The organism is Scytonema hankhaensis NUACC26 (genome assembly GCF_045865695.1).
GTDB lineage: Bacteria > Cyanobacteriota > Cyanobacteriia > Cyanobacteriales > Nostocaceae > Scytonema.
In genome coordinates this window covers 1-55,760 of sequence record NZ_BAACAP010000181.1, presented here as the reverse complement: position 1 = coordinate 55,760, position 55,760 = coordinate 1, and the positions used below count along the sequence as shown (strand labels likewise).

Annotated in this window: 59 protein-coding genes, 1 tRNA gene, 1 rRNA gene and 5 pseudogenes; 34 read left to right on the top strand and 32 right to left on the bottom strand. The window is 42.3% G+C overall.

The window, feature by feature from the left end; translation table 11 throughout:
• Both rrf and ACKTT2_RS17350 read left to right on the top strand, forming a co-directional pair.
• Positions 1–98, top strand: a 5S ribosomal RNA gene (rrf, locus tag ACKTT2_RS52335); the annotation flags it as partial.
• A 946-nt stretch (positions 99–1,044) separates the two neighbouring features.
• Positions 1,045–2,805 carry a WD40 repeat domain-containing protein gene (locus tag ACKTT2_RS17350; RefSeq protein WP_407889089.1) on the top strand — a complete coding sequence of 587 codons (1,761 nt, stop codon included), beginning with the start codon at positions 1,045–1,047 and terminating at the stop codon, positions 2,803–2,805.
• Between the two features lie 91 nt (positions 2,806–2,896).
• Here the strand turns inward: ACKTT2_RS17350 and ftsH are convergent, their stop codons facing one another.
• The gene (gene ftsH / locus ACKTT2_RS17345; RefSeq protein ID WP_407889077.1) at positions 2,897–4,834 is read right to left on the bottom strand and encodes an ATP-dependent zinc metalloprotease FtsH; all 1,938 of its coding nucleotides are present in this window, start codon (positions 4,832–4,834) and stop codon (positions 2,897–2,899) included.
• A 122-nt stretch (positions 4,835–4,956) separates the two neighbouring features.
• On the opposite strand from ftsH, the gene ACKTT2_RS17340 reads away from it, so the two are divergent.
• The 4 genes from ACKTT2_RS17340 (at position 4,957) to ACKTT2_RS17325 (ending at position 8,676) form a co-directional block, all read left to right on the top strand.
• Positions 4,957–5,139 carry a hypothetical protein gene (locus ACKTT2_RS17340; protein ID WP_407889075.1) on the top strand — a complete coding sequence of 61 codons (183 nt, stop codon included), beginning with the start codon at positions 4,957–4,959 and terminating at the stop codon, positions 5,137–5,139.
• Positions 5,140–5,277: 138 nt separating this feature from the next.
• Entirely contained in the window at positions 5,278–6,399 is a 1,122-nt protein-coding gene (locus tag ACKTT2_RS17335; RefSeq protein ID WP_407889073.1) for an AI-2E family transporter, read from the top strand.
• 281 nt (positions 6,400–6,680) lie between these two features.
• Entirely contained in the window at positions 6,681–8,012 is a 1,332-nt protein-coding gene (locus ACKTT2_RS17330) for an APC family permease (RefSeq protein WP_407889071.1), read from the top strand.
• 19 nt (positions 8,013–8,031) lie between these two features.
• Entirely contained in the window at positions 8,032–8,676 is a 645-nt protein-coding gene (locus tag ACKTT2_RS17325; protein ID WP_407889087.1) for an SAM-dependent methyltransferase, read from the top strand.
• 268 nt (positions 8,677–8,944) lie between these two features.
• On the opposite strand, the gene ACKTT2_RS17320 is transcribed toward ACKTT2_RS17325, so the two are convergent.
• The gene (locus ACKTT2_RS17320; RefSeq protein WP_407889068.1) at positions 8,945–10,891 is read right to left on the bottom strand and encodes an APC family permease; all 1,947 of its coding nucleotides are present in this window, start codon (positions 10,889–10,891) and stop codon (positions 8,945–8,947) included.
• 1,294 nt (positions 10,892–12,185) lie between these two features.
• A complete protein-coding gene (locus ACKTT2_RS17315; RefSeq protein ID WP_407889066.1) occupies positions 12,186–13,043 on the bottom strand; it encodes an SDR family oxidoreductase in 858 nt (285 codons plus the stop codon).
• 1,025 nt (positions 13,044–14,068) lie between these two features.
• Here ACKTT2_RS17315 and ACKTT2_RS17310 point away from each other — a divergent pair.
• Positions 14,069–15,742, top strand: coding sequence for an NHL repeat-containing protein (locus tag ACKTT2_RS17310; protein ID WP_407889064.1), 1,674 nt, complete (start codon positions 14,069–14,071; stop codon positions 15,740–15,742).
• 188 nt (positions 15,743–15,930) lie between these two features.
• On the opposite strand, the gene ACKTT2_RS17305 is transcribed toward ACKTT2_RS17310, so the two are convergent.
• The 3 genes from ACKTT2_RS17305 to ACKTT2_RS17295 all read right to left on the bottom strand — a co-directional run bounded on the left by ACKTT2_RS17305 (position 15,931) and on the right by ACKTT2_RS17295 (position 17,855).
• Positions 15,931–16,230 (bottom strand): hypothetical protein, encoded by a 300-nt coding sequence (locus ACKTT2_RS17305; protein WP_407889061.1) that lies wholly within the window; start codon positions 16,228–16,230, stop codon positions 15,931–15,933.
• A gap of 183 nt (positions 16,231–16,413) precedes the next feature.
• Positions 16,414–16,486: transfer RNA gene (locus tag ACKTT2_RS17300), tRNA-Arg, on the bottom strand.
• A gap of 109 nt (positions 16,487–16,595) precedes the next feature.
• Entirely contained in the window at positions 16,596–17,855 is a 1,260-nt protein-coding gene (locus tag ACKTT2_RS17295; RefSeq protein ID WP_407889059.1) for a murein hydrolase activator EnvC family protein, read from the bottom strand.
• A gap of 428 nt (positions 17,856–18,283) precedes the next feature.
• On the opposite strand from ACKTT2_RS17295, the gene ACKTT2_RS17290 reads away from it, so the two are divergent.
• The 5 genes from ACKTT2_RS17290 to ACKTT2_RS17270 all read left to right on the top strand — a co-directional run bounded on the left by ACKTT2_RS17290 (position 18,284) and on the right by ACKTT2_RS17270 (position 19,919).
• Positions 18,284–18,715, top strand: a complete 432-nt coding sequence (locus ACKTT2_RS17290) for a putative toxin-antitoxin system toxin component, PIN family (RefSeq protein WP_407889057.1) — start codon at positions 18,284–18,286, stop codon at positions 18,713–18,715.
• Positions 18,712–18,948 carry a hypothetical protein gene (locus ACKTT2_RS17285; protein ID WP_407889055.1) on the top strand — a complete coding sequence of 79 codons (237 nt, stop codon included), beginning with the start codon at positions 18,712–18,714 and terminating at the stop codon, positions 18,946–18,948. The genes ACKTT2_RS17290 and ACKTT2_RS17285 overlap by 4 nt, the downstream gene beginning before the upstream one ends.
• A 241-nt stretch (positions 18,949–19,189) precedes the next feature.
• Positions 19,190–19,423: a hypothetical protein gene (locus tag ACKTT2_RS17280; protein ID WP_407889053.1), complete on the top strand. Its 234-nt coding sequence runs from the start codon at positions 19,190–19,192 to the stop codon at positions 19,421–19,423.
• Positions 19,407–19,712: a type II toxin-antitoxin system VapC family toxin gene (locus ACKTT2_RS17275; RefSeq protein WP_407889051.1), complete on the top strand. Its 306-nt coding sequence runs from the start codon at positions 19,407–19,409 to the stop codon at positions 19,710–19,712. Before ACKTT2_RS17280 ends, ACKTT2_RS17275 begins: the two co-directional genes overlap by 17 nt.
• 48 nt (positions 19,713–19,760) lie before the next feature.
• A complete protein-coding gene (locus ACKTT2_RS17270; protein WP_407889049.1) occupies positions 19,761–19,919 on the top strand; it encodes a hypothetical protein in 159 nt (52 codons plus the stop codon).
• 168 nt (positions 19,920–20,087) lie between these two features.
• On the opposite strand, the gene ACKTT2_RS17265 is transcribed toward ACKTT2_RS17270, so the two are convergent.
• From ACKTT2_RS17265 to ACKTT2_RS17250, 4 genes are all read right to left on the bottom strand, one after another.
• Positions 20,088–20,996: a serine hydrolase domain-containing protein gene (locus ACKTT2_RS17265; protein ID WP_407889085.1), complete on the bottom strand. Its 909-nt coding sequence runs from the start codon at positions 20,994–20,996 to the stop codon at positions 20,088–20,090.
• A 9-nt stretch (positions 20,997–21,005) separates the two neighbouring features.
• Complete coding sequence (locus tag ACKTT2_RS17260) at positions 21,006–21,314, bottom strand: hypothetical protein (RefSeq protein ID WP_407889047.1); 309 nt, start codon at positions 21,312–21,314, stop codon at positions 21,006–21,008.
• A 94-nt stretch (positions 21,315–21,408) separates the two neighbouring features.
• Positions 21,409–22,404 (bottom strand): class A beta-lactamase, subclass A2, encoded by a 996-nt coding sequence (gene bla / locus ACKTT2_RS17255; protein ID WP_407889045.1) that lies wholly within the window; start codon positions 22,402–22,404, stop codon positions 21,409–21,411.
• A 91-nt stretch (positions 22,405–22,495) separates the two neighbouring features.
• Positions 22,496–22,696, bottom strand: a complete 201-nt coding sequence (locus tag ACKTT2_RS17250) for a D-glutamate cyclase family protein (RefSeq protein WP_407889083.1) — start codon at positions 22,694–22,696, stop codon at positions 22,496–22,498.
• A 26-nt stretch (positions 22,697–22,722) separates the two neighbouring features.
• On the opposite strand from ACKTT2_RS17250, the gene ACKTT2_RS17245 reads away from it, so the two are divergent.
• From ACKTT2_RS17245 to ACKTT2_RS17230, 4 genes are all read left to right on the top strand, one after another.
• Positions 22,723–23,145, top strand: coding sequence for a putative toxin-antitoxin system toxin component, PIN family (locus ACKTT2_RS17245; protein WP_407889043.1), 423 nt, complete (start codon positions 22,723–22,725; stop codon positions 23,143–23,145).
• A 7-nt stretch (positions 23,146–23,152) separates the two neighbouring features.
• A complete protein-coding gene (locus tag ACKTT2_RS17240; protein WP_407889041.1) occupies positions 23,153–23,383 on the top strand; it encodes a toxin-antitoxin system HicB family antitoxin in 231 nt (76 codons plus the stop codon).
• A gap of 921 nt (positions 23,384–24,304) precedes the next feature.
• On the top strand, positions 24,305–24,604 hold the full coding sequence (locus ACKTT2_RS17235) for a caspase family protein (protein WP_407889039.1): 300 nt from the start codon (positions 24,305–24,307) through the stop codon (positions 24,602–24,604).
• Between the two features lie 128 nt (positions 24,605–24,732).
• The gene (locus tag ACKTT2_RS17230; RefSeq protein ID WP_407889037.1) at positions 24,733–24,921 is read left to right on the top strand and encodes a hypothetical protein; all 189 of its coding nucleotides are present in this window, start codon (positions 24,733–24,735) and stop codon (positions 24,919–24,921) included.
• Positions 24,922–25,292: 371 nt separating this feature from the next.
• On the opposite strand, the gene ACKTT2_RS17225 is transcribed toward ACKTT2_RS17230, so the two are convergent.
• Both ACKTT2_RS17225 and ACKTT2_RS17220 read right to left on the bottom strand, forming a co-directional pair.
• Entirely contained in the window at positions 25,293–26,075 is a 783-nt protein-coding gene (locus ACKTT2_RS17225) for a putative hydro-lyase (RefSeq protein ID WP_407889081.1), read from the bottom strand.
• 144 nt (positions 26,076–26,219) lie between these two features.
• Positions 26,220–29,960, bottom strand: coding sequence for a hydantoinase B/oxoprolinase family protein (locus tag ACKTT2_RS17220; RefSeq protein WP_407889035.1), 3,741 nt, complete (start codon positions 29,958–29,960; stop codon positions 26,220–26,222).
• 118 nt (positions 29,961–30,078) lie between these two features.
• Here ACKTT2_RS17220 and ACKTT2_RS17215 point away from each other — a divergent pair, with 118 nt between their 5' ends.
• On the top strand, positions 30,079–31,041 hold the full coding sequence (locus tag ACKTT2_RS17215) for a LysR family transcriptional regulator (RefSeq protein ID WP_407889033.1): 963 nt from the start codon (positions 30,079–30,081) through the stop codon (positions 31,039–31,041).
• A 162-nt stretch (positions 31,042–31,203) separates the two neighbouring features.
• On the opposite strand, the gene ACKTT2_RS17210 is transcribed toward ACKTT2_RS17215, so the two are convergent.
• On the bottom strand, positions 31,204–31,473 hold the full coding sequence (locus tag ACKTT2_RS17210) for a hypothetical protein (protein ID WP_407889031.1): 270 nt from the start codon (positions 31,471–31,473) through the stop codon (positions 31,204–31,206).
• Positions 31,474–31,773: 300 nt separating this feature from the next.
• Here ACKTT2_RS17210 and ACKTT2_RS17205 point away from each other — a divergent pair, with 300 nt between their 5' ends.
• The 3 genes and pseudogenes from ACKTT2_RS17205 to ACKTT2_RS17195 all read left to right on the top strand — a co-directional run bounded on the left by ACKTT2_RS17205 (position 31,774) and on the right by ACKTT2_RS17195 (position 33,658).
• Positions 31,774–32,643, top strand: coding sequence for an Rpn family recombination-promoting nuclease/putative transposase (locus ACKTT2_RS17205; protein WP_407889029.1), 870 nt, complete (start codon positions 31,774–31,776; stop codon positions 32,641–32,643).
• Positions 32,644–32,917: 274 nt separating this feature from the next.
• Positions 32,918–33,028 (top strand): annotated as a pseudogene (locus ACKTT2_RS17200) (DUF2887 domain-containing protein); the annotation flags it as partial.
• A 249-nt stretch (positions 33,029–33,277) separates the two neighbouring features.
• Positions 33,278–33,658, top strand: a complete 381-nt coding sequence (locus ACKTT2_RS17195; RefSeq protein WP_407889027.1) for a hypothetical protein — start codon at positions 33,278–33,280, stop codon at positions 33,656–33,658.
• Between the two features lie 397 nt (positions 33,659–34,055).
• Here the strand turns inward: ACKTT2_RS17195 and ACKTT2_RS17190 are convergent.
• From ACKTT2_RS17190 to ACKTT2_RS17180, 3 genes and pseudogenes are all read right to left on the bottom strand, one after another.
• Positions 34,056–34,700: pseudogene (locus tag ACKTT2_RS17190) on the bottom strand (iron uptake porin); the annotation flags it as partial.
• A 7-nt stretch (positions 34,701–34,707) separates the two neighbouring features.
• Entirely contained in the window at positions 34,708–35,418 is a 711-nt protein-coding gene (locus ACKTT2_RS17185) for a calcium-binding protein (protein ID WP_407889025.1), read from the bottom strand.
• Positions 35,419–35,431: 13 nt separating this feature from the next.
• A pseudogene (locus ACKTT2_RS17180) lies at positions 35,432–36,138 on the bottom strand (transposase).
• Positions 36,139–36,167: 29 nt separating this feature from the next.
• Here ACKTT2_RS17180 and ACKTT2_RS17175 point away from each other — a divergent pair.
• The 4 genes from ACKTT2_RS17175 (at position 36,168) to ACKTT2_RS17160 (ending at position 37,702) form a co-directional block, all read left to right on the top strand.
• Entirely contained in the window at positions 36,168–36,320 is a 153-nt protein-coding gene (locus tag ACKTT2_RS17175; RefSeq protein ID WP_407883979.1) for a hypothetical protein, read from the top strand.
• A 428-nt stretch (positions 36,321–36,748) separates the two neighbouring features.
• Positions 36,749–37,015 carry an STAS-like domain-containing protein gene (locus ACKTT2_RS17170; RefSeq protein WP_407889023.1) on the top strand — a complete coding sequence of 89 codons (267 nt, stop codon included), beginning with the start codon at positions 36,749–36,751 and terminating at the stop codon, positions 37,013–37,015.
• An 81-nt stretch (positions 37,016–37,096) separates the two neighbouring features.
• On the top strand, positions 37,097–37,315 hold the full coding sequence (locus ACKTT2_RS17165) for a hypothetical protein (protein ID WP_407889021.1): 219 nt from the start codon (positions 37,097–37,099) through the stop codon (positions 37,313–37,315).
• A 240-nt stretch (positions 37,316–37,555) separates the two neighbouring features.
• Entirely contained in the window at positions 37,556–37,702 is a 147-nt protein-coding gene (locus ACKTT2_RS17160) for a hypothetical protein (protein ID WP_407889019.1), read from the top strand.
• Between the two features lie 75 nt (positions 37,703–37,777).
• Here ACKTT2_RS17160 and ACKTT2_RS17155 read toward each other — a convergent pair whose 3' ends face one another.
• Positions 37,778–38,392, bottom strand: a complete 615-nt coding sequence (locus tag ACKTT2_RS17155) for an HIRAN domain-containing protein (protein ID WP_407889017.1) — start codon at positions 38,390–38,392, stop codon at positions 37,778–37,780.
• A complete protein-coding gene (locus tag ACKTT2_RS17150; protein WP_407889015.1) occupies positions 38,389–39,144 on the bottom strand; it encodes a HipA-like protein in 756 nt (251 codons plus the stop codon). The genes ACKTT2_RS17155 and ACKTT2_RS17150 overlap by 4 nt, the downstream gene beginning before the upstream one ends.
• 347 nt (positions 39,145–39,491) lie before the next feature.
• Between ACKTT2_RS17150 and ACKTT2_RS17145 the strand changes: the two genes are divergently transcribed.
• On the top strand, positions 39,492–39,812 hold the full coding sequence (locus ACKTT2_RS17145) for a hypothetical protein (protein WP_407889013.1): 321 nt from the start codon (positions 39,492–39,494) through the stop codon (positions 39,810–39,812).
• Between the two features lie 61 nt (positions 39,813–39,873).
• Here the strand turns inward: ACKTT2_RS17145 and trmFO are convergent, their stop codons facing one another.
• Positions 39,874–41,187 carry an FADH(2)-oxidizing methylenetetrahydrofolate--tRNA-(uracil(54)-C(5))-methyltransferase TrmFO gene (gene trmFO, locus ACKTT2_RS17140; RefSeq protein WP_407889011.1) on the bottom strand — a complete coding sequence of 438 codons (1,314 nt, stop codon included), beginning with the start codon at positions 41,185–41,187 and terminating at the stop codon, positions 39,874–39,876.
• Between the two features lie 185 nt (positions 41,188–41,372).
• Here trmFO and ACKTT2_RS17135 point away from each other — a divergent pair, with 185 nt between their 5' ends.
• Positions 41,373–41,927, top strand: coding sequence for a hypothetical protein (locus ACKTT2_RS17135; protein WP_407889009.1), 555 nt, complete (start codon positions 41,373–41,375; stop codon positions 41,925–41,927).
• A gap of 116 nt (positions 41,928–42,043) precedes the next feature.
• Here the strand turns inward: ACKTT2_RS17135 and ACKTT2_RS17130 are convergent, their stop codons facing one another.
• The 5 genes from ACKTT2_RS17130 to ACKTT2_RS17110 all read right to left on the bottom strand — a co-directional run bounded on the left by ACKTT2_RS17130 (position 42,044) and on the right by ACKTT2_RS17110 (position 47,062).
• Entirely contained in the window at positions 42,044–42,724 is a 681-nt protein-coding gene (locus tag ACKTT2_RS17130; protein ID WP_407889007.1) for a glutathione S-transferase family protein, read from the bottom strand.
• A 109-nt stretch (positions 42,725–42,833) separates the two neighbouring features.
• Positions 42,834–43,637 (bottom strand): 3-methyl-2-oxobutanoate hydroxymethyltransferase, encoded by an 804-nt coding sequence (panB, locus tag ACKTT2_RS17125; RefSeq protein WP_407889005.1) that lies wholly within the window; start codon positions 43,635–43,637, stop codon positions 42,834–42,836.
• Between the two features lie 70 nt (positions 43,638–43,707).
• On the bottom strand, positions 43,708–44,301 hold the full coding sequence (locus tag ACKTT2_RS17120) for a TetR family transcriptional regulator C-terminal domain-containing protein (protein ID WP_407889003.1): 594 nt from the start codon (positions 44,299–44,301) through the stop codon (positions 43,708–43,710).
• A 180-nt stretch (positions 44,302–44,481) separates the two neighbouring features.
• The gene (locus ACKTT2_RS17115; protein ID WP_407889001.1) at positions 44,482–46,185 is read right to left on the bottom strand and encodes a PPC domain-containing protein; all 1,704 of its coding nucleotides are present in this window, start codon (positions 46,183–46,185) and stop codon (positions 44,482–44,484) included.
• Positions 46,186–46,903: 718 nt separating this feature from the next.
• Positions 46,904–47,062 (bottom strand): hypothetical protein, encoded by a 159-nt coding sequence (locus ACKTT2_RS17110; protein ID WP_407888999.1) that lies wholly within the window; start codon positions 47,060–47,062, stop codon positions 46,904–46,906.
• Between the two features lie 53 nt (positions 47,063–47,115).
• Between ACKTT2_RS17110 and ACKTT2_RS17105 the strand changes: the two genes are divergently transcribed.
• Positions 47,116–47,850 carry a GNAT family N-acetyltransferase gene (locus ACKTT2_RS17105; protein ID WP_407888997.1) on the top strand — a complete coding sequence of 245 codons (735 nt, stop codon included), beginning with the start codon at positions 47,116–47,118 and terminating at the stop codon, positions 47,848–47,850.
• A 178-nt stretch (positions 47,851–48,028) separates the two neighbouring features.
• Positions 48,029–48,286 carry a hypothetical protein gene (locus ACKTT2_RS17100; RefSeq protein ID WP_407888995.1) on the top strand — a complete coding sequence of 86 codons (258 nt, stop codon included), beginning with the start codon at positions 48,029–48,031 and terminating at the stop codon, positions 48,284–48,286.
• On the opposite strand, the gene ACKTT2_RS17095 is transcribed toward ACKTT2_RS17100, so the two are convergent.
• Together ACKTT2_RS17095 and ACKTT2_RS17090 are read right to left on the bottom strand one after the other, a co-directional pair.
• Positions 48,198–48,524, bottom strand: a complete 327-nt coding sequence (locus tag ACKTT2_RS17095; RefSeq protein ID WP_407889091.1) for a hypothetical protein — start codon at positions 48,522–48,524, stop codon at positions 48,198–48,200. The two genes, ACKTT2_RS17100 and ACKTT2_RS17095, sit on opposite strands and share 89 nt — an antisense overlap.
• Before the next feature lie 3 nt (positions 48,525–48,527).
• Positions 48,528–48,914, bottom strand: a complete 387-nt coding sequence (locus ACKTT2_RS17090; protein WP_407888993.1) for a nuclear transport factor 2 family protein — start codon at positions 48,912–48,914, stop codon at positions 48,528–48,530.
• Positions 48,915–48,998: 84 nt separating this feature from the next.
• Between ACKTT2_RS17090 and ACKTT2_RS17085 the strand changes: the two genes are divergently transcribed.
• Together ACKTT2_RS17085 and ACKTT2_RS17080 are read left to right on the top strand one after the other, a co-directional pair.
• The gene (locus ACKTT2_RS17085; protein WP_407888991.1) at positions 48,999–49,286 is read left to right on the top strand and encodes a hypothetical protein; all 288 of its coding nucleotides are present in this window, start codon (positions 48,999–49,001) and stop codon (positions 49,284–49,286) included.
• 258 nt (positions 49,287–49,544) lie between these two features.
• Positions 49,545–50,276: pseudogene (locus tag ACKTT2_RS17080) on the top strand (filamentous hemagglutinin N-terminal domain-containing protein); the annotation flags it as partial.
• Between the two features lie 314 nt (positions 50,277–50,590).
• On the opposite strand, the gene ACKTT2_RS17075 reads toward ACKTT2_RS17080, so the two are convergent.
• The gene (locus ACKTT2_RS17075; protein WP_407888989.1) at positions 50,591–50,986 is read right to left on the bottom strand and encodes a nuclear transport factor 2 family protein; all 396 of its coding nucleotides are present in this window, start codon (positions 50,984–50,986) and stop codon (positions 50,591–50,593) included.
• Between ACKTT2_RS17075 and ACKTT2_RS17070 the strand changes: the two genes are divergently transcribed.
• A complete protein-coding gene (locus ACKTT2_RS17070) occupies positions 50,986–51,537 on the top strand; it encodes a DUF2252 family protein (RefSeq protein WP_407889079.1) in 552 nt (183 codons plus the stop codon). The two genes, ACKTT2_RS17075 and ACKTT2_RS17070, sit on opposite strands and share 1 nt — an antisense overlap.
• Before the next feature lie 85 nt (positions 51,538–51,622).
• Positions 51,623–52,123, top strand: a complete 501-nt coding sequence (locus tag ACKTT2_RS17065; RefSeq protein ID WP_407888987.1) for a hypothetical protein — start codon at positions 51,623–51,625, stop codon at positions 52,121–52,123.
• 163 nt (positions 52,124–52,286) lie between these two features.
• On the opposite strand, the gene ACKTT2_RS17060 is transcribed toward ACKTT2_RS17065, so the two are convergent.
• Positions 52,287–52,520, bottom strand: coding sequence for a hypothetical protein (locus tag ACKTT2_RS17060; RefSeq protein ID WP_407888985.1), 234 nt, complete (start codon positions 52,518–52,520; stop codon positions 52,287–52,289).
• A gap of 41 nt (positions 52,521–52,561) precedes the next feature.
• Here ACKTT2_RS17060 and ACKTT2_RS17055 point away from each other — a divergent pair, with 41 nt between their 5' ends.
• Positions 52,562–52,723, top strand: coding sequence for a hypothetical protein (locus ACKTT2_RS17055; RefSeq protein ID WP_407888983.1), 162 nt, complete (start codon positions 52,562–52,564; stop codon positions 52,721–52,723).
• 18 nt (positions 52,724–52,741) lie between these two features.
• On the top strand, positions 52,742–52,870 hold the full coding sequence (locus tag ACKTT2_RS17050; protein WP_407888981.1) for a hypothetical protein: 129 nt from the start codon (positions 52,742–52,744) through the stop codon (positions 52,868–52,870).
• 369 nt (positions 52,871–53,239) lie between these two features.
• Here ACKTT2_RS17050 and ACKTT2_RS17045 read toward each other — a convergent pair whose 3' ends face one another.
• The 4 genes and pseudogenes from ACKTT2_RS17045 to ACKTT2_RS17030 all read right to left on the bottom strand — a co-directional run.
• Positions 53,240–54,148, bottom strand: coding sequence for an effector-associated domain EAD1-containing protein (locus ACKTT2_RS17045; protein ID WP_407888979.1), 909 nt, complete (start codon positions 54,146–54,148; stop codon positions 53,240–53,242).
• The gene (locus ACKTT2_RS17040; RefSeq protein WP_407888977.1) at positions 54,135–54,680 is read right to left on the bottom strand and encodes an NERD domain-containing protein; all 546 of its coding nucleotides are present in this window, start codon (positions 54,678–54,680) and stop codon (positions 54,135–54,137) included. Before ACKTT2_RS17040 ends, ACKTT2_RS17045 begins: the two co-directional genes overlap by 14 nt.
• 511 nt (positions 54,681–55,191) lie before the next feature.
• Positions 55,192–55,434, bottom strand: coding sequence for a hypothetical protein (locus ACKTT2_RS17035; RefSeq protein WP_407888975.1), 243 nt, complete (start codon positions 55,432–55,434; stop codon positions 55,192–55,194).
• Between the two features lie 101 nt (positions 55,435–55,535).
• Positions 55,536–55,760: pseudogene (locus ACKTT2_RS17030) on the bottom strand (hypothetical protein); the annotation flags it as partial.

Sequence of the window (55,760 nt, the reverse complement as noted above, 5' to 3'; positions counted from 1 at the left end):
GGTACCACTCTGACTCCATCTCGAACTCAGTTGTGAAACATTGATGCGGCGACGATAGTTGGCGGGTAGCCGCCCGCGAAAATAGCTCGGTGCCAGGTTCTATACATCGCAAAGCCCTCTCCTTTAGCTACAACTAGGAGAGGGTTTTGTTTTAAGTATTTATTCTCTTCCCGCCAGAAGATTACCTAAACACCTAGGTGGGGCTATGCCCTACAAAGCGCTTTGTAGGGCATAGCCCCACCTACAAAGATCGGTAATTTTAAAGCTGAAAGGTATGCTATTACTCCCTTTTGGCTCTAAAATTACCGATTCTTGTAGGCATTTTTAATCTCATAGATCTGAAAGATCTGAAAGAAAAGTTTCTTAACGTAAGTTCGACGGTACTTAAAAGCAATAGGATAGGGCAAACGCATCTTAATTTTAGAGTGAAAATCACTCCTGGTGCGGTTATAGCTTCGCCTAGACCTATTGACAGCGACCAATCTCTCAGTTCTGCAGCAACATTGTTACATATTTTTTGATGTCCCCAATGTGGTGCTCTCGTCGCAAACAACTCTTCATCAAAATTTTTGTAACGATTACCGTTATGAAGCAATAGCTCTTAATCTGTCGTCGTCCATCGCACTGGTTCATCAGTACTTTAGCTCATAAAGTCTTCCTTATATGAAGGAATACTGTTATTGTAATCATCTATGTATCTGCCAAATATTCATTTCTGAGAAAATCCTCATCCCTAACCCCTACTCCCTAAATTTTGACAACACTGTTTTACGCAAAAATGCTTCCTGAGAAACAGTATCTTGTTCTCTGAATTGCTAGAATTAACAACCGTTACATTCTTATAAGGAGGCAAAACCCATTACTACACTACATAACAGTCGGTTTCCAATAACAAAACATTTGGTATCTACACATACAAATGATTGTGTTAAATTAACTACTGGAATTACTGGATTTTTGACGAACCACAGTTGATAAATTAACTTAGCAATTGCCCTGGCATAACATAACGTAGGTATGCAACACTGCCCCCCAGCGATTCAAATGGATTGGATTAGCTTGCTCAAGTCCCAACAAGCTGATTTCCTTCAAAGAGTAAAAAAACCTAAAACTTACGACCTATCTTTGCTAGAAAGTCAAGTCAAAGGATGCCACAGCGAAATTATGGCCTTTTGGGGCGAATCCTTGGCAAAACTGCTGGAAATTGCTCGCCAACAAGCAGAAATTGTTGCCAAAAATCCTCCCGATATACCGCCTGATTATCCCGAACCTCCAGATTGGGCAATACCTTTTCCAGAATACTTTCAACAACAAGCAGAGGATTACCTTCTTCGAGAGCAAATTGTAGACCGTGTAATTAGCGATCGCTTGGGGAAACAAATCAAAAAAGTGCCTCAAGATGTTGTCAAAAACATGGTTTTGGACGATGAAGGCAATTTGCGCGGAGAAAGTAAATTTCATTACGTGCTTGCCAACAACTCCAAACTCAGTATTCAAGTTCACGTTGCTGATGGAGAAAGCTTCAATGGTATTAAGAAAGACAAAATAAGATGGACGATCGCTCAAGAGGACTTAAAAAATCACAGAGTCTTGGTTTTTCTATGTTTATTTTATCCATTTACAGGTAAACGTGGCTACGAAAAACAAGCAGTCATTGCGGGCTTTCTACCTACAGATCGCATTGAATTGAGCGAGCCAAAGCTTCAGATCGCTCCAAGTCATTTACTATACGCTGGGGGCTTGGGTTGGTATTTAGAATCTTTAGCTACTAAAAAAGACACTAGACAAATATTAGACGACTTTACCATAGCGGAAACCACTCAAACACTCGCGCCCGAACACGAGCTTAAAAGTATAATAGGAGACTGGGAGTGTTGGCAGACCCTGAAGGGGCATACACGGGGAATTAATTGTCTTGCTTTTAGTTACAGGGGTCATAACGGCAATGCTTTACCTATAGTAGCCAGTGGTAGTCGTGGAGAAACTAAACTGTGGGATTTAACTAGAGGTGAATTAGTAGGAACTTTATCAGAATATCCTTGGACTGTTTCCGGTCTAGTAGATGAAGTGAATGCTCTCGCTTTTAGTCCAGATGGGCAAACTTTGGCTAGTGGAGGGGCAGACTCGACGATCAAAATTTGGCACGTAGGCGCACAAGACTTAATAGATATTATGCACAAGCATAATGGAATGGTACGCTGCGTTGCCTTTACTCCTGATGGGCAGACACTGGCAACTGGGGGAGACGATCGCAAAATCATGTTTTGGGACTTAACAGAACGTCAGGTGACAACTGCCCTATCTTTGGATGATACTGCAGCCCATTCCCTAGTTCTCAGTTCTGATGGCAAAACACTCATCACAGGTAGCTACCGCAAAATTAAAGTATGGTGCATCTCTCGTCAAAGGGGAGTCTCAACTTTTGACTCAGAGTTAGTCCACTCCCTGACAGGTCACGCTCACATTGTTCGTGCCTTGGCAATAACTGCAGATGGCAAAATTTTGATCAGTGGCAGTCGCGATAAAACAATCAAAATTTGGCATTTAGAAACAGGTGAATTACTGCGTACCCTCAAAGGACATAGAGATGGAGTGTATGCGATCGCGCTCAGCCCCGACGGAGAAATTATCGCTAGTGGCAGTGCCGATAAAACCATCAAGTTGTGGCATCTAGAAACGGGTGAACTACTAGGTACTTTTGCAGGTCATACACACACCGTGACAGCAGTTGCATTCACAACCTCTGGAGAACTGTTAGTCAGCGGGAGTTTAGATAAAACCATTAAAATTTGGCAGAGGAGCTAATAGACAGTGACCAGTGACCAGTAAAGACAGAAAAATGCGGATGAAACAGAATATAATCTGCGTCCATCCGCGTTCATCTGCGGTTAAAATATTAAACCAACAGAGTTTGCATCAAAGGCTTATCCTCAGATATCTTCCCACTCCGCAACCATTCATCCAACTCAGCAGGTACTTTTGCCAGAGCAAGACGTTCCCGCAAAGCATTCCCTTCAAGAATTTCTTTTTGCAACAATTCTTGTGCGGTTTCCTCTAACAGATCCCGGTTTTCATGCAGAATACTCAAAGCAATGTGGTGGGCATTATCCACAATTTGCTTCACCTCACGGTCAATTTCTTCCGCTACTTTTGGACTAATAGCACGACGCGGGTTACCGTAACCTTCCAGGAACTGTTGTTGAATCTTCTCAAACGCTACAGGACCCAAGCGCTCGCTCATACCATACAAAGTCACATAACGTTCTGCCAAATCGGTCGCCTTTTGAATGTCATCGCTCGCACCAGTTGACACCTTACCAAAAACAGTTTCTTCAGCAGAACGTCCACCCAACAGAATTGCAATGCGACCTCGAATTTCATCTTCTATCATCAAGAAGCGATCTTCCTCCGGCATCTGAATCGTATAACCCAACGCTCCCACACCGCGAGGCACAACAGATATTTTCTCAACCTTACCAGAACCGGGCATCAAAGCACCGATAATGGCGTGACCCACTTCATGATATGCAACAGTCTTCTTCTCAGTTTCATTCAACACGCGAGAACGTTTTTCCAAACCAGCCACAACACGCTCAATAGCTTCGTTGAAATCAGCCATTATGACCGCTTGTCTATTTTGCCGCGCCGCAAGGAGTGCAGCTTCATTGACAAGATTGGCTAAATCTGCTCCAGCAAATCCAGGTGTTTTCATAGCGATGTTACCCAAATCCACGTCTTCAGCCAACTTGACATTTCTAGCGTGAACTTTGAGAATCGCTTCTCGACCACCTTTATCAGGGCGATCGACAACAACTTGACGATCGAAACGACCGGGGCGACGCAATGCTATATCAAGAACTTCCGGACGGTTAGTAGCAGCGATAATGATAACACCAGTATTGGCATCAAAACCATCCATTTCAGTGAGTAACTGGTTGAGGGTTTGTTCTCGCTCATCATTACCACCACTAAAAGGACTAGCACCACCGCGAGATTTACCTAGTGCATCTAATTCATCAATAAAGACAATGCACGGAGCTTGTTGCTTGGCTTGCTCAAATAGATCGCGTACTCGTGCAGCACCCACACCAACAAAAAGTTCGATAAACTCAGAACCAGAAATGCTAAAGAAAGGCACAGCTGCTTCACCAGCAATAGCTTTTGCTAAGAGTGTTTTACCCGTTCCAGGCGGTCCAACAAGCAGAACACCTTTAGGAATTTTAGCTCCCAAACGAGTATATTTGTCAGCATTTTTGAGAAAATCAACAATTTCTTCTAATTCAGCTTTGGCTTCATCAACACCAGCAACATCAAGAAATTTTACACCAGTGCTACCTTCTGAATAAATGCGAGCTTTGCTCTTACCCACTGTTAACGCAGCAGGACCACCTCCCTGACGATTGAGTAGAAAGCCCCAAATTCCAAAGAAAATTAACGGCGGTGCAACCCAACTGAGGAGAGTTCCAATCCAACCATTTTGGTTAGGTGGCGGTGCAGCAAACTCTACATGATTATCGCGAAGAATTTTTGGTAAGTCCAAGTCAATGGCAATTGGTGTAGTACCAAGTACCTGTTGAACTGGTTTACCATCCGAGTCTTGAGTTTTAAGAACATATTCAATCCTCTCATTACCCACAATCGCGCGCTCGACCTTACCTGCTTGTACTTGAGCGATAAAGTCACTGTAGGGAACCTGTGGTAACCTAGGACCGAAAAAGTTGGGAACAATAAAGTTAAGTAATAAAAGAAGAGTCAAAAGAATCAACAAGCTACCACCAAACTGACGGATCTTTGGTGGTTTGATTTGACGTTTTTTATTAGTTTCTACCGGCATTTTTATTTTTTGATAATGGTTAGTGGTATACATTCACTATCCATTAACTATTATTATGGTAAACTCTTGTTTCGTAACTTTACGACAAAATCAATGCAAATTACCGTACTTGTGCCACAATTATGCAAAATCAGCTTGGATTTGTGTTAAAAGTATTTTTACTCTCTGCCGCACTCTCTGTTTTAATTAAATACGCTTCTCCAAGTCCGCTAATTCCTGCGACAGCGACCAATGCTTTGATTATCGTTTTATTTCCATCCCTCGCTATGGCAGGTCTTCTACTATGGAGGCAAAAACAAGATTAGTTTGTCAACCCCGAGCCAAAGAACTTGCTAAAATTATCTAGCTTGGTTTGCAAGTAGTCAGTAAAAAAGCTGATAATAATTGAAAACAAAACTAACTGCTTTAAGATACCGCAGCTCGTGAGGAGCCAGGAGTCAGGAGTGAACTTAGGTCAGTGGATTGGCTTAATTGCCATCGTTCTTGCATTGTATATTTTGTGGCAAATTAGGGAAGTACTATTACTGATATTTGCTGCAGTTGTATTGGCAACTACCTTGAATCGTTTGGCTCGACGGTTCCAACACTCAGGAGTTAAACGCGGAATCGCTATACTGCTTTCCGTTGGTATCTTTATTGCTCTGATTGTCGGCTTTTTCTGGTTAATTGTGCCACCATTTGCAGATCAATTCCAAGAACTAACCAGACAAGTTCCTAGGGGTTTGGAGCTTTTTAACACTTGGTTAGATCAAGCCAGAGGTCGTCTTCCACAACAGCTAACTCAGTATATCCCCGATATAAGTACTTTAACTAAAGAAGCACAGCCCATTATTAATCGAGCTGTAGGCAGTTCCTTCGCTTTTGTCTCTAGTTCTTTAGAAGTTGTACTGAAGATTTTGCTGGTGTTAGTTCTAACAGGAATGTTTTTGTCCGATCCTTTGGCTTACCGCAAAGTTTTTGTAAGATTGTTTCCTTCCTTTTACCGACGGCGAGTTGACGGAATTTTAGATCGATGTGAAGTATCTTTGGAGGGCTGGGTTACAGGTGCTTTCATTGCTATGAGTGTAGTAGGGCTGATGAGTGCCATTGGCTTATCTATACTGCGGGTGCGATCGGCTCTTGCTTTAAGTGTTTTAGCAGGATTTTTGAATTTAATTCCCAACCTTGGCCCTACCATGAGCGTTATACCCGCTATGGCGATCGCTCTACTAGATGCGCCGTGGAAAGTACTTGCTGTCTTCATTCTCTATTTTGTCATTCAGCAAGTAGAAAGTAACTTTATCACGCCAGTTGTCATGGCGCATCAAGTGTCGCTGCTACCAGCAATCACTTTAATTTCCCAGTTATTTTTTGTCACATTTTTTGGTTTCCTAGGGTTGTTTTTAGCGTTACCCTTGACCGTTGTTGCTAAGATCTGGGTACAGGAAGTCCTGATTAAGGATGTTTTAGATAGATGGGGCAAAGATTCTAGTAGAGAAACTGAGTTTGTGATAGTTTCTGATAAGCCCGAAGACAAAGAACCAGAAGAAAATCCAGTAGATGGTGAAGATCGAACAATCAACTAATAATTTGTCAAGAAATTCTAAAAAAGTATTTATAAAAGTTTCATAAATTTTCTTTCATAAAACTTTCACTATAAATTCACACAGCTTAATTATACTTAAGCGATCGTAATCTACTCCTATATATCTTACAACAGGGAATGAAAAGAATTCTTTTCCGATGTCCTATGCCAATTGCCCATGGCACCATTTTCTATACAGATTGCAAATGAGTCCCGTAGCAACCTAAGCTTTAAAGATGTTTTTTCCTAGTTTATGACCGGAAACACTCAGGTTATGGATTTATGGTAACAAAAGTATCAGCACCAAAACCTACACTGTCAACCATTGATGCGATCGCCTTGATTGTAGGTATGGTAGTAGGTGCAGGCGTCTTTCAAACACCAGCCTTAGTAGCAGCGAATACGGAGAGTTCGGGAATAGCACTATTAGCATGGTTACTTGGTGGAATCATGTCTTTCATAGGTGCTCTTTGCTACGCCGAATTAACAACAGCCTATCCCCATACAGGTGGAACATATCATTACCTGCTACGTGCTTTTGGTAAAATTCCCGCGTTTCTCTTTGCTTGGGCAAGAATGACTGTTATCCAAACAGGTTCTATTGTTCTCATGGCTTTTGTATTTGGAGATTATGCTTCCCAACTACTGCGTTTAGGAGAATACTCTTCAGCTATTTATGCCGTAGGAGTAGTCCTTTGTCTCACAGGTTTAAACATTCTCGGCGTTCAGCAAGGCAAGCAGACACAAAACTGGCTAACAATTGCAAAAGTTTTAGGATTGCTACTCGTTGTCATTGTTGGTATCGCTTTCGCTAAGCCTGAAGTTGTGAGCAATCCAACAGCGTCACCTCCCCAAACTGAATTAGGGTTAGCAATGGTCTTTGTACTCCTGACTTATGGAGGGTGGAATGAAGCTGCTTATATCTCAGCTGAAGTACGCCACGGCAAACGAAACATGGTACGAGTGCTGCTCGGAAGTATTGCTCTGATCACAATTATATACTTGTCGATCAACGTTGCGTACCTACAAGGCTTAGGACTAGCAGGCTTGGCGGGGTCAGAAGCACCTGCAGCCGATCTAATGCGCCGCGCTGTGGGAGAAAATGGTGCAAAGTTTGTAAGTATTCTTGTTGCCGTTTCAGCTTTAGGTGCTGCTAATGCAACTATTTTTACTGGAGCGCGGACAAACTATGCCTTGGGACAGGACTTTTCCATATTTGGCTTTATGGGACGTTGGCAAGAGCGCGGAAGTACCCCAATTAATGCTTTATTAGTTCAAGGGGCAATTTCTCTGGGGTTGGTCATACTTGGTGCTGCCACGCGCAAAGGGTTTGCAACAATGGTAGACTATACAGCTCCTGTATTCTGGTTCTTCTTTCTACTGTCTGGAGTTGCGCTGCTTGTCCTGCGTTCTAAAGAACCAGATGTGCTTCGTCCTTTTCGTGTACCTGCTTATCCCTTAATACCATTGCTATTTTGCGCCATTTGTGGTTACCTACTTTACTCAAGCGTAACTTACGCGGGTATTGGAGGCATCATTGGTGTCGTAGTTTTATTAACGGGCATTCCCTTGCTATTTTTTAACCGCAAACGATCTACTTCTACAAACTTGTAAGCAAATGGAGAAAGAGATTATGCAATCGCGATCGCTCTTCAAAGTATTCTTAACAGTTGTTAGTGTTAGCAGTCTAGTGCTAGCTAGTTGTAGCCCACAAGAAGTAAGTTCTCAAGAAAAAAGCGAGACATCTTCTTCTGCAGTTGAAGTTCAGCAATCCTCTTCCACAACTGAAACAGCACAAAAGCAACCAGATGTGGTCTATGTACCAACACCACAAGAAGTAGTAGATAAAATGCTGGAAGTTGCTAAGGTAACAAAAAATGACGTTCTGTACGACCTTGGTAGTGGGGATGGACGCATTCCCATAACAGCCGCCAAAAAATTTGGAACTAGAGGCGTTGGTATAGATATTGACCCAAAACGGGTCGAAGAGGCTAACGAAAATGCGAAAAAGGCAGGAGTCACTGACAAGGTGACCTTCCGCCAACAAGACCTTTTTACCTCTGACTTTAGCGAAGCAACAGTGGTAACTCTCTACTTGCTACCGGAACTCAATCTCAAGTTAAGGGATCAGTTATTTAGGCAACTTAAACCTGGTACGCGCATCGTATCTCATGCCTTCGATATGGGTGATTGGAAACCAGAGAAAACATTGCAAGTAGGTGGTAGACAAGTTTACTACTGGACGATTCCAGCCAAAAAACCAACTAATCTTCAGTGAGCAGTGACCAGTGACCAGTGACCAGTGACCAGTGACCAGTGACCAAGTAGGGTGGGCATTACCCACCAATCAACACTATGTGGAGGGCAATGCTCACCCATAGCGGTCGTACTAGTAACAATGGCAAGGTTGGCGTTTAGTTGCAACTTTACAAGTGAATTAGATTATTTTCTTGTGGTGTGGGCGTCCTCGCTCGCCTTCTCATCTATGTACGGGCGGGGACGCCCGTACCACACCATCATTTATTCTCTAAGTACCACACCATTTTTCATCCTCCAACATGAATGGCAGGACGTCTTTCTCTGTTCTTCTCAGCTTTGCGAAGCACTTCACGAGTGACAACAGGAATATCGCCCTCACCAAACAGGATAAAACGTAGCAAATACTTGATTGGGTTACCCTCTGCCCAACCAAAGTAGGCATGAGGTATCTTACCCGTGCGATCGCGAAGATAAATAAGTATAGCAGCAATAGCGTTAGGTACAGCAGCACTCTCAGCACGTAAAATCCGGTAACTGCCAACTTCTACGCCTTTCACTCTAATTATGTTGGCAAATTCCGAAGCATCGGATACTGAAACTTCTAGAAAGAGAATTGGATCGGTAGGTGGAATATGGTTGTCTTCGCGCACCTCTTTCTCTTTTAAAAAATATTCTTGCACATCGCCTTCATTCAATCGATTTGCAATGAGTTTTATTGTACCTTGGCTCTGTTCTGCGATAAAGCGATCGGCAATTTCGTCTATTTCAACGCGCTCTACACGTAACTCAGTTGAACGCCAAACACGCGAGATCAAAGAGGTGAAGATAATAGTCATAATAAAGAACGTCGCTATTCTAATCCCTTCAGGTCTTTCAATAGTATTTACAATAGTTGTGTATATAAACACCAATGTAATAATTGCAAAAGTAAAGACTTTCCCCTTTGCTCTCCGGTGGTAGGCTGATAAAGTGACTGCAAATGCCGCCGTACTTATCAAAACAAGTACGCCTGTAGCATAGGCTCCGCTTTGAGCTTCGACATTCGCTTTAAAGATAATAGTGACAACAAAGGCAATAACTGTATAGACTAATACTAAAGGTCGCGATGCTAATGCCCAACTTGGTGCCATACCATATCTTGGTAGGTAGCGGGGTACGATATTGAGAAGACCCGCCATTGCAGATGCGCCTGCAAACCATAGAATTGCGATCGTACTGAGATCGTAAATTGTGCCAAAGCCGTTGCCAAGATAAGTATGTGCTAGGTAAGCAAGAGCACGCCCGCTTGCTTTGCCCCCTGCTTTAAATTCTTCTGGTTGAATCAGTAGAGTGGTTATCGAGCTGCTTGCAAGTAAAAAGAAGCTCATGATTAATGCAGCAGCTGTAAGTAACTTATATGTATTGCGAATGCGACCTTTGACTTGTTGTGGGGCATCGTTGCTACTGCCTCGCACTAGAGGCATAACGGCAACGCCTGTCTCAAAACCGGATAATCCCAACGCTAACTCTGGAAATAGCAGAATGGCTACCCCAAGCATGAGTAGGGGATTTTGATGTGTGGCAAAAAGTGTAGTTTGCCAATCAGTAATAACCGATGGACGATTGATAATTTGATACAAACCAACAAGAATGACAATGAAGTTTAATAATAGGTAAACTACAACCAGAAAGACTGCAATGCCGATCGCTTCTCGGAACCCTCTAAGAAACACTGCACCAAGCATTGCTACAAGTATTAGAGTAATAGCGATCGTCTGGTTATGAAACCAAGCTGGTACGAGGGGATTTTCGATGATGTGAGCTGTAGCATCAGCTGCTGAGAGAGTAATGGTAATAATGAAGTCCGTTGCCACAAAGCCAAGCAGACAAAGCACGAGGAATTTCCCTTGCCACCAGGGAAGCAAATTTGCAAGCATTGCGATCGACCCTTCACCATTAGGACTTTGAGCTGCAACGCGACGGTAGATCGGTAACGCTCCAAATAGTGTCAATAACACTAAAATGAGGGTAGCAAGGGGAGAAAGAGCACCCGCCGCCAATGCTGCAATACCCGGTTGGTAACCAAGTGTCGAGAAATAATCTACCCCTGTCAGACACATCACTTGCCACCAAGGATGGTTGCGATGAGCTTCTTCCTTACGGTAAGGTCCGCCTTTTTCTTTTCGGTCTTCTTGGAGCAGCCAGTGAACGATCTGTCTGCCGAGCCGTTTTGTGAGAACGATTGGTTTCGCCATCAAACACTTGCTGCTTCTATATAATAGTTGGAGATGTAATACACCTTCGAGTTTATTTTACTATAAGAATCTTCTGAATTACTCCGAATTGGTATAAAGCCCTACAGGAAGCATCCCGTTTTGGCAGAATGCCTCAGAATAGAATTCTGGAGCTACGCAAACAAAGCTTGCCGACCCAGGCTCCACTAAGTTCGCGTCGGCGGTGAGTCCAGCGCTGCAGGCGGTGAGACCAGTGCGCCTATGAGGGTTTCCCTCCATAGGCAACTGGCGAACCCGGAGGGGTTTCCCGCGACCACCGGAACTGGCGTATAGCTCTTACGGGCATAGTTTTCAGCCGAAGCGGAGCGTGGGCTTTGTGCTTAGCGTCTCCGGCTCTGAGATACCCGGAGGGACTTGATTTGTATAGCTGTGATTTCAATCGCTTGATGTTTTTTCCAAATTGGGATGCTCCCGCCCTACAAAGCTTTTTGTGAAATTCTATCTTGTAACTATCTTTACAGAGAATTGTAATCTTCATTAATTCTCAAGAAAGATGCTTTAGAGAAATGAAGGTGTTTAGCTTGTTATGAAACATCAAATCTACAAACAGTTATGTTTCGAATTCCTCAAGACAATCTGTCTGTTTCTCCTGAGTATAACGAATTTATTCAAGAGTACTATACATTCCTAAAGTACTCTATGGAAGTCTCAAAACTTCTTGTATTAATTACAACTTTAAAGGGGGGGGGAAACACTCAACTTTTTTTTTCTCGTGCAGGCGTCACAAGCCCATTTAGCTGCTACGAGTGCGTATATACGCCTTGTGGAAATATATGAGCAGATGATTCAAAAATACTGGAATAATAGCCACTGTTAATTGCCATGATGTATACAAGATTACTTATTCCTAGTTATATCTTCTGTGCGAGGTGCAATAGTTTGCTCGCTAACAGAATAGATAAGAGGAGCAAATCTTAGTTTGTATTCGCCCCTGAAACCAATCGGGGGTTTTCTATATTGCAAGTACAAAAAAAGCCTCTTAAGATATTTCAGAAGCTTTGAGAAAAATATATAGCAGTCCTAAATCATATATAAGAAAATTAGATCCCCGACTTATTAAAGGATGCTGTTCGCTCTTGATGGATCTGTCCCCGACCTCGTTCCCAGACTCAGCCTGGGAATGTCTTAGGGGAGGCGGAGCCTCCGGTGTTAATTTGTTACACGAGGCGGAGCCTCGCTGTCTGCATTCCCAGGCTCAGCCTGGGAACGAGGAGTATTGATATAGTAACTACCAAAATAAACTAGGTATCAAAAACTAAGCATTGACAACTTCGCCTCCATTGGGATGCAGAATTTGACCTGACATATATGAAGAGTCTTGAGAAGCCAGGAACACATAACAAGGAGCGACTTCTTCTGGTTGTCCGGCTCGTTGCATAGGAACTTGAGTGCCAAAACTCTTTACCTTTTCTTCAGGAAAGGTTGAGGGAATCAAGGGAGTCCAGATGGGACCGGGAGCAACGCCATTGACACGGATACCCTTCTCAAGCAGAGATTGCGACAGAGAACGAGTAAAAGCAACGATCGCGCCCTTAGTTGCTGAGTAATCTAGCAGTTGAGGACTGCCTTTATAGGCGGTGACTGAAGTGGTATTGATAATAGCACTCCCTTCTTTAAGATGTGGCAGAGCTGCTTTAGTCATAAAGAACATACCAAAGATATTGGTGCGAAAAGTACGCTCCAATTGCTCGGCTGAGATGTCTTCAATGCTCTTTTGTGGATGCTGTTCGGCAGCGTTATTAATCAGAATATCTAGATGTCCAAACTGATTAACTGTTTGCTGTATCGCTTCTTGGCAAAACGGTTCGCTTCCGACATCTCCTTTAATCAACAGACAATGCTTACCTTCAGCTTCCACAAGTCTCTTTGTTTCTTCTGCATCCTGCTGTTCGCTGAGATAAACAATAGCTACATCTGCCCCCTCTCTAGCAAAGAGGATGGCTGTTGCGCGACCAATACCGCTATCACCACCTGTAATTAACGCTACTTTACTTTCTAACTTGCTACTGCCTTTGTATTGAACGCTTTGAGATTGGGGCTTTGGCGTCATTTCGCCTTCTCTTCCAGGAGGAGTCTGTTGTTGTGGTGGTTGTAATTCTTGTGTTTGAGTCATAATGTTTTCACCGTTTTGTGTTTGCTAATTCCCAAAAACTTTGCGCGAGCGTGTATTATACACGTTCTTGTAACAACGCTTTTATTGACTTCTCACAAGCAAGCAATGGCAGAGATTCCCCCTTCAGATGGGAGAGCTTCTCGCTTCTGTTGGGAGTCGTCTTGTTGGAGATTGGATAGTGTAACGTTATCCCTCTCTTGCTTTAAAAGCTTGTATTCACTTTTTCAAGTTTCTTTTATAGGATAGATTCTCTAATCAGCAATTTATTCTGCCATTAGAAATAAGGCTATATTAATTTAATCGAGCGATCTGGGGTTCTTTATCTCTCTTTTGATGAGGATGAGTATCCGTTTTAGGCGGGCATCATACCTGTTTACAAATCAAATAGGGTTGCTATAGCAATCTTTTGTGCTTTAGCAAGACAAGGTATCATTTCAATGCTTAATTGTCAATAAATATAAATTAAGTATAAATACTCATTGCCAAATTATCTGTTGGCTTAATAAATTGTTAGTATACAGCTTGTACATTTCGTTCGATTGTAGAGTTTACCCGTTAGCATTTTTTTTGCAGGGTGAAATTAGTTGCCAAAAAAATTTTTTTCGTAGTAAAATTATTTCCATTGTAAAATCTCATCGATAGATAATCAAAGTCAAATAGCCCTCTGTTTGGCTGAGACTATCTAGAGACTGACCTCTGAGGTTATTATTAGCAGGGAGCGCAAAGGTCTTTTGAGATAGGGTTTCCTACCGTTATCCATAGCTAACAATAGTTTGTAGCTGTTTTCATTTAAATGAAGTAAGCCTAAGCGTCAGGAATGTATAGCCTGTACGACATACCCGATTGAGTTGAAACCCTTACATTTGGTTTCGGAACGTCATTTTTGAGCTTTTTGTAAGGCTATTGGATTAGCCTTTAGAGTCTAGTGGCTGCTGTACAGCTTTTCAACAGTCACATATCTGTAGTTATTTAGGATGCATCTCCAGAGTTTCTCAAAGCCCTTAATGTGAAATCTGGAGAATCTTGTGAAGAAACGTAAAGTTGGTACTCTTTCTCTCACTGCCTTATTTTCCATAGGATCGGGAATAGGAGATTTGTTAACAAATCCTGCACATGCCCAAACAAGTAACAATAACGTAAACTACAAAACTTCTTGGATTGGCAATACCCTCAGTGGTGCTGAACGGTTAGACCCAAATAAAGACTACCCTTACAAACACGTACAAAACTTTGTCTCTGCATGTGAGGTTGACAGAGACGGTAAAGTTTTCACTGAAAGTGATTGGGATGAAGACGATCTGACGCATGGCGTGTATTACAAGGGCGATGTGATTGCTAATGAAAAATCCCGAGATATAAACGTTGATAGCGTTACCGATCGTGAAGGGAACAAATGGAGTATTCAAAATAACACTGTCATCAAGGAGGGAACAGGGGTTAAGATTACTAGTTTAGTCAAACCCACAGCCCTTGCTATTGATAACAAAGACGGTCTCCTCATGGTAGCGGATGACGGCAATGACAAACACGTCATTGAATTCTATAACACTGATGGCAAGCTTGTCCGTACAGTTGGTGTCCCAGGTGGCGTGAAAGCTACAAAGGGAGCAGTCGCACCCAACGTATTTTGGGGGATTACTGGTACTGGAACCGATGAACAAGGTAACATTTATGTGTGCATGAGTCGCTCGGGAACTCGCATTGTCAGCCTTGCTTCTGATGGAGAGACATTGAATTGGGAAATGCTTGGGTTGCATTTCATAGATATGCCTTGGTTCGATCCAGAGAGTAAGGGCAAGTATATCTATGGAAAACAAGAGATATACGAAATGGATTACAGCAAGCCCGCAGGTCAGCAATGGAAATTAATTGCATACACTCTTGACGAAGATACCTATCCAGACGATGTTCGTCGGCCCGATCCTAATAATAATGCAGGTGCTGGCTCGGTGGTCTTCGTTGGCAAAGTTAAAAATCAGAGGTTAATGTATACCGTTGATGGTTTAAATGGCGGAGATATTCACGTTTTCAAGTTCAATAACAATGGTTATATTGCTTCTCCTGCAGGGAAGCTACCACGAACAAACCGTAGCCCTGCATTTAGCATCGACCAAGACGGCACTTTTTGGGAACTTGATGGCAAGAGGATTCTCAAAACAGAAGTTCAAGGACTCGATGGAGATGGAAACCCAATCTTTGGTGAAACTCAAGAAGTTGCAACCTTAAACGATTGGGTAAATCCTCAACGAATTTATCACGATGCAAAGACGGATTCTCTGTATGTGACTGGTGGTAAGAACGAATACGTTCAGGAGTTTGGAGGAGACTTAGCACGATACGATAAAATTTCTTCAGGTTCTCCAACTCAAAACTGGCAGACCAAAATACCATATAACTGGTACAATGATAGCGTTCCCATTCAAGATCGCATTTTAGGCATAGGCTTTTTGGTAGCAGAGGATAGAGTCTTTATTGGTTACTTAAACAAAGAAAATGAAGGAGATGAATCAAATACAGGAGCAGTGCGAATGTTAGATACAAAAGATGGGAAATATATCACAACATTACGTACAAAAAGAAGTGGCTGGATTGATTTGTGGCAACCTCTCTCTGCTACTAGGTTAGAGTCTGGTGAGCTGGCAGTGTTAGTGGAAGAAGACTTACAAGCTAAGACAATGCTGTATGTCGTGGAAGATTAGTCGATCGCAGTTCTCAGATAAATGAACCACACTATGCTCTTAGATACATAAACCACACAATGCTCTGCTCTTGTGGAACGGGCGTCCTCGCCCGTGTATTTGAGAGATAGAGCGAGAGCAAAAACCCAAGGATGCTATCTTGTGGAACGGGCGTCCTCGCCCACCCGACTCTGTGTTTTTACCCCACCCTAGCCCTCCCCCATGGATTGGGGAGGGATTATTGATACTTGAAGATCGCTGACCAATCCCGTGCGTCCTTCAAATAATACAGGTAAGCTTTCACCACTGATATCATATAAAATCAGATGGTCGCCGCTTGCTACCAAAGCGTACTGTTCGCGAGGGTTTCGGCATTCGGGTGCAGACAAAGGGCTTGGATACTTTGCCCAAACAAAGGTACAATCTCGCGCTTCTCGCCCGTGAATAAATTCCAGAGTAACACTTCCCGATCTGTAGACAGCAAGCTTAAGCGATCGGAGGTAAAGCAAAGCCCTTCTCCGTTCAATTACCGTTAACGTGCTATTCGTTAACCTGATGTTAGCGCATCAAACAATTGGTGCTAAAACATTTTACTCGCTCGCACCAGAACTTATTTGTTTATGCAGACAATAATTTGTCAAGAAGGACACTAATCTGTCAACGCGGACAAAAATTTGGCAAATGAGAAAAAACGAGCGTGGAGGGATTTGAACCCCCGGCCAACAGGACCGGAACCTGTTGCTCTATCCACTGAGCTACACGCCCACGATTTTTCTTAATATAGCATTTTTATGTTAACTGTGTAGGTAATTTAAGATTGTTAAAAGGTTTGTAGTTACGCTGTCTTCGTATGCACCGCAACTACAAACCCGTGTTATAGGAAATTTATGGGGTTAACAGGCGTACCATTTTTTCTCACTTCAAAGTGGAGGTGGGGACCAGTGGATAATCCCGTAGAACCCACAGCAGCGATCGCTTGTCCTCGCTCTACTGTTTGTCCTTCGGAAACAAACAACTCGCTGCTATGACCGTAAAGAGTTGTAATACCTTTGCCGTGGTTAATAATAACCGCCCTACCATAACCACCATACCATCCAGCAAAAATTACCGTTCCCGAATCGGCAGCACGAATGGTACTACCATAACTAGCAGCAAAATCTAACCCAGCATGAAAGCGACGATACCCAAGCACCGGGTGCATCCGCCATCCGAAAGGACTGCTTGTAGGAGCATTACTGGGATAAGCAAAAATACCAGTTCCACGAATAATTACGCTATTACGGCTGTTTGTTTTCAACCTCTCCTCTTCTTCTGCAACCTTTTGCTGAATTAAGGATTCCAACGCCTGAGAATCCCTTTCCATCTGAGTTTCTGCTGCTAATAGAGCTAAGCGATCGCTGTTCAAACGTTGTATCAAGTCTCCCTGCAACTGCGCCTGTGTTTGATAATCAGCTTTTTGGGCATACAATTGCTGGCGAATCAAGTTTATTTCATTTCTTTGCTCTTCTACCTGTGTTTTTTGAGCGTTCAGCCGATTTGCTTGTTTCGTTAGTTTAGCCAAAACTTGGCGATCGGCTTGATAAACTAACTTCAACTGACGGCGACGATCTAAAAAATCATTCAAGTTATGACTTTGCAGCAAAACTCCCCAACCCTGGCTCATACGGTTCCGTTGGAGAAAGCGCAAACGAGCAACAGTTGCTTCTTGACGTTGTTGATAAGAAACTTCAGCTGTTGCTAGAGCCGCTTGTAATTGCTGTAGCCGTTGCATCGCCTTTTGCAATCGAAATTCACTGTCTTGAATTTGAACGTCAGTTGTTTGCAGGTTTTGTTCTAAACCGTTGAGACGATTTTGTGCTGCTTCTTGCAAATTATTCAAGCGTTGGCGTTCTTGAGTAAAGCTTTGGCGCTGTTGGTCAACCATTTGTTGCTGTTGGCGCAACGTATTAATTGTATTATTTGCTTCTGTAGTAGCCGCATCACTTTGTACTGGAATAAATATCAAGCTAATGCATAAAATGCAAAAAACTGCAAGAATAAATATAAATTGACCGATATGCTCCTCCCAACCTCCCTTAGAAAGCAGGGGAGAAGGAGGATATTTCTGGTGTTTTTTGGGAAATGGCACTCTCATGCTGTTGACCGAGCCACAAAATGGCTGCAAACATCAGGTGTATTGTTCCCAAAATATTGCCCAACCTCTCATATCATGTTCGGTTAAACTCTTCTAATACAAATAACTCTTTCCCTAGCAAAGAGACTACGGTGTACACATAAATCGAATTTACCCCACCCTAACCCTCCACGCGTGAAAGGGGAGGGAACTGGAAATCCGATTTCTTCTCTTTCCAAGTGGGTAAAATTTGGATATCATGAGTAATTAGCCAAATATGAGATCGCCAGCGATCTCGGTCAATTTTTCGATACAAGTAGACTATCTCTCTGACACTTTGGAACCAACTCGAAACCAAACTGATACAATCGTTTTCCAGACAGCAAGAAAAATTATGGATACAACCGTGCTGCGTCAACAACCAATCGCGTAACAGCGCCAGTAAATAAATGACAATACCGTATCAAATTGTACTAGATACTAACGTACTTCTTGCTGGTTTACGCTCTAATCGTGGCGCATCATACAAACTGTTAACACTACTCAACGATACTCGTTGGCAGTTAAATATTTCTATTGCCTTAATCTTCGAGTACGAAGAAATCCTTAAACGAGAAAAAGACCTATTAACATTAACCTCGAAAGAGATCGATAATGTGATAGAAGCTATTTGTGCCATTGCTAACCAATGTAGTATTTTTTATCTATGGAGACCCTTAGCACGAGATCCCGATGATGATTTTCTTATCGATTTAGCCGTTGAAGCAAAAGCCGACTTTATCATCACATACAATCAAAAAGATTTACAATCAGTAGAAAAATTTGGTATTAGAGTCGTATCACCTAAAGAATTTTTACAACACGTAGGAGAGATACCATGAGCAACTTAAACGTACAAATTCCTGATTCTTTATATAAACAAATAGAGACTTTAGCTACTAAAGAAAACATATCACTTGAACAACTTGTAGCCATTGCCTTATCTGCACAAGTTTCAGCATGGATGACCAAAGATTATATAGAAGAAAAAGCCAAACGCGGTAGTTGGGACAAATTTCAGCAAGTTTTAAATAAAGTTCCTGATGTAGAGCCAGAGGATTACGACAAAATATGAGTGTTACAGCTTATTTTAGCGCTCGCGGTCTTTCCGATTAACGATCGCAATTGAAAACAAAGTACTTGCCACAGCTACACCAATACTGTTCAGCAGTACTGTCAGAGTGCGGGGATGCAATCTACAAGGCTGGATTCACCACTTACGTGGGTTTTAAAACCTTGATTCTTTAATAGTTAGATTTTTAAAACACCCTATAAAGCGGTATAATTAGAATATTGAAGATAACCAATCAATTTCTATGACCAATCAAACACTTAATGTTACTGGATTAACTCCAGAACAAATTGAGCAAATCAAAGCAATAATCGAGGCATTTCACGCTAAAAATCAATTAATTCGTAATCAGAATAGTAAAGAAGAACAATCAAGTTACAGCAATCATGATGAAGATGTTAATATGAACGATTTATTTTTTGCTAGTGAAATTTTAGTACCTTTTGACCGCAGTACGCTCTATGGACAAAGAACCTAAACAAATTTATATTGACACTAATGTTTTAGCTTATATTGTTAATATCAAAGCGCCGCAGCATAGAACGGCATTAGAAATATTTAGACCTAGCGAAAGAGAAATATTGTGTATATCATCTCAAGTTTTGGCTGAATTTTATTCTTATGTTACTAATCCATCAATTTTAGCCAATCCTTTAGGGTCTCAAGACGCAGTTACTCGCATTAATAGAATTTGTCAAATGCCACATATAAGAATATTACCAACACCAAGTAGCATACACAAAAGATGGATGAAATTATTAGAATAAAGACAAGTTAAAAATGGTCAAATTTTTGATTTGATTCATATCGCTATTATGTTAGAAAACACAGGTACTAATCCGTTTGAAACCTGGATGTTAGCAAATGGCTATTCTCAGGAGATTATCGACCAAATTTATGAAGTCATTGACAGCTGGCTTGTCAAGAACGGATTACGTTTTCCCACATACCCTAGCGATCCCAATTTAAACTAAGTCTACTGTTGTATCAAGACCCCCCCTAGCCCCCCTTAAAAAGGGGGGAAAGTGAGCATTAGGGGAAGCACTGCTTGATTTTACAAGTCTTGCTGACCACGTTTTCCCATGGTTCATTTTCGTAATCCTCCTAAAGCTTATATGTTTTTTTAAGCATCGTGCAAAGCTTTAACCGATCAATTCTTTCACCAAGGCTGGAAACGCGGCGAACGCACTGTAGAATTCTCTTCCGTCAGGCGTAGGGGTGGGATAGGAGCTAAACTTCGCCACCACCAGTTGTGCTCTTGGATGAATGTATAGATGCTGTCCGCCGTAGCCCAAGGCATAGTACGCCTGAGCATTGGGTGCTATCCACCACTGGTAATGGTAAGAATATCCTGCACTCATCGGATTGCCAGCAGGACCGCGTGCAAAGGCATCCGGATCGCCCCCTCGTTCGATGTCTGAGATTGCTGCCTCTGGTATAATCTGTTGACCGTTGAACTGCCCCTTTTGCAGGAGCATTTGCCCAAATCGTGCCATATCTCGCAGTGTTGTGATTAACCCCGATCCAGCAGTTTCGACGGCGGCGGAACCAACGATCCAAAACGCATCTCGTTCAACTCCCAACTTTGACCAAATTCGCTCTTGCATTACGTCCGCTAGGGATTGTTTCGACAACCGTTTGATTAGCCATGCCAATACATCTGTATTTGGGGTTTGATAAGTAAATCGAACGCCATGCTCTCCGTCCTTTTTCATTGTAGGCAGAAAGTCATAGCTGGTTTCAGGTTTGGTGTAATCTGCTGGCTTCGATCGCCAACCCATCGCAATGCCATACTCCCAGTTCTCCGTCACCGTATCTGTTCTTGCATCAGAGTAAGTGACAGCCGTCGTCATATCCATTACCTGTCGTATCGTCGCATCACCAAAACCACTGTGCTGCAACTCTGGTAAGTAAGTAGCAACAACCTCATCCAGGCTAAACAAACCTTCGTGCGCCAGCAGTGCTGCGATTGTCCCTGTCATGGATTTGCTGCCAGATGCCCAAGCATGTAGTGTATGCGACTGCATTCCATTCAAATAACGCTCATAGATAACTTTTCCCTAATGCAACACGATAATGCCATCTGTATAGCTCAGGTCGATCGCGTCTTCAAAGGTGAAGGAATCTCCTGCAACATTTTGATAGGTAACATCACGGAGATCGCGCAGCGCATACTCCAGATCGCTAACAGGCTGGTTGCCTCGCCACACCTCGGCGACACAGTTCAGTTTCAGTAAATTCTGAAAGCTCCAGCGCGTGTAGGGAGCGAAGAGCTGATTTTCGTGAGTGACTAGTTTATCGGGTGCGGGTGGGAATCCAACCATGAGACCGAGTTCAGTAGCCGTTTGAAAATTGGGTGATGTAGACATTTGATTTCTCCCTTCGCCATCGTGTTAGATCGTTTCCTGCTTGGCTGCTCGGTATCGTATTGCTTGCGCTACTACAAAGCTATCTTCAAAATAACTAATAACGGGTAATTAAGCTCCATTCGTCCCATGCGGCTTTCGCCACTTTTGCGATGACTTCTTCGCGGATCGCATTGGTTGCCTGAGAATCTGAAACAAAAACTGCGATCGCTAGATGTCGTCCATTCGGCAGTGTCACGAGTCCCACATCATTGGTTGCAGCCGTCACACCATTGACGGTAGCCGAAGTACCTGTTTTGTGCGCTACAACTGTTTCCTTCGGCAACAGTCCCTTAATACGGTTCGGACCTGTTGAAGTTTCTATCATCCATTGCCGCAATAAGGCTTGACTAGATTTTGAAAGCCCTTGCCCTTTATGGAAAGCACGTAATAAATTAACGGCTGCATCCGGCGTTGCATAGTTACGATACTGCAATCCTGGATCTTGTCCGAACTGGATCTCGTTCTCTGTATTCGCTACAACAATGTCATTTACGCCAAGATTGCGTAAATACTCCGTGACACGCTGTGGTTTACCGATGAGTCGTAACAGCACATCACAAGCCGTACTATCACTTTCAGAAACCATGTACTTTATGAGTTCAGCCAGACTGAATTCCTTTCCTTGCGAATTCTTCTCTAGAATTTGACTGTTCCGAACGATATCCCTAGCCTCAACCCGAATCTTCTGGTCTAACTTTAGGTTTCCTTTGTCTACTTGAGCCAAAACCGCCATCGCGATTGGAAACTTGTAAACGCTTTGCATGGGAAATCGCCGATCTCCATTTAGAGATATTGACTCTCCAGTTTCTAGTACTGTGGCTGTCATCCCCACCCGCCCTTGAGCCGCAAGGGAGATTTGTTCAATGCGATCGCCTAATTTGTTACTGCGATCGATGTTGGTGATTGTAACTGCGCTCGGCGCACTTGTTTGACTGTTTGCAGTATCTTCTCTGTTACTAGAATTAATACCCGTGCAACTAACACTCAGTAGAACAGCCAGTAGAAACAAGCAAAATGTGTAAAGCCAAGCTTTTTTCACCACTTGAAACATATCCCTTGAATTAGAATCGCGAACCGCTAGAGCTACACTCGCGACTTGCTCAATTTCGGAATTCTTCTGAGAAAGCGATCGTTTCAGCCAACTAAATAGAAAGATCCTCGTCCTTTAAGTCACTCACAAACATATGTCCGGGTGCATGAGTCATAGCGAATTCCGGCTTAGCTTGAAGAATTGCAGCTTGAGTTGTGACTCCACAAGCCCAAAAAACAGGAACTTCATCATCGCGAAGAGTCACCGCATTCCCATAATCACTAAAGTTATGAAATCCGAACTGTACTAAAATGACAGCGTATATGCTATCATAACGGCATGGCTATTAAAATTGTAGTTGACACCACCGTTTTAATCAGTGCGCTTATTAGCTCTACAGGTTCTAGTAGAGAACTAATTCGACGCTGCTTAAAAGGCGAATATCAACCTTTGATGGGAACCGCTTTATTTTCTGAGTATGAGTCAGTCATTGGGCGAGAAGAAATTCTTGCCCAATGTCCTTTAACTAGTGTAGAAATTTCTGCTTTACTCGCATCATTTTTGAGTGTGAGTGAGTGGATTTCTATTTACTACCTATGGCGACCTAATTTAAAAGACGAGGCTGACAACCACTTAATTGAATTAGCGGTTGCTGGTAATGCTCAAATTATTGCCACTCATAATATTAAGGATTTCCAAAATTCACAATTGTTATTTCCAAATTTATCAATATTAAAACCAGAAGAAATTATCAGGAGTTGAATTAAGAATGGCTACTTTAACTATTCGTTTACCAGACGAAAAACACAACAGGTTAAAAGAACTTGCTCAAGCCAAAGGAATAAGTATCAATAAACTGATTGAAGAATTATCGACCTTAGCTCTAGCGGAATTTGATGCCTACACCAGATTTAAAGCAATGGCTGCAACTGGCAATCCAGAAGAAGGCTTAAAAATCTTAGCGAAACTTGATACTTTGTTGAGCGACCAAAATCAGTAAATAGCTTTATTATGTCCTTTCTTCCGCACCAAACCCACCATCTCCTGGCGTCTCGATCGCAAAGACAGTGACAGATTTAAGATTCTACCGTTTGAATCATTTTGATTTTACATGTCTTGCTGACCTCGAAGCTTGGCTAGCAGGCGATCGTAAACTTTATGACTCTAAATAGAACACTCGTAGTCATCGAATACCTTAAGCTATGACATTGATCGAATATCTAGAACGTGGTGATTGGCGTGGAGTTCTCCGCCGGAGTTTTGAGGGGCGATAAGCTGGGTAGAGCTTGCGCTTCGCGAACGTTTTATTACAAACGGATCGATTTGGTCCAACCTCTAGCGCTGTCGATGATGTCAAAAGTTGGTTGACCAATGGTGGTGTGAGTCGCGTTCAACTTCAACTTGACCGGGAGATGAAAGGGCGTCGTTCACTATTCTCCCTTTCAAAATGAACAAACGTACAGTTAAGGCGATTTTTTAACGTTTTCTTGCAGATTTGCTGAATAACTGCATAAGTTGATATGGCTTGCATCTATATATTAGGTTGGCAGTTTAAAATTCTCAATTTTGTTATCTATCTAAAGGAATAATTTTTCAATTTTTTACTCTTTGTTCGTAGATTTTGATAATTAGTTATGCGAAAATGACTTCGATTACAACAGAAATGACTCATGTCATCAAGTTGGTGCAAGTCATTAAACTTAACACCAGTTTTAGATATCAATCAAAAAATTAAATGTCGGTTGGGCAAGTTTTTGAACTGCATAACCATATAACTATTTTTAGCTGATTGACCTGCACCTACTTAGAGGTGTTAGTACTCTTGTAGTGCGATCGCCATTTTCGTAAGGTGCGTTAACGAAGTGTAATGCACTACATAACTACCTAAGCTACGACTAACCCCTTTACCTTCGAGGTAATTATGACTCGTAACCTCTATGCACTTCTCGTTGGCATTGACGAATACGTTGCTCCCGTCTCTCCGTTAAAGGGTTGTGTCAACGACATCCTTGGAATTAAAGCTTATCTGGAAAAGCGAGTGGCGAACGATGATTATCAACTCCACCTTCACACCCTGCTCAACGAAAAAGCGACTCGTCAATCCGTTATTGATGGCTTCCGCCACCACCTGGGCCAAGCGGGGAGTGAGGATGTTGCTTTATTTTACTTTGCTGGACATGGCGGACAGCAAGACTCCCCTGAAGCCTTTTGGGTACTGTAAATAGAAATGAGTCATGGGGCAACATCAACAAACGATTGAAATATCTAAAAGAAAAATGTAAAAATCTACAAGGACTTCAGCTAATAAGTCAAACAAACTTTGATTTGATTGTAAAAATAATATCGAAAATGAAAGAAGTCAATAGTGTTCGTCTCCCTGTCGATCCAAGAACTAACAATACTGCTGTAACAACTTCCAATATAAACATGGTAAACACTGATACTGCAAATTATAATTGGTGTCATCAATCAACAATTACCTCTCCACGTATGCTAATGGTGAAGGCAAAAACTCATTCCAGCAAGCGTGGATGCTGACTTAAGTGGAATGGCGCGAAGAAAAGGCAGAGGGTAGAAGGAGACGCAAGACAAAAGAAATAAGGTATGGCTAGAAAACTTGTAAGCAGGGGTTTCAATAACATTTGTAGTATGAATTTTCAGCTTTGCCCTTGAGTTACACTTTTTGACTTGAGGCTGTCACAAAAATAAATATTAGGAATTGAAAATACAGCACATTGGACTCTGGATTGTACTTTTTTTGAAGATACTTGTCGCATTCGTTCTTTTCACAACCCTCGCAATTATTTTTCTCTCCTCCGACGTTTTGCTCTCAATCAACTATGAACAAACTTACAAGCGTAGTCTACTAGTAGTCCATCACATAGTAGATGATCGCGGACTTTATGACTCTAAATAAAAAGATCCTCGTCTTTTAAGTCACTCACAAACATATGTCCGGGTGCATGAGTAATGGCGAATTCAGGCTTGGCTTGAAGAATTGCAGTTTGAGTTGTGACTCCACAAGCCCAAAAAACAGGAACTTCATTATCGCGAAGAGTAACCATATCCCCGTAATCTGGACTCCCCAAATCTTCAATCCCTATTCCCCCTGGGTTTCCAATATGCACGGGAGATCCGTGTGCTTTGTAATAGCGACTCGTGACTTCTACAGAGCGAACGATGTGATGTGCGGGTAAGGGACGCATGGAAACAACTAAGGGGCTGGAAAAGGTTCGGCTAGAAACACATTTAATATTTGTCTTATACATCGGAACATTTTTCCCTTCTTCTATATGTCGCACGGGTAACCCAGCATTAAGCATGGCATTCTCGAAAGAAAAAGAGCAACCAATTAAAAAGGCAACTAAATCGTCTCTCCAAAATGGTCTAATATCCGTTGTTTCCTCAACAAGCTGACCCTGACGAAAAATTCTATAGCGTGGCAAATCTGTTCTAATATCAGCACCAGGAGCAATCAGTTTAGGTTCGGGATCTCCGACTTCTGTAACATCAAGAATTGGACAAGGCTTGGGGTTTCGCTGACAAAACAGCAGAAATTCAAATGCTAAATCGTATGGCAATACAACTAGGTTAGCTTGAACGTATCCTAGAGCAAGACCGGGCGTAGGAGCCTTTAACTCACCAGTTCGACATTGTTGACGGATTTCGGAAGGAAGTGTAGACATTGACATCATTTATCTCCAATACGAAGTACAAATTTATCTGCGTTCGTCTGCTACAGGCTGCGGTTCTATAAATTTTTTCTGATGCAATACAGGACAAGATTTTTGAATGTTGGGTTTCGTTCCTCAACCCAACCTACTTTTCACACAAGGTTAAGAAGAGGGTAGAGCACCAAACCCACCACCTCCTGGCGTCTCGATCGCAAAAACATCACCGGGTTGCATTTGAACTTCAGCTTTACTACCCAAAGATTCAACCGTCCCATCACAACGCACCACCGAATTACATCCAACCGCCCCCGATTCACCACCCGCTAACCCAAACGGCGGAACCACTCGATGACCTGACAAAATTGCTGCTGTCATCGCTTCTTGAAAATGAATCCGGCGAATTACCCCATTACCACCTCTATATTTACCATAACCGCCACTATTAGAACGAATTGCAAACTCTTCAACTAAAACTGGAAACCGCCACTCTAGCACCTCCGGATCGGTCAACCGCGAGTTCGTCATATGCGTCTGAACCGCATCAGTTCCATCAAAATCCGCACCAGCCCCAGAACCACCACAAATCGTTTCGTAATACTGGTGTTGCTCGTTGCCAAAGGTAAAATTATTCATTGTGCCTTGAGACGCTGCCATTATACCCAAAGCACCATATAATACATTGGCGAGCGCTTGTGACGTTTCTACATTACCCGCAACAACAGCAGCCGGATAGCGCGGATTGAGCAGACAGCCTTCTGGAATAATCATCTCCAATGGCTTGAGACAACCAGCATTGAGCGGAATATCATCCTCAACCAGCGTCCGAAACACATAGAGCACAACCGCTTTGCAAATTGCCAATGGTGCATTCAAATTGGTGGATTGCTGGGGTGAAGTACCCGTGAAATCAACGCGAGCGGAACGGTTATGGCGAGCGATTGTAATCTTGACACAAATAATACTGTTATCATCCATTTTGTACGTGAAAATACTATCTTTAAGCACATCAATTGCCCGTCGCACCGCTTCTTCTGCATTATCTTGAACGTGCTGCATATAGGCTTCCACAGTTGCCAATCCGTAATGCTCGACCATGCGGTGGAGTTCTTGTACGCCTCGCTCATTGGCAGCAATCTGTGCTTGGAGATCGGCTAAATTTTGGTTGGGATTGCGGACTGGATAATCCCCTGCTCTCAACAATTCTAGTATCTTTGTTTCTTGAAAACGCCCCTGGTCAACAATTTGCACGTTATCTAGTAAAATACCTTCTTGGTCAATTGAAGTACTGTGGGGTGGCATTGAACCGGGTGTAATACCGCCAATGTCAGCATGGTGTCCCCGCGAAGCAACATAGAACAGTGGAACGGTAGAGTCAGGGACAAAAACCGGAGTAATAACAGTTACATCTGGCAAATGCGTCCCTCCGTTATAAGGATTGTTGGACACGTAAGCATCTCCGGGCTTCAGGGTATTGCCTTTGGCTTGAATTAAACTGTTCACGCTTTCGCTCATGGAACCCAAATGCACTGGAATATGGGGTGCATTGGCAACGAGTTGTCCTTGTCGATCAAAAATGGCGCAGGAGAAATCGAGCCGTTCTTTGATATTGACTGAGTAACTGGTGTTTTGCAATGTAATGCCCATTTCCTCGGCAATCGCCCGTACCAAATTGTTGAAAATTTCCAAGAGAACGGGGTCGGGAGTCGAGGAGGGAGGAGCAATAACAGATGGATTTGATTCTATTTCATCCTTTAACTTTGGGCTGTCATCCTTTCTCAAAATCAGGTGATTTTGTTGAGTTAATTGTGCATACCATCCTGGCTCGATGACATTTGTTCCTGTGGGTTCAATAATTAGGGCGGCTCCGGTAATGCGATCGCCTGGTCTCAAATCGTGGCGTTGATAAACAGGTGTATCGTGCCAATTGCCTTTGGTATAGATCTTAACAGTATCAATTGGTTCGAGCGGTGCTGTTCTGCTAGATACAACAGTTGGCTCTTTAATCTCGCCACTTTGTCCGATCGCTTCCACTGAAGCTGCTTCAACAATCAGTGCTTTATCGGGCATCGTGAAGCCGTAGCGTTGATGGTAAGCTTGCTCAAAGCGTTCTCGTAGAATAGTACAACGAGCCTCGTCAGGTAAAACTTCCTCCGAAGTGCCAAAATCCACAACCAATGCAGAATCTGTGCCTGCATAGCGTAAATGGACTTTGAGAAGAACTTGAATTTGAGAGCGCTCGATACCCTGTTGCATCATGTCAGCATACCCTTCTGCGGAGAGTGCGCTCAGCGTTTGAGCTAAAGCAGGCATTGCGTCATGAGTTAATTGAACTTCCACCGCCTTTTCTTTGAGCGATCGCACATCCGCTAAGCCAATGCCATAAGCAGAAAGGACTCCAGCGTAGGGATGAATGAAAATTGAAGTCATACCCAGAGCTTCAGCAATTAGACAAGCGTGTTGTCCGCCCGCACCGCCAAAACAGCATAGCGTATATTCCGTGACATCATAGCCTCGTTGAATAGAGATTTTCTTAATAGCAGTAGCCATTTTGTCGATCGCGATGGCTATAAATCCCTCAGCGACTTGTTCCGCTTGGCGCTGACTTCCCGTCTTTTCAAAAATCTCTGTAGCCAATTGAGCAAAGAGGTTCCGTACAATCTCAGTGTCTAGTGGCAAGTTTCCCTCAACGCCAAACACAGTAGGAAAGAACGGGGCTTGAAGTTTACCCACCATCACATTGCAGTCAGTCACTGTTAAGGGACCACCCCGGCGGTAGCAAGCGGGACCCGGATCTGCACCCGCCGACTCAGGACCGACTCGGTAACGATAACCGTCAAAGTTAAGAATCGATCCACCTCCGGCTGCTACTGTATGAATTGACATCATCGGTGCGCGTAACCGTACTCCTGCAACTTCCGTTTCAAAAGTGCGCTCGTACTCTCCGTCAAAGTGTGAAACATCAGTAGATGTCCCACCCATGTCAAATCCAATAATTTGATGAAAACCCGCCATTGCACTGGTTTTTACCGCTCCAACAATGCCACCAGCAGGTCCTGATAAAATGCTGTCTTTGCCTTGAAATCTGTCAGCTTCAATCAATCCTCCATTGGACTGCATGAACATCAAACGCGGAGATAAAGAAGGAATCGTTGTGTTATCATCTTTTCCTAGTTCTGCTGCTACCTGGTTTACATATCGTCGTAAAATCGGGGATAAGTAGGCATCTACAACAGTGGTATCGCCTCGGCTCACAAGCTTCATGAGGGGGCTGACTTTGTGAGAAACTGAGATTTGGGTAAAACCAATATCATTCGCTAATGCAGCAACTTGTTGTTCGTGGTTGGGGTAACGATAGCCGTGCAGAAATGCGATCGCACAAGACCGAATGCCATCATCGTATGCCGATTGGAGCGATTGAATCAGAGCTTCGTTAATCTGAACGGGAATTAATTCTTCTCCTCTAGCAGTGTATCGTTCTTCGATCTCAATGACCCGCTCGTACAGCATTTCGGGAAGTACAATGTGACGAGCAAAAATGTTTGGACGATTTTGATAGCCAATACGTAGAGCATCTCGAAATCCTTTAGTTATCAGCAAAAGAGTGCGATCGCCCTTACGCTCCAACAGTGCATTCGTTGCCACCGTCGTTCCCATCTTGACTGCTGCAATTTGTTCTGTCGGAATGGGTGCATCTGATGGAATTCCTAAAATCTCCCGGATACCTTGAATTGCAGCATCGTTGTAGCGTTCTCGATTTTCAGACAAGAGTTTATGAACGACGATTTCGCCATCTGGGCGTTGCGCCACAATGTCAGTAAACGTACCGCCGCGATCGATCCAAAATTGCCAACCAGACTTCTCGGAATTAGCGATTGGCGAGTTCTTTACGCGATCGAGATTCATCCTTACTTCCCTCCATTGTTGCAAAGCCCGACTATGCTCTACTTTATACAGTAAAATATCTTATATAGTAAAATATGCCATAGCATAATATGCTGAAACATATAGTTTCAGATTGCCTATGGACTTTCAACATCTGAATCATCTTGAAGTGCGGCAAATCTACAATTTCATCGCAGTGGTGCAGGCTGGAAACAACTTCACTGAGGCAGCAAAGCGTCTGGGAATTCATCAGCCTAACCTTACCCAAAGTATTCAAGCATTAGAAAAATCGTTGAGTGCCGTATCAAAAACATCAGATATAAAACTGTTCGAGCGCACCAAACGTCCCATCGAATTAACTGAAGCAGGTAAGGCTTTCTTCAAAGAAGTACAGTTAGCTCTCATGCACCTCGAGCGAGCGATCGCACAAGTACAACAAGCAAGTCTTGGTCAAATTGGACGTTTAATCCTTGGTCTCAACAATGCTGTCGCAAACAGTATTCTACCCGAAGTGTTACAAGAGTTTCAGAAGCAATTTCCCAATGTGGAACTAGAATTGCGCGAAGTCAGAATTCAACAAGAGATTCAGATGCTCAAGAATTGTGAATTAGATGTGGTGTTTCAACGCTCCCCCAGTTTTGATAGGAATGACCCAGATTTAGAATCTCAGATCCTTCTCAATGAATACTTTGTTGTTGCATTACCAACCAATCATGCTCTGGCTAAGCAAAAGAATACCGAGATTTCTCTGAAAGCATTAGCAAACGAGACGATTATCTTGCCTCCAATTGATGTATTACCTTTCTACGGAGAAGTCATTACCTTATGCAGAAAAATAGGTTTTGAGCCTAAAATTGCGTCTAATATTAGAGTCACTGGAGTTGTTGTACTTTTGAGTTTAGTGGTATCAGGAAAAGGTATATCAATTCTCCCCAACCACGTTCAAATTCTTCACCGCGAAGGTGTCATCTATAAAGTGCTGAAAGATGCAACACTGACTCGACAAATTGCTGCTGTTTGGCGAAAGAAAAATTCATCAATGGTATTACCCAATTTTCTCAAGGTGATTGAGGAGATTATATACCTGCGCGATGCTTGGTGAGAACCATCATGTCCAAGCTTGCACCAACTAAGGGAGCATCCGTTTTGGCACAGCCTTGCCTAATTGTGTTCAATTGTAAAAGAGTCAAAGGAGGCAGAGGGCAAGAGTTAGCTATAGAAGGTTAGGGCAAAGTCACTCTAGGCTGAATCTACAAGCAGGAATTCATTCTTGTTTCTGGTCTAGAAGTTGGTCAACTTTGTTTTCAATAGACATTAATCTTCTCAAAATGGTTGGGCGATCGTCATCTAGAGAAGCTAACAATCTAACAATCCCTTGATTAAGAGTTGTTAATTGCTCAATTGCTCGATCGATACGACCAATGTTTTCCTCTAACCGTCCCACTGCTAGCCTGAGTTCTACTCTTTCGTCAGTTGCTGCTTGAATAGCTTTGGCGTTGGAGGCAATCAGTTGCTTAAGTTCTTCATCGGTCATAGTGTATCTTAATTCTTAAATTTCCTTTAGAGTATAAAATTATAGCACCAATTTGCTTGCAACTGCCATCTCTTTGTGTTTAGCAGGGCTGTTGTATGTACGCAAGTTATTTTCAATTCAAGGAAAAAACTGTCCGCAAGAGGAAACGGAAACACTGCTTATTTTTATTTGTTTAAAGTAAATATTTAAGTCATACAAGGCTATAACTCAATGTAATTTTAACAAGACTTGCTTTATCTGGTAGACTATCAATTTGAAAAGTGTGTCAACAACGGACACGAGCACCTTAAGGAAATTTTAATGAAACGCGATTCCATTTACTATCAGATTTTTAAGCGCTCTCCTAGATTACTTTTTGAACTAGTGAATGAACCTCCTGAAGAAGCACAGAATTATCGATTTGAGTCTGTGGAAGTGAAGGAAACTGCCTTTCGCATTGATGGAGTGTTTTTACCTCCTGTGGGTGCAAAATCTAAAATTGTCTTTTTTGCAGAAGTCCAATTTCAAAAAGACGAAGCTCTTTACTATCGATTCTTTACTGAGTCAATGATGTACTTGAATCGGAATCGGTTTCAGTACGATGACTGGTGCTGTGTAGTCATTTTTCCATCACGCTCTTTGGAACCAAGCGATCGAAAAACGCATCGAATATTTCTTAACAGCGACCAAGTACAGCAAATTTATTTAGATGAGTTAGGCGAGCCAAACCAGCAGCCAGTAGGTATCAACTTGATGCAGTTGACGATTGCATCGGATGAGGAGATGGCAGAGCAAGCGCGTCGGTTAATTGAGCGAGTACAATTAGAAGAAACAGACATACTGCCGAAAATCGAAATCATAGATATTATTACCACAATCGCCGTTTACAAATTTTCTTCATTGAGTAGAGAGGAAGTAGAAGCTATGCTAGGACTGACTTTGGAGCAGACAAGAGTTTATCAGGAAGCGAAAGCTGAAGGTCGCGTGGAAGGTCGCGTGGAAGGTCGCGTGGAAGGTCGCGTGGAAGGTCGTGAAGAAGGTCGCGTGGAAGGTCGCGAAGAACAGAAAGCAGAAATGTTAAGAGTTACTGTGCCTCTGTTACTCAAAATGGGAATGAGTGTGGAGCAGATTGCTCAAGAGCTGAAAGTCGATCTAGAAGCTGTCCGCTTAGCTGCACAGCAGAGTGCTTAAATAACACGGGAGTCAAGTTTAAGCTCCATTGCCTTTTAAATAACAACAGCGTAGCCGATTTGAAGTTTTAGCGCTACGCTGTTTTCATGTTCTGCAAAAAATTTAAAAGGAAAAAAACGTCCGCAAAATTCATAATTTTTATTTGTTTAAAGTAAATATTTAAGTCATACAAGGCTATAACTCAATGTAATTTTAACAAGACTAGCTCTATCTGGTAGACTATCAGTTTGAAAAGTGTGTCAACAACGGACACGAGCACCTCAAGGATATTTTGATGAAACGCGATTCCATTTACTACCAAATTTTTATGCGCTCTCCTGGATTACTTTTTGAGCTAGTTAATGAAGCTCCTGAAGAAGCACAGAATTATCGATTTGAGTCTGTTACTTAAAATGGGAATGAGCGTAGAGCAGATTGCTCAAGAGCTGAAAGTCGATCTAGAAGCTGTCCGCTTAGCGGCACAGCAGAACACCTAAATAACGTAAGTATTAGGTTTAAGTTGTTTAATTAAACAACAGCATAGCCGATAAGATCCAATCCCACCCAACGATAAGAAATTCTTGAGAAAATGAGCAGGCTGGGAGTTAGGATCTTTTTTAGATGCCTAATATTCGCAAATATCATCACAACAGCCATGCCTCAGTCCGACCGTTCTGCCTTACAAGCCCGAAATAGACTAGTGTTTATGTTTGTGGTGCTTTGTATCCTAGATGTCGCACTGGTCATTGTTGCGAAGGATCGGTGGTCAATGGGACGCATCTTGCTGACAATTTTGGTGATGTATTTTGTTCTTCAAGGTCGCAAATGGGCAAAATACTTCCTGATGGGTATTTTGAGTTTGTTGGTTGTCGCTCTAATTGCGATGGTTGTGGCACTGAGTTCCAAGCTATCCGCCTTTCTCATCGTTGGCAGTTGGATTATGGTCGTTCTCTGTGCCATTACTACGGTTTATATGGCTACGAACAAAGATTTAAATCGTTATTTTTCTTGCAGAAGGCAAGCGTATTCTCAATAGTTTCTATTGTCTAGAATAAAAACACATTTGAATGTCAGAATTATGCGATCGCTACGCTATTTTTAGAGTAATCTAGGGTACTGTTAACTTGTAAGAAGGTGTTAATTTCTCTGCTAGTGTCGATCGCATCAATCAAGTTTTGACGAATTCGTAAAGCTTCTTCCTGCGATGCACCAGCTTCCAAGCTCTGAGTTGCAACGGTTCCTGCAAGGGTATCTCGAATTGTATCAACGTTTTCTAGATTAGCCAAACCCAAACCTAAGTCTTCTAAGGTGACTCCTAAAGTATCGAGTGGGAAAAAAAGTCGTTCAAAGTTTTGCTGAGTTAAATTCTCACCAAATTGCACCAAACGATTTCTAAAATCTCCTTCTTCTCTTTGCAAAAATGTTGCCGCATCGTTGTTGCTGTTTCCCGTCCCTGCTTGCAATTGGGTGAGCAACAAATCTTTCCCAGTGAAGCTGGTTTCCAAGTTTAAGCGGGTGCGACTGAAGAAAGTGACATTGGGATTATCTGCATCAGCTTGAGTACCTGCGTTAACAGCAAAAATGGCTTGACCAGTGAGCTTTGTTGTGGTCGAAAACTAGTTAGCTTGTAGTTCTGCTGTCTTAGCTTCTAAGGTATCTACTCGACCCCGCAAGGTAGTTAACTCTACAGCAAACTCCTCTTGCAAGCGTTGCAGTATTGCTAGGTCTTCTTTAGATACCTTATCTGCAAGCCCTGCCGCAATCAACTGATTTACTCGGTCTAAAGCTGCATTCAATCCGGCGGCAAATTCGTAGCGAGTCATGGCTCTATTACCTCGGAAAGTACCATCTAAGTAGCCCGCTATTACGCCGTAGCGTTCTACTAAAGATTGCAAAGCTTGGAAAGCCCAATCTGTTGGTTGCACATCTGATAGTTGGGATACTGAGTTTACCTTATTACCTACTTCAGTAGCGTTGCTAGGTGCAACTACTCCCTCTTCTGCTGAAACTTTAGGTATCTGGGTAATGATATTGAGAACAATCAAACTATTAACAATGCATGAATTGGTATAGTTCATTTTTTATTCAAAAGACAAAATTATTGGAATTATTTAATGCTGTTACTAATACGTTGTCGAGCAACATGAAGGGTGCTGCTCTGAACAAGTTGCTTGCTGTCCCGTCTGGATCGATTTGAACGAGCGCAAGACTCGAACTTGCTTGTTTGAAGCTTAAGACACCATCAGCGATCGCATTCGAGCCTTTATAGCCTAAATTTTTGAGTAAATCGGTGAGAACAATTTTGTCACTGCCAACTGTAAAGTCAGTAATGCGATCGCCAGCGTCTGTTATAGCATTGCAAGCAAAATAGTCGTTACCTGTGCCTCCAGTGAGGATATCATTTCCCTGTCCGCCAACAATCCAGTCGTTACCATCTCCACCTTGGAGGGTGTCACCACCAGCAAAACCGTAGAGGCGATCGTCACCTGCTCCCCCATTTAGGGTATTGTTGGTAGAATTTCCATTGATAGTGTTGTTGAGTTCGTTACCTGTGCCGTTCAGTGCAGCAGTACCTTCAAGTAGGTTGAGATTTTCTAGGTTTGCAGCGAGGGTGTAGTTGATAGCAGCGTTAACTATATCAATGCCTTCGTTGAGGTTCTCAGTGACTATATCGCCCGCAGTGTCTACATTGTAGGTATCGCTGCCTTGTCCACCAATCAACTCATCGTTGCCATCTCTACCGTGAAGTTCATCATTGCCTGCTTTACCATCTAAAGTATTATCTACATTGTTCAATACCTTCGCCAATTTACGAGGGTTCAACTTCTGTAGAAAGGGGATGAATACGACCCAAGGAGGTAAGCTTGGCAAAAATTTGGGCGAATATTATAGGCTCTGGTTTTACGGGCAGCATTTTTAACATTTCCCAGACATATTGAAAACCACGATAGAAAGCCTTGAGGTCAACAATTCCAGAACCAGGATGACAGGAGCGAAATTGAGCTAACAGACAGTAGGATAAGTTGACCATAAACAATGCTCATGTTAGCAGCATTAGTCACAGCAATTTGGGTTAAGTTCATAAAATCCTCCAATCCCCAAAACTGTTTGGCATCCCGGAAGTTAAATACTAGAGTGAAAGCGGAGACTATAGTAGTCTATGATTTTGTTATAATCCAAATTTAGCTCGCTAGAAAAAAATTTATCCAACCCATAAGTTTCTTGACCCGCTTTTGTCACAATTACTTCATCTCCTGCTCACAAATAAATATCATTTTGACTCCACAAATGTTGCCGAAAAAAAGCCCAAAACAGCATTGACCACGGTAGCACTGTCGCCAAAAATCTGCAGAGACTTCGGTAACTCCCGCCTTGAACCGTCCAACGAGAAATACCTAACATCGTTAAGAGTCCTGTCATCGCAAGCATTGCTTGCACGATCTGGTTCAATTGACGCACTGTTTTTGACTTGACATGAGGTTGTAGGCATTGTAAAAGTGCTAGAATTTCTAACATGGGCTAAAGTTGCTTTCTGAGTTGTCGTTGTGGTAAACAACAACTCTACTACTATTGCCCTCTTCTTTTTTCAGGTTTTCTCACTTCACCTAGAACACCGATTCAGTCACAAGCGCTCGTCAGGTAAGTGCGATCGCTTAGCCGCAAGCCGTACCCAACTTATCGCCCCAACAGGTGGTTGATAGCAAATTGTCTCGACCCCCTTCACCCAGCTATGTGATTTTCATTCTCTTCAACTTACCTTTGCTTTTGGATTCGTTCATACAACTATTACTTACCAACTTTTTTGACTGGGCTGACTGACTTACCTTACGATCGCCTGTTACTGAATCGATGTTCTAGTACTAGACTTCTTAGATTCTTTAACTTCACTTCTCTACCACCACCTCTCTTCACAATTGGCAAAGGTATTGTATAAATAAGGGAAAACTTCAAATTCTAAGTCATGATGGATGTGTAACAATAGATGAAAAACAAGAAATTTACGAAAATCGACAAAGTTTCTTTGGAGGAACACTGGTAAACATTACACTCTTGTGCGACGAGTCATACTATGCATTGGACTTTGAACCAGATGAAGAGCTGTTGTTTTAAGGGGGAGGTCTAGACTATGAAACACGAAATCTTTACCCTAATAGGCAAAAACTGCATTACACCGGGCGATGGTCAAAGGGTGTACGATTTGGTTCATCCAGAATTGTTAGCAGATCTACCTGTAGAATTAGACTTTGCAGGAGTGGAAATTTTTGCTTCCCCCTTCTTCAACTTCGCTATTGGGCAACTACTGAGAGATATCCCCCCAAGTCACCTTAAGCGTCTGTTAAAGGTGTCTAACCTTAACCAAGTTGGTAAGCAAATACTTAAGCACGGGAATTGAAAATTCAAAGCGATATTACTCTGACTCTGATTTTCGTAGTAGAGTAGACCAAGTTATCAGCGAACAGGCTAACACCCTTTGATGTCAGTTAACTATACAGTTCAGGCTGAGGTTGTTGATATCCGGTCTGACACTCCGAAAAAAGAAGACATATTTTTGGTAGATACTAATGTTTGGTACTGGCAAACTTACACTAATGCCAGTACTTCTTCTCGCCTCTATCAGATTACTGACTACCCGTCCTACGTTGCAAAAGCCATTTCCGCTAACTCATTGCTTTTATACTGCGGTCAATATTAGGCTGAATTAGCTCATAATATTGAGCAGGCAGAAAGACAAATTTTTTCTCCCACAATCAAAGTAAAAGAATACCGTCATAACTACCCAGCAGAGAGGGCAAAAGTCATTGCAGAAGTTCAAGCTGCTTGGAGTCAGGTAACATCGACTGCAGTATGCACTGATATTTTAGTTAATGAAGCTACAAGTAATGTTGCCCTTGCGAGATTTCAAACTCAATTGCTAGACGGTTATGATTTGCTCATGCTAGAAGCAATTGACAAAGCAGGAGTCACACAAATAATTACTGATGATGGTGACTATGTTAGTGTCCCAGGAATAACAGTTTTTACGGCTAATACAGGTGCGCTCGCAGCAGCTAGTAGCCAGGGTCAATTGTTGGTTAGATAGAGGAATGCTTTCGGAATGCGATCGCGATCGTCGAGGAATTTTATTTTTTTATACTCGTTAATATGAAAACTGTTGTCAAGTATGAGTCATCAGAATTTGTTTGCTCACTATTCTGAAGCGCAAATATCGCGGACAATAACCGACAATGTAGTGGTCTTTAGTGTTTAAAATTAAAGCCTGAGAATCGTAGGGATTGTGAAATTCGTGCGCTAACCATAACGTTTCCCCAGGTTCTAGTCGATCGATCCGCTCAATCGTACTGCTTGACAAATGTCGCAACCCGTGTAAGAAAAAGTAAAGATAGTACTGTCCTTGTTCATTAACTTCTGGACAGGCAAAAACGGCGAGTGTGTCTGTTTCTCGTTCCCCACCACTACGAGCTAAAATTGCAATTGGGTCTTTTTCATCGTTGAGAATATTCAGCCATTCAAGAAAACTTGAATAGTCAGGACGCTTACGCGACATTAACCGATTCGCAAACACTGGAAATAAATAAGTTGATGTATAAATTTTATCTAAGCGCGGAAACGAAGACAAAGGCTTAAAAGCACATTTCTCTTCAGCTTCTTTTACACCTTGAGTATAGACAAATTGATAGATACCCCCATCAAACGTTAAGCGACCAATGGGGAACCAACAGCGACTAAAGGGGTCAAGCCAAGCTAAAAACAGTGTTTTTGGTGTTTTCAAGGTAATGTTTCCCTCAAGGTAAGTAGCCTGTGAAAGTTTATTTCAAGAATGGATTGAGCAAAACGACTTGCATCGGGGGAAATGCGCGAGCAATTAATGCGATGAAAAATATCTAATATATTTGCTTTCGAGATATTTTCAAGTTGTGCCAACCATACACAAGCGGCTTCAGGATAGCGATGAGCAACGAGTGAAAACACATCAAAAGTTTTAAGGGTCTTTCTATCATCAACACTGCCATAAAATGCTGAGAAACATTTGTTTGCGTAAGCCTGAACTGAGCGTTTCTGTCTTTGAGAGTCCGAGAGGTCGCGTCCTAAACTTGAAGCATGGTCGTAAGTAGGTGCTAGGTGTTGGGTTTCTTCTGAAGTCAATGCTGTTTTGATTTGGACAATCCCCCAGTTTTCATGGTGACGGTCTCCATTACCAATCCATGCATCTAGCAGAAGATAGCCAACAAACACATCTACTGCTTTTTGGATGCCAGACGGCGGTGTCCAATCAATGGGTAAATTTACAGATTCGCCTGCAATTACCTTCAGTACTACATCTATTGTATGCTGTGATATACCAGAAGTGCCAAATGTAGGGTAGTTCGGCACAATTGAGGAAAGAAGCTCGTTCCCATGAACAAGCGTCCCTTCTGGTGGTAAAAAGTTGGGTGATATTATGCCACGATCTCCAGACCAAGTAGAAGCCAATTCGTAAACAGCATGAGGAAGTCCCAATAGGGAGCATAAATAGTAATGCAACTTTTTCTGCCCAATCTTCCCCCAGATCTGGTCGGCTTTGCTTATAAAGACAACGACCAAGTTTCTCGTGGTTAAACCAAAATTTATACTTACTACCTAAAGTTTCATTTGAGGATGCTGCATATGCTTCTTGGGTGACAAGCAGGATTGGGAATTCCGAGATCATAAATTGGAGCGAACGCACAGCTACCAGATTAAAACAAAATAATGTTATGTTTTTCTACCACACTCGGTCAATTTTCTAAATTTATCCACATAACCTATCATTTCTAATTTGTTCGCCAGATACTATCACAAAATGCTACTCATGTCAGCATTGAGTCAGAAATGTCGCCTGATGAGGTTTTATGAGCTTAGGCAGAGCAATTCTCTTAATTACTCTGGTGATTCCAGGTGTGTTGGTCACAGGTTCATCACTTTACTCTTTCAATCTTGATTATATAGCTATGGGGAGAACCGAAAGGTATGTAGAAAGGTTGGTTAGGGAAGGAAGAAACAATGAAAGACAGTTGGATCTTGCCTATCATCGCAATCTAGTTCACCGCATAAACGCACTATCCAATGGAACTTGGGGATTTATCGGTGCAGCGATCGCAGCTATAGGCATTCATGGAATTGCCACTACCAAAGACGAGACAATCCAAGATCAAAAGAAAGCCTCAAAGTAGTTCGTAATTCGTAGTATGCGCTCCGCGCACGCTATGCGAACGTAATTCATAATTGATTGAGTTACCGACAATGAATTACTTTTTGGATATCATCAAGAGAGCGATCGCGATAACGCCCGTAACGCTCCTGTTTATTTTTTATTTTCTCTCCTAGGTCTGGCAGTATACCAAAGTTAGGTGGCATTGGCTGGAAATGCTTGGGTGAAGCCGAACTAATAAATTCAAACAGCGACCCCATCATTGTTGTATTGGGTAAAGTCAAAGGTTCTTTACCCAAAGCAACACGTGCTGCGTTGGTTCCCGCCAGCCAGCCGCCAGCAGCAGCAGCTGTGTAGCCCTCAGTTCCAATTAACTGTCCCGCCGCAAATAAAGTCGGGCGCTCTTTAAATTGCAAATTAGGAAGCATTAACTGGGGAGCATTAATAAAAGTATTGCGGTGCATCACTCCCAACCTTACAAATTCTGCATTTTCCAAACTAGGAATTAATCGAAAAACACGCTTTTGCTCGCCCCATCGCAAATTGGTTTGGAATCCTACCATATTCCAAAGCTGTCCGGCTTTGTCTTCTTGTCGCAACTGTACCACGGCATAGGGACGTTCTCCAGTGCGGTGGTCTGACAATCCCACGGGTTTCAAGGGACCGTAGCGCATGGTATCTTCTCCCCGTCTTGCGAGTTCTTCAATTGGCAAACAACCTTCAAAAAACTTTGCCGTTTCCCTCTCAAAATCTTTTAATTCTACTTGTTCGGCTGCACAAAGTTCTTGCCAAAACCGCAAGTACTGCTCTTTATTCATCGGACAGTTTAGATATGCCGCTTCACCTTTGTCGTAACGAGAAGCAAGAAAAGCAATATCGCGGTTTATAGATTCTCCCACAATAATCGGGCTAGCAGCATCAAAAAAGCTGAGGTATTCCATTCCAGTGAAGCGGCGCAAATCTTCTGCTAAGTCCGGGCTTGTTAACGGGCCTGTTGCCAAAACAACAATACCTTCCGGGATACTACGCAATTCTTCTCGCCGGAGTTCAATTAAGGGATGGCGAGCGAGGGTTTCTGTTAAATCAATGCTGAATTGTCCCCTATCTACAGCAAGCGCACCACCTGCAGGCACTGCATGTTCGTCAGCTTTCGATATCACAATAGAACCCAGTCGGCGCAACTCTTCATGCAACAAACCCGCCGCGCGATCGCTTGCCATTGCTCCAAATGAATTGCTACATACCAATTCCGCCAAATGTTCCGTGTGATGAGCACCGCTAAATTGTTTTGGACGCATTTCCCACAGAATGACAGGTATCCCAGCTTGGGCTATTTGCCATGCTGCTTCTGTCCCGGCTAGTCCACCTCCAATAACTTGAATCGGTTGCTTTTCCATACTCATCCGAACGACGACATTTGGCAGAATTTATTTCATCTATACCAAGTATAGTATCCTTTCCCATACATGGCTCTTTAGGTAACGGCTGTAGAAGCCTCGGAGCTAGTTTGACTTAACTTCCGCTTGTGTAGTCTGTCGATTGGGGTCATGGTTAAAATTGTTATTTCATATTTAAGCAACTTATGACCCTCGAACAACAACTCGAAAAACTTGCCAAACTCGGTTTAACGCTTAATGAAGGAGTTACGATTGATGACCTTTTGTACTCATTTGACCGGGAGGATTATGAAAAAAAACCTTTTGATTTAATCTTATCTATGCTCGGCTCGTGCGTTCAGCGCGAACCTTGGGGAAGGTTGATATCAGATCGGGTGTGGTCATTTGACACTGAGTGTATTTACCAAACAGGTGATTATGCCAGGATTGTTAAGAAACTATGCTCGCTTGCAAATAAACCAGATTTAATCAACGGTCTCAAAGATTTTGTAGATATTGAAGAGCGGGAAGCATGGCTTAAATACAGAATTAACGGTAAACATTATGGCTGGACTATTTATGTTAATGATGATTGGGCTGACACATTAACTCTTTCATACGTTATGGATCGTATTGAAAGTGATGGTTTTCACTTTTACTACAAAGATAGTGGGCAAGCAATGATTTTATTTTACTTGCATGAAATAGCTGCTTTTCAAATTAATCAATTGTCAGGCAATATACTTCAACGAATTACCTAAGAATGACAACAAAATAGGGCGCAAGGCCGCCGCGCCCCTACAAATCTTATGAAATGGTTCTGAAAAAGAACACTTGTCTGACTTAATATTCGGTATATACTGAGATAACCTATAATCTAGGTAATAGAAGTAACTGCCTTGGAGCTAGCTTGGTTCAACTTGCGATCGCGTAGTATTTTAAGAACCCGTTTAAATTGTTCAAACTCCTCCTGGTTCAATTCTGTTTTGCTCCATGCTTCTCGTTGCATTAAGCGATCGAGCCAGTCATTCAACTTAGGATAATTTTTAAGACTTATCCCTGACTGAACCAATAAAGATATAGCTCCTCCTACAACGATATCTCCCAAGGTTAAGCGATCGCTACCAAAATAAGAATTCTCTCCTAAAAGTTCTACCAAAAAGCTGAATACTTTATTTATGTGTTCCCTAGCTTGTACAACTTTGGGAGAGCTTGTATCTTCATATAACTGTGTAATTATCTGAGGTAAAAGCTCATTGTTCGTTACCATTTGTACCATTCTGACTGTAGCCAATCCTTGGGCTTCTTTAGGCAACATTTCAGGTGTTGGATATTTAGCTTCTAAATAATCCATAATTGCTAAAGATTCTATGACGCGGAACCCATCATCAATAATGACTGGAACGTGATGAAAAGGGTTAATTGCTAAAAACTCTGGTTCCATTTGACTGCCATTCAAGTTTACCAAAATCGGTTCAAAGGGAATGTTTTTTTCTAGTAAGGTTACCCATACACGACGAGCCATTGGCGAGCGGGGATTGTAGTAGAACTCAAGCATCAAAAATTCCTCCTAAAATGTTACACTCCAATCAGACCATTCGGTCTGTTATTTGACATACGAATGTATTTCGTTTTATCAAACACTTATGGTTCCAGCGAATTGGACACTAGCGGAAGTGTTTTAATTCTTCCTCTGCCATGTGCCAAACATTTTCTTCTGCTGGGAATAAACTTTGTTCGACATCTTCTTTATACTTTTGTATTGTTTGAGCAGTCAAAGTTTGATAGTCTTGATATTTTTTGGCAAGTTTTAGCTTGCGCGGTGTGATTCCTAAGATGTCGTTCACGATGAGAACTTGTCCATCAGTAAACCTACCCGAACCAATTCCAATGGTGGGAATACTTAGTTTTTCAGTTACGATTTGACCGAGTTCTTCAGGAATTAGTTCTAAAACAAGCATAGAAATACCAAGTTTTTCCAGTGCGATCGCACCTTCAATAATTGCATTTGCCTGCTCAAAAGTTTTTCCTTGTACCCTTTTCTGCTGATGAGTTTGTGGTAGTAAACCAAGATGACCGCATACTTTTATATCATGTTTAATAAGATGCTTAATAACTTCTTCTCGAACCCCTTCTAATTTAACAATATCTGCTCCATGCGCTAAAAGTTTTTTGGCGTTATCGAGGGCTTGTTTGGGAGTTTCATAGGAATTATAAGGCAAATCGCCAAGAATATATGCTTGGGAGACTCCTCGTCGAACAGCTTTGAGATGATGGGCAATATCATCTACCGTAACTTCTTGTTCGCTATCATATCCAAGTATATTAGTGCCTACGCTGTCACCAACAAAAATGACATCAACCCCAGCCTTATCTTCCAACAGTGCTGTATGATAATCATACGCTGTTAGGGCTACAATTTTTTGATGATTCCGCTTTTTCGCCAACAAGTAAGATGAGTCTTTTTTCATGGGAACCTTGACTTTCAGACCAGTAGGTCTGTTTTTAGATAAGAGTAAATCTTAATACATTTTAATTGCTTTAGATTTGCACGTGGTTCTTTATATACTCGTTTAAATGCTGAGTGACTCTTTCTATATAAATCAGGTCTCCATATAGCTTGCTCATCATCACAGCACCCTCAAGTGAAGAAATCATAATGGTAGCTATTTCATCAATATTCACCATCGAGCGAATTTCTCCCCTTTCGATACCCTTTTGGATAATTTGAGAGACCATTTCCCGCCAAGAGTCCATTGCTTGTCTCGCACGTTCTCGCAAAGCAGGGTGCGTGTCATCACTTTCGATAGCTGTGTTTAGTATGGGACAACCTCCCTTGATAATTGGGTTATCTATATTGCTACGAAAGATATCTACGATCGCTTGCAATCTATCCACAGCATGATGCTTGCTACGCAATATAGTTCTGTAACGCTCTTTAAATTGAGCTACGGCAAAATCAAACGCTTGCAGTGCGAGCTCGTCCTTGCTTTGAAAATGATTATATATGCCTCCTTTCTGCAATCCCGTAACGCGCATAATATCCGCAATAGATGCACCAGCATAACCCTGTTGATTAAACAGTTCGGCTGCTTGTTGGAGAATTTTCTCTTTGGTTTCTTCGCCTTTAGACATTTTGATGTTTCCGACCACTCGGTCTTTTTTTATTTAAACTGATGAGTCGTCCTAAGTCAAGCAGTTGGTGGAGGGACTAGGGGACTTCACGCAAAGGCGCAAGGCACAAAGCTATCTAGAGCATTTTCGCGCCTTTAGGTGAAGCAGAAAAATGTGTGCAAAAAGTGTAGGAGAACGCAATTACCACATCGTTAATCTGTATCTACCATTTTCTTGCGGCATTGCGGAAATCACCACAACATAGTAAGTACCATCATCAGGTAACTTTGCTTTATCAATGAGAGCGCTGTACTTGCGATCTTTGTCTAAATCCGAAGCAATAACTTGCCCTTTAGAATTCATCAAGACCACGTAAGGAATAAACTCCTCATAAACACTCTCTACACGTATACTGACACGTTGGTCTCTCTTCCCTTGAAACTTAGAAACATCATAAGAGTTTCTATTTTTTTTCAAAGTTAAATTTTCATCTAATTTAGATGCTTCATCTAAAAGATAGCCGGATGTGTCGTTTCTGAGAGCTAAACTATAGCGACCTATATCTTTAGAATCTCGGCTTGTGACAGCGATCGTATACTTACCCGCTACAGGTAATCGTGCAAATATGTAGGCGTCTTTGTTTTTTTGTGTAGTTCCCCGACTCACAAGGACGTTATTATCGGGAGCGAGTAGAAGAACAAATGGTTCTAAAGCCAGATTATTAGTACGGCGATTATCTGCACTACCAGTTAACCTGATTTGAATGCGTTGGTTTTCTTGCCCGTCAAACTGATAAAAATGGTAACGCCTGCCTTTGTATTGATAATCGTTAGGAGTCAGAATACCAAGTGCAAAGTCTACAAAATTAATCTCTTTAAAAGCTATTCCATTGGATGAGTTAATTGGTGAATTTTCCGTTCTTTGTCTGTCGATCTGTCTTGAATTTACAGCAGCAGTACGCTCAACTATTGGTTTGGAATTTGAAGTCGCCGTGCGATCGCTTGAAGTACGTCCTCCTTGTCGTGAGATAGTATTTTGTGCGGGAGCAGTCGCGGTGTTCCTACTTGGAGCCGTCTCTACTTGTGGCTTGGGCTTGGGTGCGGGAGCAGTCGCGGTATTCCTACTTGGAGCCGTTTCTACTTGTGGCTTGGGCTTGGGTGCGGGAGCAGTCGCGGTATTCCTACTTGGAGTAGTGTCTGTTTGTGGCTTGGGCTTGGGTGCGGAAGCCGCCGTGCTCGTACTTGGAGTAGTGTCTGTTTGTGGCTTGGGCTTGGTTGCAGGAGCCGTTGCTGTATTGGTAGTTTGGGGTTTGGGTTTGGGTGCGGAAGCCGCCGCCGTGCTCGTACTTGGAGTGGTCTGTGTTTGTGGCTTGGGCTTGGTTGCAGGAGCCGTTGCTGTATTGGTAGTTTGGGGTTTGGGTTTGGGTGCGGAAGCCGCCGCCGTGCTCGTACTTGGAGTGGTCTGTGTTTGTGGCTTGGGCTTGGTTGCAGGAGCCGTTGCTGTATTGGTAGTTTGGGGTTTGGGTTTGGGTGCAGGAGCCGCCGCCGTGCTCGTACTTGGAGCAGTCTCTACTTGTGGTTGGGGTTTGGGTGCGGGATTGGCAACGTTAGCACTTGGAGTGCTACTTTGCGAAGGTTTTGGTGCTAAAGGAGATTCAATCGCTTGTTTTGGAGTAGTTGGACTCACAGGTACTTGGGGAGTCTCTACTTGCTCAACGAGTTTACTGACTGCTTCTTGTTCTCTTTCATCTGGTAGTTTAGCGATCGTGTAGGGATTGGTTCGCTGAGCCTCTCTGAAGACTTTTACAGGCATAGTATAGCCGGATATTAACAAGCTACTACTTATACAACAACTAAGAAGGAATTTAGCTCTGTGTATGTAACTGTTTTCGCTTTTTCTTGACATAATCCGATTCCTGCAAAATAAAGGTATACGATTCCCTAGAAATAAGATATTTGTATAGTTTTTTTTTCAGCTAATAAAGGAGCTTCATAAAAAAATGTTTTTAGCCAAACAGTTTTTGACTCTTAAAAGAGGAAAATAAGATTAAAAAAATGAAAATTAACTGTAAATATAAGAAAAATCAGTGAATGTGTGCAATTTGTTCATTAAAATTCTTCATTTCTAATTTTTTTAGAGGAATCCTAAATTGTTTGTGAAAAATTTTTATTAGTATAGATAAGTTTGTACCACACAAAAGCCTTATATGTGTGGCATAGTCCTATCTACTTACATTTTAAAAACAAAATTAGGACATTTATATATTAACATAGTGAAAAATCAAAAGATTTAATGCGTTACCCCGATTACATTCATGGTAAATGTATCATAAGTAGACTTGACAAAAAGCTTATTTAATGTGTTTACGAAAGATTGATTTTTCAAGTATCGAAGCAATGTCCTGCCTTGATGTGAAGTTGTTAAATCGACTGAGCTCGACTCCAAATAGTAATTGATGTTGAATCGAGCCGATTGAGAATTTACCAATCAGATCTACTGTCAAGTTATAGGCATTGTTGCCAACGGCAGGCAAGCCGAGCGCTATTTGACTGATTACATCAATGTTATCTGCCTCAAAAGTCAAGTTGGTGTTCTGACTAATTTCCCAACGTAGGACAGTGACTTAATGCCCGCCGATCTGGGTTCTGACATCATTCGTACCCCCATCAATTGCTGGACTACCTGTATAAAGGGTATAAGTATCATTATCATCGTACCCACCCAAAATGAAATTGACGTTACCTCTATCTTCAGGAAAGCCACAGGTAGTATCGTTTGACAAATTGAAGCCCAGCTCGATGATGGTGCCATCACAATTTTTCCCGTCGAAAGCTTATGTTCTCCGAGCGTAATAAATGTTTCCAATTATTCCGAATTAACCCAATCGGTCTTACAAGTGCGATCGCACTCCATAACTTCACCGTTATACTGCTGAATCGGTGGGTACCAGACAATCTTGCTCTTGTAGTCTTGTGTAGTATAGTTAACAAAGCTTACAGATTTTTGTTGCGAGCGCTTATGAGTCAGCAAACCTATCTCAAAGTCCCATTTGTTTGGGAAGAGCCAAAACCACGGATTGAAGTTTCAACTCGGTTGACTTTTGAGCCAGCCAAAGCAATTTGCGACAATCCTTTAATTTCAGTCGTTGCGCGTGTCATGACTTCATCAAGTGATGCAAACGATCGAAGACTTGTAGCAGAACACGATCCTGATAAAGCGGCTGAGTGTTTGTTGAATTCATCAAAAGATGGCTTTTCGTACCAAGATGAATGGTGGCAGTTCGGAATTAACGAAAAAGGGGACATTGTAGGATTTGTGCTTCCGGTCACTTACACGGGGTGTGCCAAAGAAAGTTTAGAAGAAGGTACAATCTACTACATTGGGGTTGTGCCGGAGTATCGAGGGCTGGGTTTTGCAAACGATCTTTTGTCAAAAGGAACGCGGACATTACAAGAGGTCGGAGTCTGGCGAGTCTTTTGTGATACGGCTGTCAATAATGCGCCCATGATTTCTGCGTTCAATCGTGTTGGCTATCGGCAGTATAGTGAGCCTTGGGAACGCCCTCTTTAATCGCCATTTGTGAAAAAGTTGACGCTCTACTGAATATTGACTTTTGCACCCTTACAGTTCACTGCCACGATGGCCTGGGGTTGGCGGTCGATAATTACCTAGAGAACCGATTCAGATAACAACTGCATAAGTGAATTCTGCTGATATTTATAAATAATCACTTCTTCAACAATTACACATGGCTACTTATTCAACTCAAATTCAATTTGGTGGTTCAGATGCCCCTTGGCATGACGATGCGGACTTGGTGCTTGAAATCAAGAATCGTCAGGACGTTGTTCCATCTAAGAGTTTACCTGCTACGGGCACCGTAGTTACATGGTCAGGGCCTAATGGGAATGGCAGTATCACTTTTTTTGACGACGCCAATTCGTTCTTAGGGTCTGCACAGTTTCCAGGCGAAGGTCCTGTAGGTTATCGAGGACAGCTAAAGTAGTCTTGTCTACAGTATTCGCTAACGGCATCCATCCGGATCGCAAAGGAACCTCAAAGGAGCCTTGCCTTACGCGATCGCATCCCTTACCTAAGAATTGAAAGTGCGATAAGCGAAGTTTAACGGCTAAAGCCATATCGCATTCCTCTAATTTGTAAAACACTCTGGCGGCATCAAAAACAAACCAACGAGAACCACAACACTCGTAAATTCTATAATGGTAGGGAGTTACAAGTCTCATAAGTTAAACTTGAGACGGTTCAGCTGATAGTGTGCCTTGATGAAAAACCATTTGCCATCGCCCGGACAGTAATTTCCAGATAGAACTGCGAAGCGAATACGTCGTTTGTCCGGTTACCTCATTGTACCGAGCAGCGCGGTAAGTTGCTAATATCACCCCTGGTGCCAAAGCTCGTGTCTGAAAATCCATTAACGACAATTGTTCTGCAGACTCGGATTGGAGAGCTTCTACTATGTGTGACTTATCGAAAATACGTCCCGAGCTTCCAAACTCTGTAAATTCATCTGCCAGCAGATACGCTACATCATGTGAGGATGAACGAAATTCTGGTTGCAGTAATTGCTCTTCAAGTTGCTTAAGTTCTTCGTTGTACGAATTGTCTGTTTCCATAGCGGGGGTGCTGATTCTACTTTAGGATTGACAGATACTCCTTTTATAGTAAGCTACAGCTTGTAAACTACCCTTAGTGCCACTATGTTTGATGATAACGAAGAAGACTTAGAGGATGACAACTTAGAAGAAGACCAAGAATATCCAGAAGAACTTCTCCCAGTGGTTGAACTCTCAGATGCTATCTTCGATCTGATTGAAAAACTTGAGAAAGTTCAGGAAAAACTTGAGAATTACGAACAAGAATATCTTGAGGCTGACTCAGGAGTTCGTCAATCTTTTGATTTACCAAATCGAGAGGTATTTGAACGGTGGGATGAATTTATCTACAATGCCATTACAGAATTAGATGACTTGGGAGAAGCAATATAATCACTGAGGTTATAGCACAATTATGTATAAATTACTGACTTGGCAAAGGTTGTGGAAGCGATCGCCTCATTCATTTCTAACAACCTATCTGACAACTCTGACAACTTGAGAGCGGAAAATAAAGTTTTGTGAAGAATTAGCAGGCTTTGCGTAAAGCTTGCACTTTATAAGTGAGTAGTAAGCAGGTGTTAGCCTGATTTCCATAATTATGGTCTACTCAAAAAAGAGTACAACGACTGCAACATACCAGGGGGTGCAATGTCACAGATAACGACAAGTTGTTCCTTTTTATTAGGTATTGCGATCGGTGGTGCAACCGTCATAAGTGCAAATTGTGCTCTTGCCCAAATCACCCCAGATGGTACTTTACCTAATAATTCTGTCGTTACACCAGATGGTAGTACCTTTAATATTACCGAAGGAACTCAAGCAGGAAGCAATTTGTTCCACAGCTTTAGTGAGTTCTCTGTTCCTACTGGCGGCATCGCAATATTTAATAATGCTCTTGATATTCAAAACATTATTAGTCGGGTAACGGGTGGGTCAGTTTCTAACATTGATGGGTTAATTAAAGCTAACGGAACGGCTAACCTGTTTCTGATTAATCCGTCGGGTATTATTTTTGGTAAAAATGCCGCGCTGAATATTGGAGGGTCTTTCCTAGCAACTACAGCAAGTAGTCTGAAATTTGCTGATGGTACAGAGTTTAATGCAAAGACTCCTCAAACAACACCGCTGCTAACTATAAGTGTCCCCATTGGTTTGCAATTTGGAAATAATCCAGGAAGTATCCATAGTCAATCACTATCGACTGTAGACCAAAATGGTAATCCATCGCAGTACGGGCGGGTTGTTGGTCTACAGGTGCAGCCAGGTAAAACCATAGCGCTAGTAGGGGGTGACGTGACGCTGGATGATAGCTTGCTGAGAGCAGAAGAAGGACGCATTGAGTTAGGTAGTGTTGGTAGCATCAGTCTAGTCAGCTTGGCTCGTATTAATGACCGAGCACATAAATAAATAGTGTACCCCTCGTCAGTACTACTAACCTGTATCACTCAACCTCATAGCTCAAGGGAAGTGCGATCGCTCGAGGAGCAAGGTCAGACGTCATCGCTTTTATTAGATAACTTGGGAAAACCACTATAATCCTTGAGATACAAAGCACAATAGGCGATAGCTTCGCTACTGCCTCCGGCAGATCGCATTTATTTCACGTCATAAACATTCAGAATATCTTTACAATACACAGTAGCGAAAGAACCATAAGTTTTTATTTGGGTACAGTGTTAGATATCGCACCTGAGTTACTGCCCAATTAAAATACTAGGTTCACCCGTAAACCAAACACCATTTACAATTAGGTGTTTGATGAGCCACTTCTCGCCCTCCCGTACCAAACTCACATCGTATTGGTTCTTCATGAGACAGTGACGACTGCGCTGGTTCGGTGGAATGTGTTGAGCTTCCACAATCGCATAAAGCTTTGCCGTATCGCCATTTATTTCTGTACGCGGGTTTGTGACAGAGTGTGTGGTAACGAGCAAACAAACGCTTGCTTTCAAGAGTTGGATAATCGGATCGCGCCCGGTTAACACGGGAAAATCTAACCCCCACAACTTGTTACCTTGGGTAAAATCAACAACTGCATCGGGTGTCAGTGATGAGACAAGCAGTTCTTCACTATTAAAATCAATACCCACTGATTGAAGGTCCAAGTTCGGTAACTGATGACGATCTCATTGTGGAAATGAAGCAGGAAAGGACTAGTGCAGTGGCGATAAGCCGGGTACGGCTTGCGCTAAGAGCGATCGCGGTTCCATCTCTGCTGCCAAGTTCCATTTATGAAAACCATGAAGAAAAAAGAGTAACTATTGCTACTAAAACAATGCTTTTTAATACTGACCCTTTAGTTGGTTACGCGACTGTTAGTGGTATTCCTTTTATACTGCATGAAAAATCTCCTTACCAAGTGGACTTTGACTATAAATTGCTAACGACCAAGTCAAAGTTCATGGATGCGATGGCGTATGCAGGAAAAGTTGTGGCTAAAAACCATGCTATCTCCGATAAAGACTACGATACTGCAATTGTTGCTGTAAGTGTTGATAAAGAAGTCACTGATATGACAAGTGGCGATCGGGCTGCATTCAAAGATGAAATAGTTAACTTTGCTGTAGATTATGCGACTCAAGTTGAGTACGACTACACCAGTTTTGTCAATGCTTATAACCAAGGAGTGCCACTTTACTAAACTTGCTGTAATATAACTGATACGCGGGATCGCATACGGTAGAGTTAAGTAAAACTATGCTCGCTTGTTTGAATCTGATTGTGCTATGGACTGCCTACGATCGCAACGTGAAGAAAAAAACATAACCATTTATGACTTGATGGATGAAATTTTAGTGGTTTGTCCGCGTTGTCAAGCACTAGCATATATTACATCTGTTTGTTCTGACAGTACAACCGTTCCAACTTACTTTCAAGCACGGCGTCTTGTATGTAGGGGATGTGAATTGAGTCAAGATTGGGCGAGTCAAAGTGTTGGATACGATTGGCATGCAGACCCCATGCGCGATCCTTACTTTAAACTACCACTGTACTTACAGACCAAATATCGCCAGTACGTATTGTGGGCATACAACGAATGCCATTTACTGCTGCTAGAACAATATATCGCCAGCTCGTTGCGTGGATCGAAGCCCGTTCCTCAATATGGGTGGCATAATCAAAGCTTATTTAGCCGCTTACCCAAATGGATGATTGTTGCTAAACATCGTCCTGGCTTACTGAAGGCAATTTCCAAACTCAAGCAAGAAAAACTGGGTACAAACTGAGTGGAAACAGCCTTATCGATCGCCAGCCTGTATTTCTATTTCTTACAAAACTTTACAACAAGGTGGCGGTGTTGCAAGGGTATATGGAGCGATCGCAGTGCCATTGCTGATTCTAATTGTCAGTCTCTTGCGTTTCTTCGGGCAACTTGTTCGTAAGGCAGACTTATCGTGTTGGGTCATCGCTAACTTTAACAATCAGCTTGCCAAAGTTTTTCCCTTGTAATAAACCTATAAAGGCATGGGGAGCTCGATCCAATCTCTCTACAACGTCTTCCTTATACTTGAGTTTACCTTCTCGCAACCACTCAGAAACATCTTTGACGAATTCTGCCTGACGATGTTGGTAGTCACCAACGAGAAAACCCTTGATAAGAGCGCGTTTAACCAACAATGGCATTAAATTAGGACCGGGAGGAGAATTTTCAGTCGCTCACGAGATTGCTACTAGAACAATATATAGCCAGTTTATTGCGTAGCTCGAAGCCCGTTCCTCAATATGGCTGGCATAACCAAAGCTTATTTAGCCGCTTACCCAAATGGATGATTGTTGCCAAACACCGTCCTGGCTTGCTTAAGGCGCTCGCCAAACTCAAGCAATAAAAACTGCATACATACTGAGTGCAAACAGCATTTTTGATTGCCTGTATTCCCCTTGATTACAAAACTTTACAACGAGGTGTGCAAGTGGCACGGGTATCTAGAGAAATCGAACTTTATCCCACAGAACCAAAGTGCAATACGGCTTGAGCCGTTAAGATTCACTTATCGCTACCTCACCCGACCCAATCTTTACACAGTAGCTCGGCGACATATTGCAGCACTGTCACCGTCGCCTTACTTTTTAATAAATAGTTGGTAATTATATTAACAGCAGAACCTAACTAACGGACATAGTACTTTAATGTTTTTCTGGCAAATCTGGCGTATCCTTATTGGTAGTGTTAACCGTAACTAAGAGTACGGGTTTTTGTTTGGGTTAGGGTTTGATGAAAATAGGAGTGCGATCGCTTATTGAGCGGGCATTACAGCCAAAGATATCAACAAGGGAAATTGAAGTCCCCCACTCTTTACCCTAAAACTTCCATAAGGAGCAACGCACCGCACAGACTAATGCACTCAGCTAAAACTTCCCCAATCACGTGGTAGAAACCAAGGAGATTTTTTAGTATCCCAGATAACGAACTCCCCCGGATTAAAAGAATCTTTAGTAGCTTCAATCTGAATTACTTGCTCTGGTGGCAAGCTGAGAGTGTGGTTTTTAGTATCACTGTCATAATCCCAAAAATGGTAGCGATTTGACTTATCTTTTGCAGTTTCTAATCTACCAATAATACTCCCCATTTTCTCAACTAAACCTCGTAGATAGTCAAGATACTCCTCCGCTATCAAAGCAACTTCTTCATCTGTAAATCCAGAACACTCTTTGTTCAAAGCATAAACAACGAAATCTTTATCATATTTGTACAGTTGAAATTTTTTAGGATTTTTGGTAGAAGAACGATAATAGGAGTAAAATGATTTATAAAATTGTAGTATAATCTCAATAAGCTGGTTAATAGCACCTTGAAGTTGAGGGTCTTCTTCTGTTTCAAGAATAGCTTCCAGAAAAGACTGCCATCTGCCAAAATTCCCTCGATCTCTTTGACCTTGAAACAGGAAATGAACTTTGCTCCAAACTTCATCACGCTTTGAATTATTTTGAAGAAAGGGAATTATTACCTGCAGATTTTCTATAAGAGATGAATTAACACGCTCTAAAATCTCTTTTGCTGTATTCACAAGATTATTAATTTTTCTAATTTTTGAATCAGCTACCCAATTTTCCGCTTTAGTGCTAACTCGATTCAGTTCTCGGACAATAGCTTGCAATTTCAGGTTTCCTGGATTCGACTTACGCGCACTAGAGATTAAATCTTCAATCCATTCCTGAGCCTCAGCTGTTTTAATTAAACTAAAGGCAATCTCAGCTAAGTTATTGCTTACAGTGATTTCATCTAAATTTCTATTTAACTCAAATGATAACATTTACTCCAGTAAGAATTTGGTAGGAAAAGCATCCACTAAAGCATTGTGTAAAAGCCTTTGCTGTTAAATCCTCAGCTAGTAGCACTACGCCTTGAGTTGATGGAAAATCGTGAAATCCCTTAGATTGCCATTCATCGCGTTTGATGGATGGAAGTACAACCCTAAAGTTGAAAGACACCAAACCCCGTGTTTCCCGTGGTACATCTAACTTATTTTTAATGGCAAACATTTGGTCTTCTGCTTGAGCGACAGGTGTCTCAACTTCTGAATGCCAGTTGTTCATCTTCCATTCGTGACCGTAGATGCTAGCAATATTATTGATAGTGCATCCTTTGCACTCAAATACCCATAAACCTAACTCTCGATGCAGCATGAGAATATCGGGTTCTCTGTGCAGCTTTTCCGTTTTATGAAAAATGGGGTAGCGATAAAACGCCACCCCAGGTTCATTTTTAAATGCCTCTTTTAACCTTTCCCAAACTTCTTTTTGAGCTTTGTTTTGGTCGAAAGGTTCATAAGGATGAAATTCCATAGGACAATGTGTTTTTCTATATTCAGTATTATTTCTTGTATTTTATTTGTCCTATGCTTTAGAGGCTCTCGTCATCAGGGAAAAACAGTAACTTAGATACTAAGGCAAATACACGAAGAATTACTTATCATCCCTACTTCTAATTATGGCGATCGCTTGTGGTGGGTTCGTGCGATCGCACTCCATCCATTAGACTAAAAGTGCGATCGTGATGGTAGCGGATTCATACAATTGCACCAAAACCAGATAAAGTGCAAGCAGTTCAGCACGTTAAGTACGCAAGAGCTGGATTGAGAGGGAATAAGGGGGAAATATCTAGAATACGAACTTCCCCCAGAACTAAGAGGAAGTGCAATCTGCCGCTATGCTGTAGGTTTGCCTATTACCTTCTTCCGCCTTTGCCTGTTTGCAGAACGTATGTACTGAAACCAAACTGCACAATAAAGCGATCGCACTCGCACTACTCTATCCAAAACCATCCCACTTCACGCAAGGCTTTGCCCATCACCTATCAACTGTGCCAAAAAAAAAAGCATCCAACCTCGATGCACGCACCACTTCCCCCAGTACATTCCCCATTCTCCGCACCCGATCGACTCCCTCTGGTGAGTTCTTGAAAATCAACAATTAAGCCTGCCTTCTTTGCCTCTCTTAGTTTTCTCACCTCTTGCGGCATCAATCCCCTCACTCGCTTCTTCTCAACAGGTGTCAACGCCTCCCATGCCTCTTGCTTGTAGTCCTCGCGAACAGCCACAGCAACTCTTATTTCCCGCCAAGTCGTAGCTACTTGAAACGTCTCAAAATCCTCGCTTATGCTTCTAGATCCTGACAAATTTTGGGTCTGGTTACACCTAGTTAGGTGTGACGCAGCTTGGTGAAGCGGCGGATTAGATATGCCGCAAGGAAAAAGAACGGTGCCCAGCCAACGAGGAAGAGAAAAAACGCTGGCGAAAACGATCCGGGCTGATTGCCTAGGTATGCACTAGTAGCTGGATCGTCGCCTTTGATTGCGATGCCGATCGCCGGTCCAAACCCTTGAAGCGCACCCCACCAACTGAATGCTGCCAAGCAGCTCGTGCC

Coding starts and splice junctions, on each gene's coding strand:
- ACKTT2_RS17285 (WP_407889055.1), top strand. CDS start 18,712: ATGAGCAACTTAAACGTACAAATTCCTGATTCTTTATATAAACAAATA.
- trmFO (WP_407889011.1), bottom strand. CDS start 41,187: ATGGAAAAGCAACCGATTCAAGTTATTGGAGGTGGACTAGCCGGGACA.
- ACKTT2_RS17135 (WP_407889009.1), top strand. CDS start 41,373: ATGACCCTCGAACAACAACTCGAAAAACTTGCCAAACTCGGTTTAACG.
- ACKTT2_RS17260 (WP_407889047.1), bottom strand. CDS start 21,314: ATGTCTACATCACCCAATTTTCAAACGGCTACTGAACTCGGTCTCATG.
- ACKTT2_RS17205 (WP_407889029.1), top strand. CDS start 31,774: ATGAAACGCGATTCCATTTACTATCAGATTTTTAAGCGCTCTCCTAGA.
- ACKTT2_RS17210 (WP_407889031.1), bottom strand. CDS start 31,473: ATGACCGATGAAGAACTTAAGCAACTGATTGCCTCCAACGCCAAAGCT.
- ACKTT2_RS17120 (WP_407889003.1), bottom strand. CDS start 44,301: ATGTCTAAAGGCGAAGAAACCAAAGAGAAAATTCTCCAACAAGCAGCC.
- ACKTT2_RS17225 (WP_407889081.1), bottom strand. CDS start 26,075: ATGTCAATGTCTACACTTCCTTCCGAAATCCGTCAACAATGTCGAACT.
- ACKTT2_RS17040 (WP_407888977.1), bottom strand. CDS start 54,680: ATGGAATTTCATCCTTATGAACCTTTCGACCAAAACAAAGCTCAAAAA.
- bla (WP_407889045.1), bottom strand. CDS start 22,404: ATGTTTCAAGTGGTGAAAAAAGCTTGGCTTTACACATTTTGCTTGTTT.
- ACKTT2_RS17160 (WP_407889019.1), top strand. CDS start 37,556: ATGCTAGAAGCAATTGACAAAGCAGGAGTCACACAAATAATTACTGAT.
- ACKTT2_RS17245 (WP_407889043.1), top strand. CDS start 22,723: ATGGCTATTAAAATTGTAGTTGACACCACCGTTTTAATCAGTGCGCTT.
- ACKTT2_RS17115 (WP_407889001.1), bottom strand. CDS start 46,185: ATGTCAAGAAAAAGCGAAAACAGTTACATACACAGAGCTAAATTCCTT.
- ACKTT2_RS17290 (WP_407889057.1), top strand. CDS start 18,284: ATGACAATACCGTATCAAATTGTACTAGATACTAACGTACTTCTTGCT.
- ftsH (WP_407889077.1), bottom strand. CDS start 4,834: ATGCCGGTAGAAACTAATAAAAAACGTCAAATCAAACCACCAAAGATC.
- ACKTT2_RS17280 (WP_407889053.1), top strand. CDS start 19,190: ATGACCAATCAAACACTTAATGTTACTGGATTAACTCCAGAACAAATT.
- ACKTT2_RS17275 (WP_407889051.1), top strand. CDS start 19,407: ATGGACAAAGAACCTAAACAAATTTATATTGACACTAATGTTTTAGCT.
- ACKTT2_RS17295 (WP_407889059.1), bottom strand. CDS start 17,855: ATGAGAGTGCCATTTCCCAAAAAACACCAGAAATATCCTCCTTCTCCC.
- ACKTT2_RS17195 (WP_407889027.1), top strand. CDS start 33,278: ATGCCTCAGTCCGACCGTTCTGCCTTACAAGCCCGAAATAGACTAGTG.
- ACKTT2_RS17085 (WP_407888991.1), top strand. CDS start 48,999: ATGTTTGATGATAACGAAGAAGACTTAGAGGATGACAACTTAGAAGAA.
- ACKTT2_RS17170 (WP_407889023.1), top strand. CDS start 36,749: ATGAAACACGAAATCTTTACCCTAATAGGCAAAAACTGCATTACACCG.
- ACKTT2_RS17090 (WP_407888993.1), bottom strand. CDS start 48,914: ATGGAAACAGACAATTCGTACAACGAAGAACTTAAGCAACTTGAAGAG.
- ACKTT2_RS17325 (WP_407889087.1), top strand. CDS start 8,032: ATGCAATCGCGATCGCTCTTCAAAGTATTCTTAACAGTTGTTAGTGTT.
- ACKTT2_RS17330 (WP_407889071.1), top strand. CDS start 6,681: ATGGTAACAAAAGTATCAGCACCAAAACCTACACTGTCAACCATTGAT.
- ACKTT2_RS17240 (WP_407889041.1), top strand. CDS start 23,153: ATGGCTACTTTAACTATTCGTTTACCAGACGAAAAACACAACAGGTTA.
- ACKTT2_RS17235 (WP_407889039.1), top strand. CDS start 24,305: ATGACTCGTAACCTCTATGCACTTCTCGTTGGCATTGACGAATACGTT.
- ACKTT2_RS17100 (WP_407888995.1), top strand. CDS start 48,029: ATGGCTACTTATTCAACTCAAATTCAATTTGGTGGTTCAGATGCCCCT.
- ACKTT2_RS17315 (WP_407889066.1), bottom strand. CDS start 13,043: ATGACTCAAACACAAGAATTACAACCACCACAACAACAGACTCCTCCT.
- ACKTT2_RS17320 (WP_407889068.1), bottom strand. CDS start 10,891: ATGGCGAAACCAATCGTTCTCACAAAACGGCTCGGCAGACAGATCGTT.
- ACKTT2_RS17270 (WP_407889049.1), top strand. CDS start 19,761: ATGTTAGAAAACACAGGTACTAATCCGTTTGAAACCTGGATGTTAGCA.
- ACKTT2_RS17165 (WP_407889021.1), top strand. CDS start 37,097: ATGTCAGTTAACTATACAGTTCAGGCTGAGGTTGTTGATATCCGGTCT.
- ACKTT2_RS17065 (WP_407888987.1), top strand. CDS start 51,623: ATGGACTGCCTACGATCGCAACGTGAAGAAAAAAACATAACCATTTAT.
- ACKTT2_RS17230 (WP_407889037.1), top strand. CDS start 24,733: ATGAAAGAAGTCAATAGTGTTCGTCTCCCTGTCGATCCAAGAACTAAC.
- ACKTT2_RS17145 (WP_407889013.1), top strand. CDS start 39,492: ATGAGCTTAGGCAGAGCAATTCTCTTAATTACTCTGGTGATTCCAGGT.
- panB (WP_407889005.1), bottom strand. CDS start 43,637: ATGAAAAAAGACTCATCTTACTTGTTGGCGAAAAAGCGGAATCATCAA.
- ACKTT2_RS17095 (WP_407889091.1), bottom strand. CDS start 48,524: ATGAGACTTGTAACTCCCTACCATTATAGAATTTACGAGTGTTGTGGT.
- ACKTT2_RS17130 (WP_407889007.1), bottom strand. CDS start 42,724: ATGCTTGAGTTCTACTACAATCCCCGCTCGCCAATGGCTCGTCGTGTA.
- ACKTT2_RS17220 (WP_407889035.1), bottom strand. CDS start 29,960: ATGAATCTCGATCGCGTAAAGAACTCGCCAATCGCTAATTCCGAGAAG.
- ACKTT2_RS17215 (WP_407889033.1), top strand. CDS start 30,079: ATGGACTTTCAACATCTGAATCATCTTGAAGTGCGGCAAATCTACAAT.
- ACKTT2_RS17350 (WP_407889089.1), top strand. CDS start 1,045: ATGGATTGGATTAGCTTGCTCAAGTCCCAACAAGCTGATTTCCTTCAA.
- ACKTT2_RS17045 (WP_407888979.1), bottom strand. CDS start 54,148: ATGTTATCATTTGAGTTAAATAGAAATTTAGATGAAATCACTGTAAGC.
- ACKTT2_RS17105 (WP_407888997.1), top strand. CDS start 47,116: ATGTTCTCCGAGCGTAATAAATGTTTCCAATTATTCCGAATTAACCCA.
- ACKTT2_RS17060 (WP_407888985.1), bottom strand. CDS start 52,520: ATGCCATTGTTGGTTAAACGCGCTCTTATCAAGGGTTTTCTCGTTGGT.
- ACKTT2_RS17340 (WP_407889075.1), top strand. CDS start 4,957: ATGCAAAATCAGCTTGGATTTGTGTTAAAAGTATTTTTACTCTCTGCC.